Raw genomic sequence first — 57,671 nt, 5'->3', positions numbered from 1 at the left:
TCTACTAGGCGCATATCTACTGAAACCGGAATTTCGTTAATGTAAGTAGATACTGTGCCGCCATCTGATGATGGACCAGACGAGTTTGTATTTAAACCACGAACAATAATAGGCGAGCCTGAGCGGCCACCTTGATCGGTAATTGTTAAACCAGGTACCCAGCGTGCTACATCCGCAAGCTCACTGATATTTTGATCTTTCATTATATCAGCATCAAGGGCTGTAATATTTAGCGGTGCATTTTGCACCGAGCCGCTGCGCCTTGTTGCTGTAACTTCGATTACTTCGAATGATTTGTTTTTAGCTGCAACTTCTTCTTGAGCAAGTGCGGCATTAGGCAATAAAAATACGCTAGAAATAGCGCTCGAAATAGCCAAGGTTAACAAGCTTGGTTTAAACATAAAAAGTGATCCCCAGTTCAAATATTTTACATTAGTAAATTAAGTTAAGCAGTTTATCAGGGAGTGAAGTCGCTTGGAATATTTAAATTGAATTTTAATTCACTTTTATAGAATAAATATGGTTGATATGTAGGGTTTTTATTTGGTTAATCGGTAATACAGGCAATGGCTTAGTGTAATTAGGTACAGTTAGATTAAAAATTAAACCCTTGTTTAAAGGTAAATAGTCATTCATATTTTAAAGATGGTGTTATGACGTGCTCGTTAAACAAATTATTACATTAAAATTAATATTTCATAATGTCATTACTTATACTTTTATTAGCACTATTAAAGTGTATTTTGATCCCCATTAAGAGTGTTAAGTCGCCATTATTAGTGACAGTTTAAGTTATTGAGTGAGCGTGTTTGATTGCCGCTTCGTATTCTATTTTTTTGTTTTGTCCGCACTTTTTTGTGCGTGTTTTTAAGGATTAACAATGAGCCAACTATTTTCGCCTTTATCACTTGGGCAAGTAACGTTAGATAACCGTATTATTATTGCTCCTATGTGCCAGTATTCAGCCAATAATGGCGCTGCTAGCGATTGGCATACTATTCATTTAGGCCAATTGAGTTTAAGTGGTGCAGGGTTACTTATTTTAGAAGCAACAGCAGTAAACCCAGAAGGGCGTATTAGCTACGGTGATTTGGGGCTTTGGAATAACGAAACCCAGCAAGCACTAGGCAAAAGCCTAAAAGCAGTAAGGCAATACAGCCCTATGCCTATTGGTATTCAGTTAGCGCATGCTGGGCGCAAAGCATCAACTGAAAAACCATGGGACGGTGGCGATGCCATTGCACCTGATGATGTAAATGGCTGGCAAACGCTCGCACCTTCGGCAATTGCGTACGACGCTAACAGCCCAGTGCCAAAAGCAATGAGCCAATCTGACATAGATTCACTAATTAAAGATTTTGTAAGTGCAGCTAAACGCGCTGATGAACTCGGCCTTGATTTAATCGAGCTTCATGGTGCGCACGGTTACCTGTTACATCAATTTTTGTCGCCACTTTCAAACAAGCGCGATGACAACTACGGTGGCAGCCTAGAAAACAGAATGCGCTTATTACTTGATGTGTTTAAAGCGGTAAGAGCGGTATTCCCCAGTAATAAAGCAGTGGGTGTGCGTATTTCGGCAACCGATTGGGTTGAAGGTGGCTGGGATTTAGAGCAATCGATAGTGCTTAGTAAAGCGCTTGATGAACTAGGTTGTGATTTTATTCATGTAAGTACGGCGGGTTTAAGCCCTGAGCAACAAATACCAGTAAAACCTAATTTTCAGGTACCGTTTGCAACAGCCATCAAAGAAGCGGTTAAAATGCCTGTTATAGCGGTGGGTTTAATTACACAGGCGCAACAAGCCGAAGATATTATTAGTGAGCAGCAAGCCGATGGCGTAGCACTAGCGCGTGGTATTTTATATAACCCGCACTGGCCGTGGCATGCAGCTGCAGAGCTTGGCGCTACAGTAACTGCACCTAAACAGTATTTACGCTCAAGCCCACATGGGCAGCCATCACCAATAAAATAAGTAAATTACGAAGTTATAACCCAACCCGCGTTTGCTGGTTGGGTTTTATTATTTTTATAAAGTAGAGACACACATGACCCAACCAGGCGTTTCAGCGCAACCACTTAGCAATACACTCGTTACTATTATTGCTTTGTGTTGCGGTCTTATTGTTGCCAATATTTACTACGCTCAACCTATTATTGAGTTGCTTGCCCCAGAAGTTGGATTAAGTTCACACAGTGCTAGCCTTATCGTATCGCTTACACAAATAGGCTACGCTTTGGGGTTGTTTTTTTTAGTGCCATTAGCTGACTTAATTGAAAATAAAAAGCTTATGTTGGTCACTCTTGGTGTGTCGTTTTTGAGTTTAGTGGGTACGGCACTTGCTGATTCACCTAATGTAATGCTTATTTTGTGTTTGATGATAGGTATAAGTTCGGTTTCTGTTCAGGTGCTTATTCCGCTTGCTGCGCATTTATCGTCTGACGAAAAACGCGGGCAGGTTCTTGGCAATATTATGGCGGGTTTGTTGCTAGGTATTTTGCTGGCAAGACCTATATCGAGCTTAATAGCCGATCACTTTGGTTGGCGCGCTGTATTTTACTTTGCAGCAGGGTGTATGGTGTTTATTGCAGGCGTAATTTATTTTGCTATTCCAATTAGGCAACCAACCCATAAAACAACGTATTTTAAGTTATTAAAATCGCTTAAACAGTTAATGATAAGCCAGCCAGTGCTGCGCCAACGTTCACTTTTTCAAGCATTAATGTTTGCATCGTTCAGTTTATTTTGGACGAGCGTACCGGTTGTGCTTGCCCGTGAGTATGGTTTATCCCAATCAGAAATAGCATTGTTTGCACTAGTGGGCGCCGCTGGTGCTGTAGCTGCCCCCATTGTTGGGCGTTTGGCTGATAAAGGTTATACGCATCAGTTATCGTTACTGGCCAAACTCATTGCAGCATTGTGCTTTTTACCAAGCTTATTTGAGTTACCTTACGGCATTATAGTATTGGCATTAACCGGTGTGTTTATTGATTTTGCTGTGCAGGCCAATATGGTATTGGGTCAACGTGCAGTGTACGCACTAGAGCCACAAAGCCGTGCGCGTTTAAACGCTATTTATATGACGAGTATATTTGTAGGTGGCGCAGTAGGCTCGCTTATTGCCAGCCCATTATATGAAGCAGGCGGTTGGACTGGTATTGCACTGGTGGCTACGGGTATGCCGCTTATTTCATTGATTGGCTATTTGCTTACAACTAAAAAGCAAAGTAAGGCTGTGAGTTAAAAAATTACCAGATACAACACAATAAAGTCACCATGTTACGTGGTGACTTTATTTAACTTGTTTAGGTTAGTTTGGTAGTTAATTAAGTAGCCTGTTTTTTTGCGTTTGAAAACGAGCTACCAACAGATGCAATAATTACAAGCAAAATAGCGAGCCACTGCCATAAAGTAAGTAACTCACCCAGTATAATAAACCCTGCGAGCGAGGCTATTGCAGGCTCTAAACTCATCATTACGCTAAACCCTTGTGAAGGCATGTTACGCAGTGCAACCATTTCAAGTGTGTAAGGCAGTGCGCTTGATAAAATAGCAATACCAATACCCAGAGGGATAATTTCCCATGTAAACGCGGTGCTTTGCATAATGCCGCCGTAAGGCACTAGCACTATAGCGGCAACAGTCATGCCCAATGCGACAGTGGCTCCACCAGAGCTTTGTGTGCCCGTTTTTTTACCAAATAATATATAACCTGCCCAACATGCACCGGCACCAAGAGCAAGCGCTACACCCAATGGATCAAGGCTGTCTTGGCCGCTCATATCTGGAAGCAAAAGCAAAATACCAGCAATAGCACAGGCAACCCAAAATAAATCACGTTTGCGGCGTGATGAAAACAAGGCAACAGCAAGCGGGCCTGTAAATTCAAGTGCTACACCAATGCCTAGTGGAATGCGTTCAATGGCGTAATAAAACAAAATGTTCATGCCGCCTAAGCTTAAACCATACACAATTATAGGAATACGATTACCCGTAGTAGGTAAGTGTTTCCAAGGTTTAAACACTAAGCAAAGTATAAAGGCAGAAAAACCAAGCCTAAGGGCTGTCGTGCCTTCAGGGCCAACAATAGGAAAAAGCTGTTTTGCAAACGACGCGCCCGTTTGAATGGTCATCATGGCAAGCAATACACACACGATAGCCAGTAAATAACTTTTTGAAGATGCTTGCATTTTAATCCTTGAGTTGAGTAACTCTATCAATTAGTTATGTAATGCAGGGAGTATAAAAGCTAAACCCGCCCGATATTAATGGCGGCATAGTATCTTTTTTTAAATTTATAGGTAAGTGTTTGCGACCAAAAATAACGCAATTAAAAGTATATTAAATAGGGCAGGTAAATAAAGTAAGAGGTAAAGTTAGCAAACAGGCGTTTGCTAACTTTAATAAGTTGGTTAAAAGACCTTAGTGGGCACTTTTATTAACTAAGCCATCAAGCGAGTAGAGGCCTCGTTTTTCATCATTTTTGCGTTTAATTTCTTCAAGTGCGCGCGATTCTACAGCGTCAAATAAAGCATTAATTAAGCGGTTAAAATGTTTGTGCATTGCACTGCGCGCTGCATTTGCATCATGCGACTTTAGAGCTGTATAAATAGCGGTGTGTTCGTCCATAACGCATTCGTTATTGTTTTTACACACACTGCCATAGTCAGCAACAATTTGTGGATTTGTTAAACGTAAATCCCACAAGTTAGACACTGCAAATTCAAGTGCTTTATTACGCGTTGCTCTAGCTATAATCTCATGAAACTCACGGTCGGCTTGCTCAACATACAGGCCTTTTTCCATAGCAATTAATGTTTTGTTTAGTTGCTCTAGTTCTTCTTTTGTAATGCTTTGAGCAGCTAAAGCGGCAATTTCGCCTTCAATTAATGCGCGAGCTTGAGTGAGTTCAAATGCACTGATCTCTTTTGATTTTATAGATGCATTTTTTTGTTCTACTACGTAAACACCAGAGCCAGTTTTAACTTCAACTCGGCCACGTACTTCTAATGCGATAATAGCTTCTCTAATGGTAGGGCGACTTACATCAAACATTTCTGCAAGTTCACGTTCAGGTGGTAAACGACTCCCAGCAGAAAATTCGCCTTGATTTATTAAAGACTCAATTTTATCAACTATGCGCCAAAATAAGCGACGATTACCCATACTTTACCTTCATTACCTTAAGGAATAATGGCCTCTGGGGCCTATAAGTCAAAACCAACTGTTAATATCAGAGGTTACCTTAAAATTCACTATTATGTCAAAATTCTAACGCGATGTTAGGGTTAAAAACCACTATACACCAATGGTTGCATTCTTGTATTACCAATTTAGTTTAAAATAATGTAATTGGCCAGCTTGATTGGTAATGTTTTTATGTGTTAGGTTAGATTTAAGTTTGTTGTAGAAGTATTTGATTGCCCATGGATGGGGATCGCTATTTTTAAAGTGTTTTGTAAAATGTGTCGTTGTACGAGAGCTATTTAAGCTTTCTTCTGGGCGTTAACTGTCGTTGGTTAACGCCCATATTTTATTTAATTAGTCGTTAGGGTACACAACCCCAAGCTGTTTGCGCGCTTCATCAAGAACGCCCATTACGTTACTGGCTAAAATGTGCGTATTAACTGGTGACTCAAGGATATTTTGCTTCACTAATGCCATAAAATGTTCAACTTCGTATTTCATAAAGTGCTCATCAAACGGCTGGGATATAACCTCTACATCACCATTATTAGCAATAAACTCCACCTTTTTAAGTTGCGATACAGCTTCTATACGTATGCGCCCAAGCTCGCCTTGTATTTCGGTTATGTTGTCGCCTTGCGATATTTTGGAGTAACTAATAACGGCTTGTTTATCTGCATAGTTTAGTAATACATCGCCCGCACCATCTACACCAGTATCAAGCAATACGCCACTGGCACTCACGCTTTTTGGTGCCCCCCAAAGTGCAATTAATAAATACAGTGGGTAAATCCCTAAATCAACTAAAGCGCCGTTAGCAAACTCGGGTAAAAATGTGTTTGGGCGTTCGCCATTTTTATACTTATCGTAACGCGATGAGTATTGACTGTACTGGCCAATATATTTACGTGGTGTGCCAATTTTTACCATTGCCTGTTGCAGCTGTTCAAAGTTAGGCAAGTGAGTGGTCATCATGGCTTCCATGTAAAGGCGCTGATGCTTTTTTGCTGCAGCTATAATGCTTGCAAGCTCTTTAGAGTTGGCTGCTGATGGTTTTTCGCCAAGGACATGTTTACCCGCTTCTAGACACATAATGGCATATTGTTTGTGTAAGCTGTTAGGGGCGGCTATGTAGACAGCATCGACATGTTTATCTTGGCAAACTTGCTCGATTGAGGTGAAAATTTTTGCTTGTGCATTTTGTGGGTGTTTGGCTAAAAACGCTTCGCCGCTAGATACTGCGCGCGAGCACACCCCATATAAATTAAAATCGTTTAACGTATTTGCAGCGGCTAACAATGTGTCGCTAATAAAATTGGTGCCAACAATAACAAAGTTCATGCTCACTCCTTAGCTTAAATAAAAATAATAATAAGAGTGTTTAGTTTAACATTTTTTTAGTTCTATATGCGCTAGGGGAGCACCCAAACCAGCGTTTAACATTAACACTTAGCGTTGCTTGTTCCTGATACCCTAAAAGCTCAGATATGGTTGAGATTGTAAATTGGTTTTGCGCTAAATAGTGTGCAGCTAAAGCGCGACGAGTGGCATCTTTAAGTTTTACAAAACTCGTATTATGTTTGATAAGTTCTCGATGCAGAGTACGCGGGTGCATACCCAGCGCAGCTGAAATAGTTTGGTTACTACATTGATAAATAGGAAGCATAGGCCTAATTAGCGCACTAACTTGGTTGGGCAACGGTTGTGTGTGTTCTTTGTTTTTTGCCAAGAAGTTTAGCGCTGCTTGTACTTTATTTAGTTTAGGGTGATCAAGCTCAAGAGTTAAATCACTTTTTGAGATTACAATGCCAGCGCTGTTGCGATGCTCTATAACGTTACAACCAAAGTAAGTGTTATAGGCACGAGTATTAGTACTTAACTTTTTTGGCAAAAATATATTAATTGGTTTGCAGCGGTTATTACTCAGCTTTTTAATAACAGCTAATGCTAAACCAATGGTTAGCTCAATGACTTGGTTTATGTGCGGTAATGGTTTTAAATTAATTTCGAATGATAAAAACAAGCTTTTATCATTCTCTAAAGGGTGCGAATTTAAGCTAAGTGCAGGGCTGTGTAAGTGAAGGTATTTAATAACCCAATTAAGTGCATCACCTAAAGTAGTACTACTTTTGGCAGCTATTGCAATATGTCCTAAAATATCAAAATTTTGTCTACTTGCGAGCTTAAGGCCAAAACTAGAGCAATTGAACTTACAAGCACAGTATTCTAAAAGCTCAGCGTAGTCTCGATAAGGTAAATATTGGTTGTCGAGATTTTTAAAGTCAACGTTACTAATATTACAGCTTTGCATTATTTCATGCGGATCGCCGCCAAATTCGCTAATTAGCGTGTCTATACCTTGTAATGACGTGGCTCTGATTAGGCTGCTCATGGTTAACCCCAAATAAGTGATGTCTAAAAATATCAAGTTTTATTGGGTTTTTCTATGCACTATTACTGTTAAGGCCGTTTAAAACTTTTATTAAGGTACACCATGAACAATACAACATTTGATTACATTGTGATTGGCGCAGGCAGTGGCGGCTGCGTTATGGCATCGCGCTTGTCTGAGGATAAAAATGTCAGTGTGTGTTTAATTGAAGCTGGCGGCAGCGATAAAAGTGCATTTGTGCAAATGCCAGCTGGCATAGCAGCGAGTGTGCCTTATGGCATAAATAGCTGGCATTACAATACGGTGCCACAAAAAGCGCTTAATAACCGCTGTGGTTTTGTGCCGCGCGGCAAAGTATTGGGTGGCTCAAGCTCTACCAATGCAATGGTTTATATTCGCGGTAACAAATACGATTACGATAATTGGGCACAGCTTGGTAATGAAGGCTGGGATTTTAAGAGTTTACTCCCGTACTTTATTAAATCTGAGAACAATAAAGCGTTTATAAATAATGAGCTGCACGGAACAAAAGGCCCGCTACATGTACAAGAGCTAAGTAACCCAAGCGATGTAAACCAGTATTTTTTAAATGCCTGTGCTGAGCAGGGCGTTAATTTAAGCGACGATATAAATGGTAAAGAGCAAAGCGGCGCGCGTTTATCGCAGGTAACTCAGCACAATGGCGAGCGTTGTAGTGCAGCAAAAGCATATTTAACACCGTATTTAAACCGCCCGAATTTAACGGTATTAACCCATAGCCACGTTAATAAAATAAATATAACCAATAAGATAGCGCAAGGCGTGCAAATAGAGCGTAATAAAGAGGTTATTAATTTACGTGCTAAAAAAGAGGTAATACTTAGTGCTGGCGCTATTAATTCGCCGCAGGTATTAATGCTTTCAGGTATTGGCCCTAAAGAGCAGTTAAGTGCACATAACATTAAGGTTCAGCACGTACTTGAAGGTGTTGGCGCTAACTTACAAGATCACTTAACGGTAGTGCCACTTTATAAATCAAAAACAAGTAAAGGCACATTTGGTATAAGCCCGCTTGGCATTGCCAGCATTTTAAAAGGATGCGTTAACTGGTTTAGTAAACGAGAAGGGCGATTAACCAGTAATTTTGCAGAGTCGCACGCGTTTATTAAATTATTTGAAGGCTCGCCAGCGCCCGATGTGCAGCTAGAATTTGTAATTGGACTGGTGGACGATCATAGTCGTAAATTACACACTGGGCATGGTTACAGTATACACAGCAGTATTATGCGCCCCAAAAGCCGAGGTACTATTACATTAGCCGATAACAACCCGCGTAGTGCACCGCTTATTGACCCTAATTATTTAAGCCATCCAGATGATTTAACTGTAATGCTTGCAGGCCTTAAAAAAACACTCGCTGTTATGCAAAGCAAAGCTTTTGATAACATACGCGGTAAAATGCTCTACCCGCTTGATATAAATAATGATGATCAGCTAATTGAGTTTATACGCCAAACTGCAGATACCGAATATCACCCAGTAGGGACATGTAAAATGGGGCAAGACTCAATGGCAGTGGTAGATACTAATTTACGAGTACACGGGGTGAGTAACTTACGCGTAGTTGATGCGTCGATTATGCCTACTATTATTACCGGCAACACAAATGCGCCGGTAATTGCGATTGCTGAAAAAGCGGCTGATTTAATTAAACACGAAAACGTATAATTGAATTAACAAGAGCAGGGCTATTAATTAGCTATAAAACTCATTTAGCCATTGTTGCCAATCGCTTTCAATATGCAGCATTTGCTGATGCTTTTTAGCGTTTAGATGCTTGGCTTCGTCCTCGCTTGCCACATAAGGCCCAACGCGGCATAGGGGGCAATGGTTAGATGTTAAGTATGCAGGCATTGTAAGGCGTGAGCTTAATTCGCTAGTATGTTTATCGAGACTTTTTGGGCTGAAAACGTAAGTTATGCCGCTTGTGTCTTTAACGTGTTTGTCGCGGTCAACATTACGAACTTTATAACCTTCAAAATGGCTAATATCAAATGGGATTTGGCCTAAATAATCTGCGGTTAAACCGTTATTTAAACTCCCCTCTATATTCCATTCTCGATAAGGTTTTACATCCTTTGAGGTGATGTAACAAAGCATTGGCCCATTTTTATCAAGCGCGTATTCGTTAGCGTATTTAATAAATTGATGCAGTAAAGCGCGGTTTAATACGTTCATGCTGGTTTGGCGCGTGTTGTTTTCAAACGCTTCACGGCCAACAAATGCAGGTATAAGCGGAAACTGAAAAATAACCACATCAAAGCTGTGCTGGTTTTTACTTAGAGCTTGCCAACATGCAGGGTTTGTTACATCAAAACTATTAAGTACCTCAACGTTATGCGCTTTTAAGTTGCTAAGTGCATTGTGCTGGTATTTTTGCTCAATAGTAGTTTGGTCATCGTAAGTGGATGCAACCAATGCTTTTGGCGATAGATGGGTGTAAATAGCGTTCGAAAACGATAAATCGCCATCGCCTACCGTGAGTATTCGCCATTGAGGATTTAAATACATATTTTATTTAGCGTTTATGTTTGTAGCAGTATTATTTATATCGCTATTTGTTTGTGAGTCTTTTGCTAGTAAACGATGAAACGCAAGTCTGGTTTTTAACCCTTCGATTGCGATTTGTTTAATAATAAGATTAAAGGTAATTAAAATAGCAAAGGCAATATGAATAGGGCCGTGAGTAAATCCTGCATCTGTATCGTACAGTGTTAAACCGAATAGCAAAAATAAGACGACTAAAAATATTTCGAGTAATTGACTTGAATAAAAGCTTAAACGACCTTCGCTCTTATGATCTTTTTTAATGCGAATAGCGCAAAAAAATGGGATCACTTTGATTTTAAATGCAGCGTTTTTTTCTACGTAGTTTTCGCCAAGTTCGTCGAGTTGTTGGCGTAGTTGGTCAATCATGGTGTGTCCTCAAATAGCAGTGCGCGGATATTACCTTATTACCACGCAATATTTAAGTTTACAGCTGCTAATTAGGATAAATACTCATACCAATAGTCAAAATGTGACAAACAAACACAACAGAGGTAAGTACAAAGCGCATTTTTTGATAATCTTTATGATAGGTTTGCCATTGCGGCGTGGCTTTTTCAAATATAAGTACTAACCAAAAACTAGCACCTAACCAAGCGAGTACCCACTCAACAGGTAAAAATGATAAAAATGGTATAGGTATTACAGGCGCAACAGCTTTTATAGCATTGCTATAAGTTTGCTCTCCGGCGCGCCATAAGTTACCCGCCATAAATGCTAAAATGGCGATACTGTAAAAAGTAAAAAACTCCAAGTTAAGGCTATTACTGCCAAACATGAGTGGCCAACCTACACACCCTAAAAACGGGATTAAGCCTAGGTAACCTAGCTGTATATGGTTAACAAATTTTTCCATTACGGTGTGCCTTATATTTGATGACTTATTTGAAGCGGGGCTATTGTAGCAGTATTGCGATTAGCGGTCTTAATAATTCGCCAGCGTTTACAATTCAAATAATGCTTACGATAACAATGATTATATAGTTCAACCCAAAAAATCGATTGTTTTAATCTAAACAATCAATTTTATTTAATTTCCCACTGGCCTTATTGTATTAATCAAGCCAACGCAGAAGGTCGTTTAAAACGAAAGCGTTGATTACTTTTAAAATACATAAACACAGATGAGGAAATACCATGAGCACTTCATTAATCAATACAAAATTACAACCATTCAATGCAACCGCTTACCACAACGGTGACTTTGTAGAATTGTCTGAAAAAGATGTTCTAGGTAAATGGTCTATCTTCTTCTTTTACCCAGCAGACTTTACATTTGTATGTCCTACCGAATTAGGTGACCTTGCAGATTACTATGCACAACTTCAAGAAATGGGCGTAGAAGTTTACTCAGTATCTACTGACACTCATTTTACTCATAAAGCATGGCACGACACGTCAGACACTATCGGTAAAATTACTTACCCAATGATTGGCGACCCAACAGGGCGTATTACACGTAGCTTTGGTGTAATGATTGAAGAAGAAGGTTTAGCACTTCGCGGTACATTTGTAATGAACCCAGAAGGCGAAATTAAAGTAATCGAAACTCACGATTTAGGAATTGGCCGAAGCGCTAAAGAACTAGTTCGTAAAGTACAAGCTGCACAATACATTGCAACTCACGATGGTGAAGTTTGCCCTGCATCTTGGCAGCCAGGTGAAGACACACTTGCACCTTCACTAGATTTAGTTGGTAAAATCTAAATATAGGTTTACCCACTTTTATGAGGGCAGGTAACTGCCCTTAAATCAACGAACATTCGTTTGTTGATGCCTCCTATATCAATATACTTGTTTAAGCACATGCATTATTTGGCATGGGAGGCTTGCTGTTTAAATTTTCCTAAAAGGGTTAAGCCATGTTAGATAACAACATAAAAAATCAATTAAAAAGCCATTTCGAATCGCTTACTCAACCTGTTGAGCTGCTTATTGCCTTGGATGACAGCAAAAAATCAGCAGAAGTAGAAAGCTTAGCAAACGATTTAGCCTCACTAAGCGATAAATTTACTGTAATAAGCAATCCTGATACAAGCGCACGTCGCCCATCAATGGTTGTACATTCGCCTATTAAAAACACTCATGTTACGTTTGCAGGCGTACCTATGGGTCATGAATTCACAAGTTTAGTGTTAGCACTTTTGCATACTGGCGGACACGCAAGTAAAGCTAAAAGCGAAGACATTGAGCAAATACAATCGCTTACTCAAGAGCTGAACTTTGAAGTATACATAAGTTTAAGTTGCCAAACGTGCCCGCAAGTAGTGCAAGCACTTAACACTATGGCAGCGACAAACAGTAATATTAAAGCCACCATGATTGACGGTGCATTATTTCAAGATGAAGTAGAAGAGCGAAATATTTTAGCTGTACCGGCTGTATATTTAAATGGCGAACCATTTAGTCAAGGTGCACTAAGCCTTACTGACATACTCAATAAAGTAGATAGCAAAGGGGCTGCTAAACAAGCAGCAGCACTAAGCGAAAAAGACGAGTTTGATGTACTGGTAGTTGGTGGCGGCCCAGCGGGCGCGTCGGCTGCAATTTACTCAGCACGAAAAGGGTTAAATACAGGTATTGTTGCCGACAGATTTGGTGGACAAGTTGCCGATACATTAGCAATAGAAAACTTTATTTCGATTAAAGCGACTGAAGGGCCTAAATTGGTTGCTCAGCTTGAAGAGCACGTTAAAGAATACGATGTAGATGTAATGCATAATCAGCGTGCAGCGGCACTTGGTTATAACAATGGTTACGAAATTACACTAGAAAATGGCGCAGTACTTAAAGCTAAGTCGCTCGTACTTGCCACTGGTGCACGCTGGCGCGAAATGAACGTACCAGGCGAGCAAGAATATCGTGGCCACGGTGTGGCATATTGCCCACATTGCGACGGCCCTTTATTTAAAGGCAAACCTGTTGCTGTAATTGGTGGTGGTAATTCAGGTATAGAAGCGGCAATCGATTTAGCTAATATTGTGCAAAGCGTTACGGTACTTGAATTTGCAGACACACTACGAGCCGATGAAGTGCTTATTCGTAAAGCTAAAAGCATGGCTAATATTACTATTATCAAAAGTGCACAAACCACCGAAGTACTTGGTGATGGTAAAAAAGTAACTGGCTTAATGTACACAGATAGAGTGTCGGGAGAGAGTAAAGAGCTTGAACTTGCCGGTATATTTGTACAAATAGGCTTAATACCAAATACCGAGTGGTTAAAAGACAGCGACCTTGAATTAAGCAAATTTGGTGAAATACTAATTGATGCTAAAGGCGCAACTTCATTACCAGGAATTTACGGCGCGGGGGATGCAACCAATACTCCGTTTAAACAAATTATTATTGCAATGGGCAGTGGTGCAACAGCAAGCTTAGGCGCATTTGATTATTTAATCCGCCACTCTGAAGAAGCTGATCAAAGCGCTGCTTAATGTAATTAGTAAAAACTCTCTTGATATAACAGCAAGGCTACACCCATAGCTGTTTGTTAACCCAAGCCGCCCTTCTCCAAAGGCGGCTTTTTTAATGCTTAAGAATTAGCACACGATTTAATCGCACCCACCACCAGAATCGCCGCCGCAATCTGTATAAGAATGTGATGAGTTACTGCTAGAGGAAGCTGTTGAGTCATTGCCAGTATAAGCTGATGATCCACGTGATGACTTAGCACTGATAAATGTAACTAACAGCAATACGCCTGATACGATAACTATTGTTATTGATGAGCTCCATTGCCCAGTGGAAACGCCTTTAAATACTGCAACAATAAGGACAGTTAGTAATATAGTTCTAATTATGTTTTTCATTGTTAATTCCTTATCTAACTATATTTAGCACGCAGTTAAGTGTGCAAAGCTAATATTTTTAAAGCTTTAGTAATTGTGCCGCTGACGCAATAGCGACTTCTAAAGAATGCATTTTAAACGGTTTTGAAATAAACATATCCATACCGGCTTGTTTGCATGCTAATTTATCTTGCGATGAAGTATTGGCTGTAAGGGCAACAATATAGGTTGAATCGTGCGGACAGATACTTTTTGAACGCAGTTGTTTTGTAGCCTCAAAACCATCGAGTATAGGCATAATACAATCCATAAAAATAAGGTCGTAATGCTTTTGCTCGCATTTAAATATGGCATCTTGCCCATCTACTGCAAAGTCTGGCTTTATATTGAGTTTATTAAGTGACGCATCAAGAACGAGTCTGTTTATGTCGTTGTCATCCACCACTAAAACAGAAAGCTTAGAAGCGTTAATGTTTATTTTTGATAGTGGATTTAGCTCTACTTTTTGCTCTTTACCTAGCTCTATAGGGATACTTAGCGAAAAAGTAGTTCCTTGATTTACTTTACTACTTACCTTGATTGTTCCGCCCATATACTCAACAAGTTCTTTAACTATTGCGAGGCCAAGTCCTGTGCCTCCTTTACTGTTTTTAGCATCTACTTCTTGAGTAAAAGGGGAGAATAAAGATTCAAGAAATTGGCTAGTCATGCCTCTTCCTGTATCGGCGACTTTAATGTTTAGCGTTAATTTATTATTGTTATTAATCACAGACGTGTGCAGTTTTACACAACCACGCTCAGTAAATTTTAACGCATTACTTAATAAGTTGGAGGTAATTTGACTTAGGCGTGTGTTATCGCAATATGCCCAGCAGCTATCAGAAATTTCATTTTTTACTTCTAGTTCTACATTGCTGTTTTTAAATAACGGGGTGTACAAAGAAATGAGATCAGTAAATGTTGTATTTAATAAAACATCCGTCGGTTCTAGCTTTAACTCACCGTGGTTAATTTTAGAAAAATCGAGTACTTCGTTTATTATGCTCAAGAGTATATCTGCGCTACGCAGCGCGACTTTTATTTTTTCGGTTCTCTTTTGTTCGTTATGTTCATCTATTAACGTAGTAAGCATGCCCGTAATGCCATTTAGCGGTGTTCTAAGTTCGTGGCTTATTTTTGCAAAAAGCATGCTTCTATCTTCGAGTAATCGCTCGGCTTGTGCTTGTTTATTTTTAAGCTCTTCTCTTAGAGTCACTGCTTCGGTAATATTTTGAAAGGTACCAAACAAACGTACACAGGAATCACCGTCAAATTCGGCTTCGCCAAATGTAGATACCCAAATGGTTTGATTTTTGGCTGTAATAATTTCAAGTTCTAGATGCCACTTTTCGCCGTGTTGTATAGCAAGCTCAACTGCTTTATTTATTTTATCTCTGCTTGTACCTTCTTTATAAAAGTTAACTGCAGATTCAATTTCAGGCTGATAGTTTTCATCAACTTGATGGATTTGTTTAGTTTGCTGACTCCAATAAATTTTATTATTAGTAAGGTCAACTTCCCACGTGCCTATATTTGCTATGCTTTCTAGTTTTAATAAGCTATTACTGTTTTTTATTAATTTTTCTTTAGTGATACTGCGAGCTAGTTCTGCCCCTAACCACTGCGCAAATAACTCAATATAGTCGTAGGCGGCATCTGTAAATACTGGAGATTGATTGGCAGAAGAAAAATTTACAGTTCCAAATATATCGGTACCTATTTTAATAGGTGCCCCAATATATGACTCAAGTTTAAAATTTGCATAGCAAGGATGGTCAGCAATTGCGCTTTGCGAGACGTTATGAAATGCAAGTGCAGAACCCGCACTAAGAGTGTGTACACAATAGGTACCGTCTAAATCAAATTGAGTACCTATTTCTAATGCATTATCTGGCGTAATGGCATGTAACACGGTATAGCAGTTTTTCTCGACCTTACTAATAATAGCTAAATCAAGGTTAAACACTTCAAGTCCAAATGCTAATAGTTGATGGGTTTTTCCATCAAAGTCTAAGCTTTGGTTAGATACTATGTCGTGAAATTGCCTAAGAAAATTCAATAGTAAACATCCTGTTGGTTTTAGAACTAAGTCTATAGCTTGATAAAGCACTAGTTTAACAAAAAAGTGAAATATATTTAGTTAATTATTACTTTATATAAACTTTCTTTAATTAAGCACAACTAATTTGAACACAAACTGCGAGTAAGTTACTCGCAGGTTATTGTGTATATTAGTACGTTGAGTTTGGTGTGTACTCAGGGTTGATATCGCCGTCTACTTCCTCTGGGTCAACATCGTTAATAAGCAGTGTTTCACGTACCGCTTCAATGTGATCAAGTACGCTTTGGTAGCGCTCGCCATATTCATATTTTGTCACCTCAATCGCTTTAGGCATGTAAGTAAAAGCTATTTTTAGGGCGTGGAGTGCTTCTTCGTTTATTTTTTCGCTCATAATGTTCTCTTATGTGTAGGCTATAGCTAACCTGAGTTCTGAATAATAAATCTATCTCAAGCAGCTATTTTTAGCGCTAACTGCGTTGAATTTCCTTGCAATAGACCAGCTATTGACGCGTAAATTCGCCTTGTTTTCACCAAAAATTTCTAGCTAGAGAGAGACAGACTTAAATATCGTTATTATTTACAGTGTTTTTAAATCTCTTAACCAGAATTTAGGTTAGTTAGTAAAATAACACCAAATACGATTCGGTAAAGACCAAAACTAACAAAAGTGAAATTTTCTAGAAAGCGTATGAATAGTTTAATAGTAAAATAAGCAACTATAAAAGACGTTAAAAAACCTACAGCAAGGGCAGTTAGGTCATCTAAGTTAAACAGTTGGTAATGTTTAAGTAAGTCGTACCCTGAGGCTGCTGTAAGTACAGGTAAACCAAGTAAAAATGAAAATTCAGCGCTGGCTTTTCGGTTTAAACCACACAACATGGCACCAACAATAGAACTTCCAGCACGACTAGTCCCTGGAATTAACGCAAATACTTGTGCTACGCCAATCCAAAGAGCTTGTTTATAAGTAATTTGGGTCACATCGGTAGTTGTTCAGTGAGCCTCTTTATAACTGCGCTCTAATAGTAAAAAAATCATACCACCTACAATAAACATAACGCCTACCACAGGTACGCTAAACAGTGTTTTTATTACATCACTAAATATAAAACCAATAATACCCAAAGGAATAAATGCAATGGCAACTTTAATCCATAAATTAAAATGTTTAGGGCTGAACTTATCTTTATAGTTAGCTAGTACCGCTAAAATGGCGGCAAGTTGAATAATGACTTCGAAGGCGAGGTTAGTGTCTGTTGATTCAATGCCTAACCACTTTGACGCTACAATTAAGTGCCCAGTTGATGATATGGGTAAAAATTCTGTTATACCTTCAATAATACCTAAAATAATCGCGTTAATTATATCCACGGTTTACTGCTTCCTGAAAAATTAAAAGGCCCGAACTCGGCTTAACTGAAATGACGCATTACTGCGTACCTAAATTGCGAGGCGTAGCATAAAAGCTCTTAAAGCAAACCAACAGTATTTTTAGACTTAATGTGTTTAATAAATTGCATTAAGTGTTAAATGCACAATATAATAACAATTGTTATCATTTGCATGTGCTGTTTTGTATATGTTTGGGCAAATTTAATGAGCGAATAATGAATAATAAAAAAACGTTTACAGCTACACGGCGAAGGCACCTAATTGCATGTGTGTTAGCGCTAATTACTGCGGTAATAATGATTCCGGGTATGACAACTTATTTACCGTTTCAAATGAATGAACAAATATTACTGCCTATTTTACTCTTTCCTGTTATTTGGACTGCGTTGTTTATTTATGCGTATTTGGCGCAAAAGGTATGGCAACCGTTTGTAGTCATGATTGCACTGTGTGTATTACATGGTTTATTGAGTTTTTGGGCGTTAACGCAGGGGCAGGGATGAAGTCGATTACTTTAAAAAAGCTATTTTTATTACATAGCTGGGTAGGAATTATTACTGCGGTACTGCTATTTGTTGTTGCATTTAGTGGAGCGTTAGCAGTGCTGTCTCGACCTGAGTTAAAAATATGGGCAAATCCAGAGCTACAATCTAGCCAACACGTTGCTAGCGCGCAAATTAATCGATTAGTAAACGAATACCATAAACAGGTGCCTAGTGAATTTGGCGAAAACATTCATGTGTTTTTACCAAGTGGACATAACTTTCATTTATTAACGTTGGTATTTGAATCCCACCATGGCGATGAAAACTATGACCAAGAGGTGGCCAGAGTATTCCAGTTTCATCCGGATACTTTGGCGCTGGAAAATACTTACTATGGGCCTAGTAAAGAGTTTTACGCTAATAAAAAAACAGATGCGCCAACCTACATAGGTGAGTTTCATGCAGATTTGCATTTAGGGCGACCAATTGGGTTAATACTCACTGGTTTTTTAGGTTTAACACTTTTAGTAAGTGCAGTTACAGGCTTGTTTATTCATCGTAAATTGATAAAAGAGCTCTTTACGTTTAGGCGAGATAAAGGATTAGATATTGCAGTCAGCGATGCTCATAAGGTCATAGGTATTTGGGGCAGTGTATTTAATATTGTAATTGGTTTTACAGGATCATTTTTAGGGCTTGCGACCGTTATTTTATTACCAGCAGCTGCGTTTGTGAGCTTTGTTGGCGATCAAGATAAGTTAATAGAAACGTTTACCGCAATTCCTGAGCCGGTAGTTAGCCACATTAAGCAACCTACAAAAATAGACACTATTTTAGACAATGTGCATAGTCGTTACCCTGAAGCTGTAATTAGGGATGTCACAATAATGGCGCATAACGATGCGAATGCGCAGGTGTATTTGCGTTTGTTAGGTGGCGAGGCTGTTGCTTCTCAATTACTGCATTATAAAGGCAATGGTGAGTTTGTGCAGTCGATGAGTAGTTTTGGTGATATTTCAGGTGTTTCGATAAAAGTAATTGAGTTGATGTTTCCGCTGCACTTTGGGAACTTTGCAGGGGTGTTTGTAAAATTACTTTGGGTATTGCTTGGCTTAAGTACTGCGCTTTTACCTATTTCGGGCATGATGATGTGGCTAGCAAAGCGTACACGTGGCAGTAGCCCGTCGCTGAGTGTGCAGGCATATGCACGCTGGAATCGTTTTATTATTGGCAGTTGTGGAGGCTTGGTATTAGCAAGCTTTGTGTTATTTCCTTTGCAAGTTGTACTTAATTATACCGTTATTGGTGTGGCGCAAAATAGCTTTTTTGGACCCGTGTTTTTTTATACGTGGTTGGCATGGTTACTCTCAAGTGTATTGCCTGTAGGTTATAAAAACTATTTTAAGCTGACTCTTTTGCTATGCGGCGCTTCGCTTGCTTTGGTGCTGCCGCTCAATATTATATTTGGCGTGAGCAATGTTATTAACCTTAATAGCTCGCTTGTCGCGATAGTAGATATAAGCTTTATGGTGGTGGGTATCGCGTGTATTTTTGGTGCCTTAAAAATAAAAAACACACAAAAATTACAAGCAGAGGTACAACCCGCATGAACGAACTACTAATTATAATTGCCATGGTAAGTCTATTATTAATGATGCTCAATATACGCAAAAACACACTCACAATACCCATTAAAGCTTTTTTAAGTACACTGCTATTTAGTTTAGCGCTGATATGCTTTATGAGTGTTTATGGTATTTTAGGCGGTGCAATATGCACCGTTGTAGGAGCTATGTTAGCTGGTTTACTAACTGCAGTTATTGCGGGTAAAGCGCCGCAATTATTAGGGTAAATAATGCATTTATTTAGCTAAAAAGGCTTTAGCAGTATCAACTCCCATATTGTAACCACTATTAAGTATTTCAAACTTTTTAGTGGTTCGGCCAACTTTAAAATTAGCTGGTGGAGCAATAATATTGATTTTGCATTCATTTGGTGGATTCATAATAAAATCGATAGACTTATTATAAAAATCAGCCCTATCTAAGGTCGCTTGAACTAATGCAGGATAGTTTTTATACATTTTTTTAGTAAGCCAAGGTGCCTTACTTGGCTTTTTACGATAGCCTAAACATTGAGACAAAATAACAGTTATTTCGCGAGCGCCCATTTCGTAAGCTTTTATTACCGGAATTGAATCCGCAACACCGCCATCGGTCATCGCTATGTCATTAATAATAGGGTAGTCACGATATGCAATGGGTATAGCGCATGATGCTTTTAATTGATGCACCATATCGGCGCTGGTGGCTTTTAAATAGTGTGCTTTGCCCGACTCGATTGCCGTAGATACAATATAAAACTCTTGTGGAGTTTGTTCGAATACCTCTGTATGAAGGCGTATTTCGCGAATTGTTTCTTGCCATAACCAATCTAAATCAAATAAATGACCACCTTTAATAAAGCGCGCTAAATTAATAAATTCAGGACGGCATGAGTAGTCGGTAATCACTTTATAATTTCGCATTGGTTGTTTGCATAAAAATGCGGCTATATTAGTTGCTCCGGCTGAAACACCAAAATAGCGTTCAAACGGCTGGTATTGCTGTTTTAAAAACTCATCAAGCACACCTGCGGCAAATATACCGCGCATTGCACCGCCTTCAACGACGAGTGTGTTTTTATTATTGTTGTTCATGGTCAATCCTTTTTATTAAATTTGATGTTATCAACTCAGTCTAAAAAATGCGATAGAGATTACTAAATGTGTTGATAAATTAAAGCCAGGTACACATCGCGAAATCAACTGTTTTCTGGTAAGGTTTGGGTTACAAGGCTTTGTTAATAATAAAGAATAAGTATTTATGTTTGACCCTAGCGTAACCATTTTTGAAAGCACACAGAATCAGCTTGCAGAAAGTCCTCTTTGGCACCCTATGCTGAACACTTTTTTTTGGGTCGATATAAATAAAAAATTACTTTTAAGCAAAAATATACACAGCGAAAGCCAACTAAAAACCGTGAATATGCCCGATACGCTCAGTGCAATAGCGTGGATTGATGAGCAGCACTTATTGCTAGGGACAAGTACTGGTATATACAAATACCATATTAATTCAAGCACTCGCCATCTTATCCTTAGTATTGAAAATACACAGCTAAATCGACGTTCAAACGACGGCCGTGCTGATCCATGGGGTGGCTTTTGGTTAAGTACAATGGATGTAAATGCTAAAAAAGGGGATGGTAAAATATACCGTTATTATAAAAACCAGCTTAAAGCCGTAGTAAGTGGTTTGAGTATCCCAAATGGATTGTGTTTTGATAAGTCCCGTTTACGCGGTTATTACTGCGACTCTTTAACGAGTTGTATTTATGTATTAGATTTGGATGAGAAAACTGGCGAACCTTGCGCTGAGCCACGTGTTTTTTATCAATTTAATAATACTGATGTTGACCCCGATGGCTGCGTAACCGATAAATTAGGTAATTTGTGGCTAGCTGTTTGGGGAATGGGATGTGTTATGTGTTTATCCCCAAGCGGTGAGTTAATTAAAACAATAAAGCTTTGTGCATTAAAACCGACATGCACCGCCTTCGGTGGTGAAAATGCTGAGTTGCTACTTGTTACATCGGCATTTGATGAAGCGATTAATAATACTGTTGGTGAACAAGGCGCTGTATTTCAGATCTCCGGTATAAAAAACGGGCAGTTTGAGCCGCCCGTTTTACTGTAACTTGTAATTTTCAGTGATGATTAGCTTTTAGGCGTAACCCACATAACACCCACTTCTTTTTTAGTTACTAAAACCTCAGTACCGGCGATAATTGGTTGCTCACTTTTGAGTTTCCAGCTGATACCAGAGTATTGATGTGTAGTTAAACCTTGCTCTGTTACATCGCTAGTAAGTACAAAAGTAAGTTCAGCAAAATCACTATTCACTTGCTTCTTATCTACGCGATTTTGCATTTGTTTTAATGGTTTCCAAAGTGCAACGGCCAAGCTTGCTGTTACCACTGTGTTACTCCAAAGTGCAGTGGTTAATGAGTCAGGTAAAATACCAAAACTCATTAATAATCCTGTGAGGAATAACGATAATCCAAAAAACAATAAAATAAATGTAGAAAGGCCAAGTACTGCTACTTCTATTATTAAAGCAACAATACCAATTACCATAAGTGTTTGCGGTAAATTTTGCGTAATAAAATCCATACAAACCTCTTTATTTAGTTATTAACCCAGATGCTTTTTATTTAAGCTATTAATAATTGCCATACCTTGGGCAACCATTGAGCTTGCATCTGTCGCGTTATCTGGCAGTAATACAATTGATGACTCACGAGCAATCGCTTCTTTAGCTGCAATTGCTTTAGTTGCCAGATCTAGCTGTATTGCTTTTTGACCTTGTTCTGTATCTGCGGCTTCACCTACTTTGATAAGCGCATTTGCCTGTGCTTCTGCAACCGTCGTAATAGCTGTTGCTTCACCTTCAGCACGTAAAATTTGCTCGGCTTTGTCGGCTTCAGCAGCAAGTACTTGTGCTTGTTTTTTACCTTCAGCAACGTTGATATTTGCTTGGCGATCACCTTCTGACTCTAAAATTTGAGCTCGTTTAACACGCTCAGCTTTCATTTGTGCTTCCATAGCTTCCATAATAGAGTTAGGCGGCACAATATCTTTAATCTCATAGCGAAGTACTTGGATACCCCAAGGCTCAGATGCTTGGTTTATAGCTGCAACAATGTTGGTGTTAAGTAGATCACGCTCTTCAAATGTTTTATCAAGCTCCATTTTACCTAATTCTGAACGCATAGTTGTTTGCGAAAGTTGTACAACTGCAAAGGTATAGTCGTCAACGCCATACGTAGCTTTGTACGGGTCTAATACTCTAAAGTACAGTACGCCATCAACTATGAGTGAGATGTTATCTTTAGTAATAGCTGATTGCGATGGTACGTCTTGAGCTTGTTCTTTTAAGCTACGATCAGCCGAGATTCTATCAATAAATGGAATAATAAAGTTAAGGCCAGCTTCTTTAGTTGATTGGTATTTACCAAAACGTTCGATTAACCAGGCGCGGTTTTGTGGTACAAATTTAACGCTACTTTTTAAAAGCACGATAACAAAAACAAGTAAAAAAGCCTCAACAGTAAAAACTATATTGAGAATTTGTGTGACTGGATCCATTTAAACATTCCTTATAATAATTAAACGCTGAGTAGTTGTATTGTTTATAATTTCAGCGTGTATAGATTATCACTACAGAGAACTTTAAACCACTAAAACTCACTGCAGTGCGCCACCTTAGTCGGTTTTTAAAAACTAGCTATTTTATTTCTACCTGTTTCTTTTGCGTTATAAAGGGCTATGTCGGCGTTAGTTATAACCTCTTTGGGTTTTGTTTTGTGATTGGGTATGAAACTATAAAACCCAATGCTTAAAGTGAGGTATTTACTGACAGTTGAAAAGTTATGTTCAATTGCGAGTTCTGCGATTTTTTCCTGAATAAGAACAGCAAACCTTTGACAGTGATCTGTGTCGACTGCAGGTAAAACTATCGCAAATTCTTCACCCCCGAAACGAGCTGCTAGATCACCTTCCCGTTTACAAATATTGTGTAGCGCTTTGGCCACTCGCTTTAGCACTTCATCGCCAAGCTGATGCCCATAGTTATCGTTATAACGCTTAAAAAAATCAATATCACACATAATTAAACTAATGGGTTCCTTATTACGTGCACAGCGCTTAATTTCGCATTTTAAAGTCTGATCAAAACAACGCCTATTAGCAATGTTTGTAAGGCCATCAGTATTGACTTGTTTATTGAGTTTTTTGTTGGCGTTAATGAGTTGCTGCTGAGTTTGTTGAAGCTCTTGCTTATAATTTAAATTTTTGAAAGCATTAGCAAGCATTTCACCTACTAACCTTAGGCGAATAAGGTCTAAATCTGTCCAGTCTCGCTTTTGAATAACACAATCACAGCCAATAAAGCCAACCAGTTCTTTGTCATAGCGTAAACCAATGCAAAGTACCGATTTTATTTCTTGTCGCTGGAAAATCGTTTTTTCGCTCATTGCTTGAATGGGGAGCAACGATACATCATTCACTCTGAATAAGTGGGTACGGGCCATCGAACTAAAAAAATAAGGGAGGTCGCTTTTTAAAAGGTTTTGTAAGTCGTCTTTAAAAGCTTTGATACCATCATTGACCCATTCGTGAGTGTTATTAATAGTTTTACCATCTTCGGAAAACTTAAAAAGATAACTTCTATCGGCATTGCAAACCGTACCGACTGCTTTTAATGCATAGTTGATATGCTTATCAACATCGTCATTTTGAATATCAATTAAGTCAGTTGAGATGTTCGATATAATATTATCAAAATCATATTGTTCATCCACGTTGTTATTTAATATATCGATAATAATAATGGAGTTTGAATTAGGTAAATTTGCAAATTTTACGTTGAGTAGCAATTTGGATGATTGTTTCGATAAAATAAACTGGCATTGGTTATTTGCCGTAAAATAATCAAAGAATAGCTCCTCGATCAACAGATCTTTTTTATTGTGATGATTGGTTAAAGTGATGTGTGAAAAATCAGTTTTATAAAAATGTGATTGGTCTTTTAAGTCAAACAAGTCCTGTGCCTGGCTGTTAACTTTAAATATATCTTCATTGGCATTATAAAGTAATACACAAAACGGCAATAACTCCAAGTTTTGCCATGCTTCTTCTGATAGGTTATTACTCACTCAACTCTCCATGTGTTCAAGCCATAATTAAATTCTTTTTCTTTACTAACTATTAGCACATTTTTTTTGATTTACTAAGTTTTTAGTGCGTTTGCGGGCAGTACGTATTATAATTGATACTGTATATCATTACCCATTTCTACTCTAAGCCATCTTTGGCTTATTTGCATTTTAAGTATAGGTTATTCAAGCATTTCATGACAGAAATCACTACACACCAAGCTTCTCGTCGTCGGTTACTCATTGCGCTAGCAATTACGTGTTCGTTTATGGTAATTCAGGTTATAGGTGCTTATTATTCTAATTCGCTTGCGGTTCTTGCTGATGCGGGGCATTTGTTTGTCCACAATAGTTCGTTATTCATCGCACTGATAGCATCAAGTCTCGCTATTCATTTTGCCAAAACCTATAACGATGGTCATCAAAGAGCCGAGCTTTTGGGCGGTCTGGTGAACGGGTTGTTATACCTAGCAATCAGTTTAATTATTTTGTATGAAGGTGGTGAGCGCTATATACACCAACATGAAGGAAATGAGCTGGCTATCAATAGTTATTTAATGTCGGTTATTGCTGCTATTGGTTTTTTATTTCATGGGGCTGCAGCATGGGTTTTATATAAAGGCCGCAAAGCGAGTATTAATGTGTACGCGGTATTTTTACATTCATTCTTTGATCTGATTTCTACCGTATCGACATTTGTTGCCGGTATTCTTATATATTTCACAGGCTGGGTTGTAATCGATATTTTATCGAGTATGTTAATCGCCTCTTTCGTATTATTCACCGGTATTAAGGTGATAATTAGTTGTATAAAAGGTTTACGCCTAAATAAAGCGAAACTTCCTAAAATTACTGATATTGAAAGTAAAATTACAGATATGGAACATGTTCATAATGTCCATAACGTCACTGTAACGCGTAAATATAATGGTATTGTAGTAGGCGCACACGTTGTCCTTAAACAACATTGTACGATTGAAAAACATGATGAAGCGTGTCGTATGAAGGTAGAGCAATTATTAGCCGAAAAATTTAATGTACGTAATAGTGTATTACAAATTGAAAGCCATGAATGCCATCATATCCATTAATAGCATCTAATTAATATAAAAGCGTGTAATAATGATTAGCACGCTTTTAATGTTTCAAATCAAATCAAATCAAATCAAATCAAATCAAATCAAATCAATGATATTGCTAAAACAATCGCTTTTACGTAAGTCTTTAGCATTCATTGGTTTTGCAAAGTAATAACCCTGTAATACATGGCAGCCAACCTCGGCTAAAAAGAGCATCTGTTCGCGCGTTTCTACTCCTTCTGCAATGCAGTATAGATCTAAGTTTTCTGCCAATGAAAAAATAGTTTTAATAATTGATTCATCTCCCTTATCTATACCAATACTATTTACAAAGCTCTGATCTATCTTAATAACATTAATAGGGAATTGGCTTAAGTAAGTGAGTGATGAGTATCCTGTACCAAAATCGTCAAGTAGTAATTTAAACCCAGCAGCTTTTAGGTTTTGCAGCTGTTTGGCTGCTTTAAGCTTATCTTCTAATAAAATACTCTCTGTTATTTCGAGCCTTAATTGTCTTGGATGAACTTGAGAGTCCGCTAATATAGCCATTAACCGCTGTGTTATGTTTGTTTTTAAAATGTGTTTAGGCGATAAGTTTAAAGATATATAAAACAACGGGTTTTCGCTGAGTATAGGCGCAAGTTCAATTAGTGAACGGTGCAAGGCTTGCTCAGTAAGAAGTTCTATTAAACCGGTTTCCTCAGCTACAGGAATAAAAAGAGCTGGAGATATTAACTGGCCTTCATTTTTCCAGCGCATGAGTAACTCCACGCCATTTATTGTTTTCTCTTCTATGTCGATAATAGGCTGGTAGTGATTAAAAAATCGGTTGTCTTTTACTGCATCTTTTAAATCATTTTCAAGCAGTAACTTTTGTTTTATTAGCTCATTCATTTCATCGCTAAAAAACTTAAAGTCGTTTCTCCCGCCTTGCTTAGCGTGCATCATTGCAACATCGGCATTACGAATGAGTATATCTGTGGTTACAGCATCGAATGGGTATAGAGCTACGCCAATACTTGCTGAAATATTAATAGAGAAGTCTTCAATAATTACTTTATTAGCTAATTCATTACTAATTTTTCTTACGGTATCGCGAAGAGATTGGAGTGATTTTATATTTTGAATCAGCACTAAAAATTCATCACCACTTTGGCGGCCAAGTATAGCGTTTTCGCTAAGCATACCGCTTACTCTTTGGGTAATATTACATAACAACTTGTCACCCACTGCATGACCAAAAGAGTCATTAACAGGTTTGAACTTATCTAAATCAATAAATAATAATGCGCATTGGGTATTGTTTTTATCGGCATATTTAATCGCCTTTTCAATGTTTTGATACATTAAACTACGATTAGGTAGGTGCGTTAGAGGGTCAAAATTAGCCAAATAGCGCAGTTCGTTTTCAGCACGTTTTTGTTCAGTTAAATCTGTAATAACAATCACATAGTAACTTGCAGTGTCTTTTGTTACAGCTGTGGCACTTATATGTATTGGGTGTTCGTTATTTCTTGCTGTTCTTATATAAACATCACTTTGCCAGTTTTCAGTTGGTTTTAATTTTTTTAAAATACTAGCAAACTCTCTGCACTTATCTTTACCAATTGCTTTAATAAACAATTTAGGGCTAATTTTGGTGGCCGTTTGCTCGTTTGAAAATGTTTCAATAAAACTATTGTTCGCAGAAAATGGCATTAAACGCTTATCGAGTATAAGTAACCAATCGTTTATTTGGCTAAACGCTTCACCTAAAATTTTTGCTTGTTGCTCATTAGCTCGTTGCTCGGTGATATTGGTATATATGCCAGAAACATATAGAGGCTCATTTGTTTGAGGGTCGTATATAACTTGCCCTGTATCTTGATACCAAAGCCAATGGCCATTTTTATGCTGTAAACGGTAAGTTGCTTGCCAGTTTTGTTGTTTTTTGTATTTGAAGTAGTTTTCCCATTGGTTTTCAAAACGACGTCGATCGTCTGGGTGTATAAGCGCTAAAAATTGATCTATATGCACGCGTTCAGGTAAGTCTGTATAGCCTAATTCACTTCCCCTGAGCGTATTTACGGAAGCGTCTTTAAAATTATAATCCCATACGCCGCTTTTATTATTTTTAAGCGCGAGTTCTGTTTGCTTTTGCGAATGAATAGTCGCTCTATGGGCTTGTTCAATTGCTACTCGGCGGCTGCGATACTGCCAAAAAATAAAAAATAACACCCCAAGTATTAAAATAATGTAGGTGGCTATAGCAATGGGCGATTTCCAAGGAGCATACGCCACGTTGATATTAAGTGTTGTAGGCTCGCTTGTAATAATACCATCACGATTATGTGCTGATATTTTTAGTGAGTAATTACCAGGTTGAAGCTTTGTGAAAAACACTTGATTAGATTGTAAATCTTCATATGTAAGAGACGTAGGCCCTGAAAGGATTACTTTATAATATGCTTTATCAATATTAGGGTAAGAGAAGTTAGAAAAGCTAACCGTCAATCCCATGTCTTCATAATTTAATTCAAGTGGTTTGCTAAGGTATTTATGAGGATTGTAATTGAGTTCCCTAGTAAGGAGGCTAATATCAGTAATGGCTAGATTACTTTTTTGTAGTTGTTCTTTTTCATTAAAGTCTATCGGGTCAAGAAGTAAGGCTCCAGCATTGCTACCGAATATAAGCCTGCCATCGCTTAGTGTTGCTGCCGCTATTGGTGTAAATTGGTTTATATTCAAACCGTCTTTTACTGAAAAACTCACTACATTGAGAGTATCTAGGTCTATTTGATACAGACCATTGTCGGTACTTGCCCATAAAAAGCCGTTTTCATCAGGAAGTAGTGAATAGATAGAATCAGTATTAAACGAATTTTTTAATCCTATATAGTGCTTTCTTTCATAAGTAACGGGGTCAACGCCGAGAAAACCTTCGTGAGTGGTTGCTAACCATAAAATGTTTCGTTTTGAGTCTAAGTAAAAGTTTTCTACAGTGTAAAAAATATCTTCTTTAGGATTAAAAGACTGAAATATAGTCGTTAAAGTTTTCGTTTTTTCGTTGTACCTAAGGAAGCTTTTTGATGTGCCAAGTACAAACTCTTCAGGATGTGTGTCGAGATGTTTATAAAAAGCGTAAGAAAATAAAGGATCGACTTGCTCTTTGAGTCCCTTAATAATTCTTGTTTTTCCTGTTGTTTCATTAAAAACATAAAAATTATCATCAGACATAAATGCATATGTGTCTGCAGATAACTGGGCAAAGCCAAATAAGTTGGATTGGTTAATTACATCTTTTTCTGTGTCTTTATTTTCAATAATTTTACCCGTTTGTTTATCAAACAGTTTAAAACCATCGAAAGTAACAAGCCAAAGGAATTGATTATCACCAATTGAAGACGCAAAAATATCATAAACGGCAGATGCCCCGTATATTGCTTTTGAGTCGGTTGAGCTTAGATATACATCACTTTTATTTGTTGCTTTGTCGTACCGTGCAATTCCATCTTCTGTTCCTAACCAAATAATATTATTTTTGTCTTGGTAGGTAGCATGAACAGTATTGTTACCGGGTAAAGTAATGTGTTTAAACCGTCGGGTTTTAATTGGCCATGTAAACACGCCCTGGGTTCTAGATGCGAGCCAAAGTACGCCGGACTTATCAACCATTAGATCGTTTATTGAGTTTTCATTAATATTAAACTTACTTTTTTCATAATTTAATACGAATTCTAGTTCTTTGGTTTCGCGGTGATAACTGAACAATCCACTTTCGGTTGCTACAAACTCCCCGTAAACAGTATTGGCATAATCCCATATATTATAATCAGGAATTAAAGTTGTAATATTTGCTGCAGATATATTTTTGGTATTATCGAATGCTAATTGATACATGCCTTCAACAGTACCAACAAGTAGTCCTAATTCATTATCAACACTTAAGAATTTGACGTTTACATTATCTATCGTATTTTTTTCAGGGGGATGAAGAGGTATTTTTACAAGTTCTGAATTATCTATATTTGCAGTGTATAAACCATCATTTGTACCAATATATAAAGTGTTTTTATATATTGTTAATGACCGAATGTAGTCACCTTTATTTGGCAGGGTTAGCTTAAATGTAAAGTGTTTACTCGTCTCATCAAATGTATATATTTGGGCATCTATGGCGAAGTAAAAAGTACCTTGTTGCTGAGTCATTGCAGAGATTGGAGAGAACATTTTTTGTTCTTTATCTATTTGACCAGAATAGATTTTTTCGGTTTTTAAAGTGAGGGGATCTATTATATAGGCACCAGAAAGATCTGTTGAGACAATGATTTTTCCGTCTTCGGCTTTAAATAATGCATAAATATAGTGTTTATCCAGGCCAAAGCCGCCACTAAAAGTTTTTACATTATAACCATCAAAACGGTTTAAACCCTGTTGGGTTGCTATCCAAATATAACCAATATCATCCTCTTGAGTCTGCAAAACGTAACTTTGCGATAGGCCTTCGTCAGTAGAAATTCGTTGTAATTGCTGAGCATAGTTTTGTGATGCAAAAGTGCTTTGGATGCATAGTAAAAAAGTAATGGTGATATGAAAAAAAAATTTGCTCAAACGCACTTATAAACACTCTCAGTGGAAGATAGGATGATGCATAGCTAGATAGTAAATATAGCATAAGTTTTTATTTTTTAATTACAAATAATATACATAACGCTAAAAGTTCTATTTTAAATAGTGAGCTACTCTATACAGATAATAGTAAATGCTTAGAAGGAGAGTATAGTGGTTTTCTCTAATGTTGATGCAAAAAACAGCGTGTTATTAGTTATAGACTTACAAGAGTTGCTTGCTCCTGCAATTAAAGATTTTCCGAATATTTTAAAAAGCACATTGCAGTTAGCTCAAGCGGGTATTATTCATGGCGTTCCATGTTTAGTAACGGAGCAATATGTGAAAGGTTTGGGCGAGACTAATCAGCAAATTAAAAATACGTTATCTAATGCCACGTATTTTCATAAAACGTACTTTAGTGCGTGTGCAGAGCCTGGTTTTGTTGATACGTTAAAAAGCCATGGTAAAAAGCAAGTTGTTGTTGTGGGAACTGAAGCACATGTGTGTGTTTTACAAACATGCTTAGATTTAATAGAAAATGACTTTGAAGTTATTATTGTTTACGACGGAGTTGGTTCGAGAAACCCGCAACATAAAAATTTGGCGATTGAGCAGCTACGTCAAGCTGGAGCTGTAATTTCATGCGCTGAAATAGTAATTTTTCAATGGACAAAAAAAGCTGCTACGCCTACTTTTAAGAAAATACTGCCTATAATTAAGTAAGGCTTTGAACATTTTTATATAACGTGGATGATATTTATTAGGAGAGTTGCTCCAATTTAGGTGTTGTGACGTACATATATTAATGTGTTTAATACACTACAAATTTTATTAAAGGGTTTTATGTCTAGTGTCACTCGGTTATTTATCATAATTTTTAGTCTTCTATTTGTTGAATCCATAGGGATTGGTTTGTATTTTGGGACGTTAACCCAAGCATTTATTGTTGGACTACCACTTTGTTTACTCCCTATCTGGTTACTTAAAACACAGCCAGATAACCCTATCACTGCACATGTAGTTGCAGCTGCAATAATGATGTTTTCTTTTTTACATATTCAGCAGGCTTTTGGGTTAATCGAAGTACATTTTGAAATATTTATCTTAATGGCTGTACTTATAATGTTTGTACAGTGGCGAGTGTTTATTACCGCTATTATTTTTGTAGCGGTACATCATTTATCTTTTTATTATTTACAAACTCAAAATACGGGTTTTTACGTATTTGACCCTGATAGACTCGCTTTTACTACGGTGCTAATTCATGCTGGATACGCAATAGTTGAAGTATTAGTTGCAGGCTATATTGCAAAAACGCTGCAACGGGAACGTCGTGCGGGCTTATCTTTAAGTTATGCGACAGAACAAATAATGAAAGATCCTGAAAACATTAAACTCTCTCTTCGCGCGGATGACACTAAAAGCGAAGCTGTAGCAGGATTTAACACATTACTAGATTACTTATCTGATGTTATTAAACAGGTACAAACTCAATCAGAATCATTGCAAAAAAACTCACAAGAGCTTATTGATGTTCACGATCAGTTAGCGAGTGGAGCGGTTCAACGTACGCAACAAACCGATGATATTGCTAATTCTGGCGCTCAAGTTGCCAATGGCTTTAAACTTGTAGAAGAAGAAAGTGAGGTGCTTAAGCGCCAAGTTGACCATATTACACAATCTGCAGGTGATGCATTAAAAGAAGTGCTTCAAACAGACGCTAAAAGTAGAGAGTTGTTAACACTGCTTAATCATACCGAAGAAAAAATAAATCACTTAGTGGCAGCTGGCGATGTTATTTCAGGGCTTCTTAATGAAATATCAGGCATTGCTGAGCAAACAAACCTACTTGCTTTAAATGCAGCTATTGAAGCTGCCCGCGCAGGCGAACACGGTCGAGGTTTTGCTGTTGTTGCTGATGAGGTAAGATCTTTGGCTAACCACAGTAAAGCAACAACAGATAAAATTAGTCTTACATTAAAAGATCTTGTTAATAATAGTAAAACGTCAACGCAATCAATGAGTCAGTGTGTGAGTTTTGTAGTTGATTTAACAAGTATTAGTGCTGCAATGAAAGAGAATATTTCAGCAATGAGCGAGCAAATAGCCGCAGTATCTTCAAGCTCTGACTCAGTTGCACAAGTTGTAGCGGAGCAGGCAGGTAATACCGAGTTAATAGCAAGCAGTACTGATACTATGCGCCAAAATCAGTACCAAGATACGCAAATAGTGCAGCAGTTAACCGCTAAGGTGCAGTTAATCGATGTAAGTATTGATGTATTAGAGCAAAGCATTGCCAAGTTTAAATAAATCTAACTCTTTTGTATTTTCGCTTATAGCTATATGGCTTGTTTGTGTTGTTGCAGGGTTAGTTTATTTTCAGTTAGAGCAACTTAAGCCGTTTGATAACTCAAAAGTTTTATTGCAAAAGCACTGGTTTAATAACTTTAAAAAGCAATTGGACTGGGTTGACACTAATAAAGCGTCGTTAGTGCTTATAACTGAAAAAAATTGCGGGTGCACCATACAGGCTAAGCCGCATATTTCATCGTTAAGCTCCTTTGCTGCCAATAAAGCTATGAAGGTTGTACAAGTTGAATTAACACCAAAGCTTAAACACGTTATTCCGGCAACGCCTGCCGCCGTTATTATTAATAAAAACGGTGAGTTTGTTTATGCCGGTCCGCTCTCTGAAGGATTAGCGTGTGCCCAAGGAAGTGGCTTTGTTGAAACTGCGGTCACTAATTTAGCTGCAGGTTTTAATTCCAACCTTTTAATTACGCAAACCAAGGGGTGTTATTGTGTAAATAATGCATAAATAACGTGCAGAAAAAACTAAAGCTCGCACTTGAATTAACAGTTGCGAGCTTTAACATTGATTAAATTGTAACTAAGCCATAAATACCCAATGACACAAACACACAAGCAGCAATAGCACGTACGGTGTTTAGAGATATTCTTTTTAGTAATGCATTACCAGCATATATAACAGGCACGTTAGCAATTAGCATACCTAACGTGGTTCCTACCGTTACCCAAAACACAGACTGATATTGTGCCCCTAGCAACACTGTCGCTATTTGTGTTTTATCACCAATTTCTGCAATAAAAAATAATACAAAAGCAACTAAAAAAGCCCCGTAGCTATCGTATTTACTACTTACATCTTCGTCTTTATCTGGAACTAATAGCCAAAGGCCAACAATAATAAAGCTGATGTTTACAAGCCAAGGTAAATATTCAGAAGAAAAACTATTACTTAACCACTGCCCAAACCACGCTGATAGGCCATGATTGAGTAAAGTTGCGGCTAAAATACCAAGAATAAGTGCGCCTTTATTACGAAAACGGGCAGCTAACAGGAGCGATAAAAGCTGGGTTTTATCGCCAATTTCGGCAAGAGTGACAGTGACGGTTGAGGTTAAAAAAACTTCCATTATTGATTCTTACAGGCGGGAATACTAAACCAAGGCAAACAACTATCTCCCGCCATGAGGATAGTGTCTACCTAGGTCTCGCCGATAACGCTTGCTACAACATTACAAACTTACCATGCACATGAGGTGCAATTATGTTGATAAGTTTACTCATTACTGAGCGGGCTACTCCCCTAAGAGGCGGCCATTATTCCATAACTTTATTTTTAGGTAAATATAGTTAAGAGAACAAATACCATATTCTAATAAATAATTTATATTTATTAGTGAGGAAGCTATTGATAACAATTGTCGTTTAGATTAGTATGCATCTATTGAATGTAATTAACACGGTTTGTATTGATGTATATTTGTCTTTGTCACGGTGTGACTGATAAAAAAATTGAGCAAACAATTGACGATGGTGCAACGACCATGCGTGAATTAACCAAAGAGCTTAAAGTAGGCAGCCAATGCGGTAAGTGTTGTGGTTGTACTAAAAAGATCCTTAATCGCAGACTTATTCAAATTGCGGATGTAACGGATCAAGTTGCTTAATTACATATAAAATTTAGATATAAAAAAAGCAGCTTTTTAGCTGCTTTTTTTATATCTACTACTATTTACAATTGAGACTGTAAGTAGTTTTTAATGCCCGTATTTTTAATAAGTAATTGTTGGGTTTCTAACCAGTCAATTTGCTCTTCTTGTTCATTTAAAATGTGATCAAGGGCTTCACGGGTAATGTAGTCTTTTTTGTTTTCAGCCAGTTTAACGGCGCTTCGTAACTCGTCAATAGTATCGAGTTCAAAACTCATGTTAGCAGCAATCATTTCTTCGCTGTTTTCACCAATACGTAATCGGCCTAGGTCTTGAAGATTTGGTAAGCCTTCTAAAAATAAAATACGTTCAATTAAACGATCAGCGTTTTTCATTTTTTGAATTGATACTTTGTAATCTGCTTTGTCTAGTTGCGTAAAGCCAAAATCTTTAAACATACGTGCATGTAAAAAGTATTGGTTAATACCAACAAGCTCATTAGCGAGTACTTTATTAAGCGCTGCAATAACGTCTTTATCGCCTTTCATAATATGCTCCTACTAAGCCATTTGTGCTTGATGATAATTTTCAGAACCAATTTTATCAATTAGACCAAGTTGTTGCTCTAACCAGTAAACATGGTCTTCTTCGGTATCAAATAACAGCTTTTCTAAAATGCTACGAGATTGATAATCTTGTTGTTCTTCACATATTGCGATGACGTCTTTAACACACGCAACTACTTCAAGCTCTAGTGTTAAATCGTTTTGCATCATGCTTTTTACATCGTTACCGATAAGTAAATCACGGCGCTTAGTCATATTTGGTACACCTTCTAAAAACAAGATGCGCTTAATAAGCCAGTCTGCGTGATCTTTTTCTTCTTCCATTTCGTGGTTAAGGCGCTCGTATAGTTTGTTTAAACCCCAGTCGTCATACATGCGCGAGTGTATAAAATACTGATCGATTGCTGCTAATTCGTTAGCTAACAATGTATTAAACGCATCGATTACTTTTTGATTACCTTTCATGATAAATCGCCTCAACTATTTCAATTGTATGCAGTGTAGTACATATAGCCTATATTGCAAGTTTTCTCTATAAAAATCATTGTGTTACTATTGGTTTTGATTCTTATTTAAGTTTGCGTTACTGCTTGGTTTATGGACAGTTTTTTATTTGTATTAGTATCTGAGAAAGATTACTAGAGGTATTTATAAACAATAAGTAGAGATACTGCTTTTCATATTATCTTTTTAAATAAATAGGCATGCTGATGCCTATTTATTGAGTCTATCACTAATTAAAACTGGTATTTAGCACCCAGCGTTGCGGTTGTGCCTAATCCTTTAATGTTATATCCACCGTAGGTGTAAGCCTGTGCGCGGGCAGGGTAGTAATCACTATTGAATAGGTTTTCGATACCAAAATAGCCACTCCACCTGGCGTTAACGTTGTACTGACCACTTAAATTAAATGTGTTGTAGCTACTAACAGGGCCCTGATCGCCAGAGTATTGGCCCTGTGCATTTTTATCAAAGCGCTTTCTGTCACCTACATATAAAAAACTCATTGCAAGTGATAACTTTTCGTTAGTTTGCCATGTTAAATTAGCAGTGGCTTTCGGTGGGCTGATTTGTTTTGCCCCTAAATATTCATCCGCTTCGGTGTTTTTACCTTCTACGTAGCTGTATGTAGCGCTTAATTTAAGATCTTGATTAATAGTATAATTAACTAAACTTTCGTAACCCCATATTTCTTGCGGTGCGCGTACGGGTTCGTAAACACCCGTTACTTCGTTAAATTCATTACTGGTGCCAAGCTCTGAAGTACTTCTGTACAGTGCAAATTCAAAACGAACGTTTTCAAACTGTGAAGTAAAACCAACTTCGTAGTTGTCGATTATAGATGCTTGTGTCTGAATAAGTGCAATATCGTCAACGGTTGCAGCGCGAAGCAAGCGCCCAATATCAGAAATATCAGAGCCCTGTGAATAACTAAAAAATGGGCTGAATGCATCTGTTAAATTGTATTTTATGCCTGCATTATACGTTGTAGCGTCATAGTTTATGGTATCACCACGCACATTTAGTGGGACTGAGCATTGCGAAGGGGTTCTACATAGTTTTAATGTTTGGTAATCACTTACGCTCAAATCAATACTTTCGTTTCTTACACCTGCTTTTACAATAATATCGTCGTTTATTACCCATTTGGTTTGTAAAAAGCCAGCCACACTTTCCATGTCCATTTCTGGCACCCACACACGGCCATCCACTAAAGGTTGTGATGTTTTATCGTTTAAGGCATCAATACCGTAGATTAAGGTGGCTGTTACGTTTTCAAAATCAAACTGACTATTAAATGTAGCCCTTGCACCTTGCTTGTCTGATTTTATAACCGATTGACCACCGCTATAGCCTTCATCGAGGTTAGCTAGGTTAGTGGAGAAAAAGAATACGTTTTCTATATCTTGTTTATAAAGATCGAGGGTCATTTGTGTGTTTTCAAACAACGAGTAATCAACATATTTTAGGGTTATATTTTTGTTGCCTTCTGGGCCTTGCGGCTTACCTTGTTTTTGAAGCTCTAAGGGGACGTGTATAGCGTAAGTTTTTTCTCCTATATTGCCATCACCAGTAACATCGCCTAAATCAGTTTTTTGCTGTGAGCTGAAATAGTTATAGCTAAACTGCAGTTGCTTTTCGTCGTCAAAATCATAAGTTAGTTTGGTAAAATAGTTTTGAGTTTCAGAGTCTGATAAACCGTATTGTAAGCCTAAAATATCGCCCTGCGCATCGCGTTGCACGCCGTTTTCTTCATAGCTTGCCGTTAACAGGTAGCTTAGTTGGTCGAACTTGCCGTTTACTGCAGCTGATATTCTACCGCCGCCACTTTCTGCTAATTTAACAGCGCTAAAGCGGCTTGAAATACTTATTTCACCTTCAGGTTTACCATCACTGCGAGCCTGTTTTGTTATGTAGTTAATAATGCCACCTGAGGCACCATTACCATAAATAGACGTTGCGCCTTTTATGACTTCAATGCGCGCTATTGCGCTGGCGTCTAACGTTTTTACGCCTAAAGAACCATTACGAAGAGGGGTTGATTGCGGTACGCCATCAATCATTATTAGAGGCGCACGGCCGCGTAGTGTTTGTCCTGAATTACTTGAACTACCAGTATCTGGGGCAAGCCCTGGAACCATTTGCGCGAGTAAACTTCCCAATTCTGAGCTTACTTTTAAATGCTGTTGTATTTGTTGCTGATTAATAACGGTGATCGAGGCTGGTACTTCGTCAATGCTTTCTGATATACGGCTGCCTGAAACAATGACATGCTCAAATTGATCAGAATTGTATTCATTTTTATTATTTTCATTTGCTAGCGTGTTAGTACTTATTGCAACAGCAATAAGGCAAAGCGAAGTTTTTAACATGGGGGATCTTAGTTGATAATAATTGCGTAATGGTAATTATTATCAACTAGTGACGCAAGTGTTAATGAGATTTATTTCCACTTATGGCGTTTTAACCAAAAATATACACCGCTTACAATAAAAAATGCGAGTGAAAGGGCTATTAATAACCATAAAAACTGCACGATAGGACCTGCAAAATCACCAATGTGAAACTTATATTTGAAGTTCCATGCTTGTGTTGTGAAGTTTGTTTTACTGGCGTCAAATGAGTTTAATACTTTACCCGTAAATGGGTTAGTCCAAACCCAGCTGTAAGCGTGGCTTTCGCCAGGGTTTTGCATTCTCAGTGCAATTGCTTCGTCATCCTTTTTAGGTAAGTAAATTCTATATAATTTACCGTCTGGAAATACGTTCTCTGCATTTTTAATTGCTTCATTGTAGTTTAAAGCAGCTTGAGAAGGGGTTATTACTTTTGGTGCTTTAGGTCTTTGTTCTACCTTGTTTAAGGTCACAAATTCTAATACCGATTGAGTTTGTGTTTTCCAGTTAAATGCCATACCAGTAAAGGCAATCAGCATAAGCGGTATAAAAAAGTAAACACCAAGCACTGTATGTAATTGATACATGAGCACTCTAAATTTGGCTTTTGGTTTTATAGCTAAACGTTTAACTCTGTTTTTGGGCTTTACCCATAAATAAAAGCCCAGTAATACATTTATTAAAAGTAGCAATGCACACACCGACATCCAATTTCGAAAGGTTTTTTCACCTTTACTGTTTTCAAACAACAGCCAACGATGTAATCCCATAGCAAACCCATAAATCGTATCGGTTGATTCATAGACGTTTAGTACACTCCCAGAGTAGGGGTTAACACTGGCGTAATGTTTATTGGCTAACCGAAATTGCCATGCTGCGTTTGGCGCTTGTTCGGGCATAAAAAAGGTGATTTTTTGCTTAGTTTGAGCTTGTACATTTTGTATAAGTTCATCGTAATGCATTAAGTTTTTTTGGGGTGTTACTTGCCATTTTGCAGGCTCTATTAGGTGCTGTATGTCTTTTGCATAAATCATAACAGCACCGGTTAGGCTCACTATTAATAAAAATAGTCCGCTAATAAGGGCAAGGCCTAAATGAATTCTACGTAACCAAAGTTTCAAAAACGGTATCTCATTATGAGTTAATGACAATATTGTAAATGATAATACGAGCTGTTTTCAATTAAATAAGTTGTGTATTTGGTTTAGCTTGTTATTAAGAACATTAAATTAGGCTTTTATTTGTAATAGATTGGATTTCTATTATGCAATTTTCGATTTTAAAATTGTCGTGCAAAAAACTTTTAACTGCGGCTAAATCAATTACGTGCTGGGTGCTAATAATAAGCTCGCAATAATTTTCTTTATCATCTAGTTGCCAAAGCTTAATGCTCATTACCGATTCGATATTAAATTCATTACTAATAGCATGTGATATTGCATCTGTATCAACGTTGCTAGGCGCTGCTTGCATTAAAATTTTGCAGCTTTGCTTTAATAGTAAAATGCCGTGATAAATTACATAAAGAGAAATAAGCACAGTGGCAATTAAATCAACGATATACCACTGGTATAAAATAATTAAGGTGCCTGCAATAATAACAACAATAGATGCCATTGCATCTGATACGTTATGAATAAAGGCCGCTTTTATATTTATACTGTGATTTGCGCCAGCTCGGTAGGTTAAAAATGCGGTTGCTAAATCAATTACCAACGCTATTGCTGCCACCCACACAACTATCCAACCATTAATTGGTTGAGGGTTTAAATAGCTCGAAATGGCTTCAAAAATTAAATACACACCAATTAATATCAATGTACTGCTATTAAAAAGTGTGGCAAGTATTTCAGCGCGTTTATAGCCAAAATGATGAGTGGTGTCAGCAGGTTTATTACCAATTTTACGTGCAACGAGCGCGATAAATATAGCGGCAGCATCACTTAAATTATGAAGTGCATCGGCTATAAGTGACAAACTGCCCGAAAATACCCCGCCAATAACTTGGGCTACGGTTAGCAATACATTAATAACCACAGCGACTGTTAGCTGTTTATCGCTCTGGTTTTCGTCTACATGACTATGTGAGTGATCGTGCGCCATAATGACCTCAAATGTATTAATTGAATATTGCTTATATCATGGCTGGTTTAAAACCGCTACAGATGTGGTAGCGTCAATAAATCTAATTATAAGTTAGTAATAAAGGCGTATATTTTAAAAAGTGTGAATTTAATATTGTAACGCTAAACACCCATTTTTTAAGGAGTTTACCGCTCAAAACTTGCGTCTTTATATATTTAGTGCATTAATGTAAGTAATATTAAATGATTATAAGTTGCTGGATATTAAGCATGCACAAAGGTTTAAACTTTGGTGAATTAACAGGTAAAGGACAGTCTGTTCGAAGTAAGTTAATTATAACCTTTATAATTATAGCCTTAGGGCCACTTTGTATACTTACGTGGTTTAGTCTTGAACATGTAAATAGCACGCTTAAACAAAATGCAGACACTGAACTTAACGAGCTTAATAATATAGGTAAGCAATTTGCTGATATTTGGTTTGCAGAGCATGTTAATGATCTATATTTGCTTAGGGCGCAGTTTGATATTAGCCCGACTAAAAAACAACAATTAATAGCGCAATTTGTTGAGCAGTACGACTTTGTTAATAATGTAGAACTTATTGATGTAAACCTCGTTAAATCACTACCTTCATCACCCTTTTTTAATATTATTAAAGATCAACGTTTTAATAACATACGTTCTGGTATTAAAAATACAGGTAAAATCCAATTTCAGTCAATGACAGTCTCAGGGCGTGAGTATCATATTATTGGCTTACCGTTAGTAAATACCGAAAATAAGCTACAAGCCATATTGCTTGCAGATATAAATTTAAATGGCTTATTAAATAATCTAAGTAAAATACACGCTGCAAATAAAGACATAACATTTTATGTTATGCATAATAATAAAATTCAAAAAAATAATAATTCAGAAGATTTTCAACCATTATTTTTCTCTCAAAACGGCTCCCCAACGCAACGTGTTTTTTCTTACAGTAATAAAAATGAAGAGACTTTATACGGGTATATTGATTCTCTAGAGTTTTTAAATGAATCTGGATGGCAGTTACTTGTAACAAAACCAAAAGAAGTTGCACTACAAGGTGCTAATTTTTATAAACAGCTTGCTTTATTAACAAATGCGGGGGCATTGCTGCTTATATTAACGTCATCGTGGTGGTTTGGGCGTCGACTTTCTAGACCTTTAATTAACTTAGCTAAAATTGTTGAAAGTATTACAAAAGGAGACAAGGTAAAAGTCCCTGTAATAAACGACAGTATTGAGTTTAACCAGCTTTCATTGGGTTTACGTAATTTAGTAGCCGTAAAAGAAGAGCAACAAAGTATATTACAAAAGCAACGCTCTGCACTTCAAATTGCATTAAAACAATTAGCCGAGCAAAAAAGTGCATTAGATGAACACGCTATTGTTGCTGTAACTGATTTGCATGGCACCATCACTTTTGTAAATAAGAAATTTTGTGAGATTAGTGGCTACGATGAACACGAATTAATAGGTCAAAACCATCGCCTTTTAAATTCAGGGAAACACGAAAAAGAATTTTTTAAAAATATGTATAAAACGCTTGAACGTGGTGATATCTGGAACGGGCAAATATGCAATAAAGCTAAGCATGGTGGAATATATTGGGTAGATACGACAATTGCACCATTTCTAGATGAAAACGGTATACCACAAAACTATATTGCTATTCGTAATGACATTACAGCCCTTAAAGTACAAGAGCTAGAGCTTGAGCAACACAAAACACAGTTACAGCTAGTGATAGACTCAACAGCCGTGGGTATTTGGGATTGGTATATTGATACTAATAAAGTGACGTTTAATAACCGCTGGGCCGAGATAATAGGTTACAAACTCAGTGAGATTGAACCTTGTACTATAAATACTTGGTATACCTATGCTCACCCAGACGACTTAGTGATATCAAATAAAAAACTTCAAGAGCACTTTGCCGGTGAGACTGACTATTTTGTTAGTGAAGCCCGCATGAAGCATAAAAATGGACATTGGATTTGGGTACTCGATACTGCAAAAGTAGTTGAGTGGAATACCGATGGCTCTCCAAAACGTATGATAGGTACGCATTTAGATATATCAGAACGAAAATCTACAGAGCTTGAGCTGCAAGGAAGCCGCGATAGGTTTGCATCTTTGGTATCAAATATCCCTGGCATTATTTATCGATGTAAGTTTGATAATAAATTAAGCATGCTTTATATGAGCGAGCAAGCGAGTGAAATAACAGGTTATTCACCTGATGAGTTGATAAATGATGAATCCCCCAGCTTTTTTGATTTGATATGCGAAGACGATTCTAAAAAAATAAAAGATGAAATTCTACGTTGTGTTAGTGCAAAACAGTCATGGTCTGTTGAGTATAGGATTACAGCCCGCGATGGCTCCTTACATTGGGTAAATGAAAAAGGCCAAGCCATTTACGCAGATGATGGCAGCATATTGTATTTAGATGGGTTTATTTTAGATATTACAGAGCGTTACAATACACAGTTAAAAATAAATCGTCAGCAAAGCCTACTTGAATCAATGAGTAAGCAAGGACAGATTGGCGCATGGGAGATGGACTTAGATGCGCATACACTTTATTGGTCTGATGAAGTTAAAGTTATTCACGAAGTACCAGAGGGCTTTGAACCGAGCATAGATACCGCAATTAACTTTTATAAACCAGGCATACACCGAGACACTATAAGTACCTTATTTGAATGCGCTGTGACTTTAGGTGAAAGCTGGAGTGTAGAGCTTATTATTTTGACCTATTCGGGGCAAGAGCGTTGGGTTAAATCAATGGGCCAAGCTGAGCTTAAAGACGGTAAATGTGTACGTGTGTTTGGTTCATTTCAAAGTATTGATGCACATAAACGACTTGAACTTGAGAGCGAAAAAGCAAATCGTTATAACAAAAATTTAGCCGCGCTTACAGTCGCACCTGAAGTGCAAAATAGTGATGTAGAACAGGTTAAAAAGCTAGCCGTTAAATCTATGTGTGAGGTGCTAAATGTTACACGAGCTTCGATATGGATCTTTAACGAAAAACGAGATGTGATGACGTGTCATAGCTTATATATAAATGGTCAAGGGTTTGTAGATACCGACGCTATTTTAACTGCTAAAGACTACCCAGCTTATTTTAATGCTATTTATAAACATAATTTAGTGGCTATTGATGATGTTTATACTCACTCAGCAACTGTTGATTTTATTGAAGCATATGTAACACCACTAAATATTAAATCGATGCTTGATGCTGTAATTGCAACAGGCGATGGTAATTTAGGTATTTTGTGCGCTGAAACAGTAGGTGAGCATCATTACTGGACGCAAAGTGAAGAAACGTATCTTCGCTCATTAGCTACTTTAGTGGGAAGCACTTTAGTTTCTCAAAAACGAAAAGTAATTAGTGAGGAGCTAAAAGTAGCACTTGTAAAAGCTGAAGATGCAGCCATTGCTAAGAGCCAATTCTTAGCAACCATGAGCCATGAAATTAGAACGCCAATGAATGGCGTACTCGGCATGCTAGAGCTTGTTCAATTAGAGTCGTTATCTAAACCAATAGAAACAAAAGTAGATATAGCCAAAAAAAGTGCACATTCTTTATTGGGTGTAATTAATGATATTTTAGATTTCTCTAAAGCTGAAGCAGGTAAAATCGAGCTTGAAGAGATTAACTTTAATGGACGTGATTTAATTGGTGAAGTTGCTGCCGCACAAGCATTTACAGCTCAAGATAAGGGTATTGAAATTATTTTGGATCTGGTAGCGCTAGAGCCTTCGCAGTTATGCGGCGATCCTGGGCGCATTCGCCAAGTTATTACTAATTTATTGAGCAACGCCGTTAAGTTTACGAGTCAAGGCGAGGTTGTTGTAAGCGCGAAAATTAATAAAGTAGCTCAAGGTTTAGAGTTTGTTGTAAGTATAAAGGACTCAGGCATAGGAATAAGTTTAGAAAAACAAGAGCAATTATTTACTCCGTTTTCTCAAGTCGATGCATCAACAACGCGTGAATATGGAGGCAGTGGCTTAGGGCTGGCTATTTGTAAGCAGCTTTGTGAGCTAATGGGGGGAGCAATCTCTCTCACTAGCGAAGCCGGTAAAGGGAGTACTTTTACTGCCACTATAATGCTGACTCCGGGAGATCAAAAAGAACGTTATATTCCTAATATTAATATGGAAGAGCTAACCGTTTTGGTTGTTGATGATAACGAGACAAATCGAATTGTAATTTCACAGCAGCTTGAGCACTGGGGCGCTAAGGTTGCGCTTGCATGTGACGCAAGCGAAGCTCTTGATATGTGCGCGCAGCAGTATAAAAGTAACAATTGCATGTATGATATTGCAGTGCTTGATATGCAAATGCCAGGAATGGATGGCATAGAGCTGTGTAAAGCACTAAAAGCACATGAACATTATAAATCAATGCCACTTGTAATGATGACCAGTATTGCTGGTATGGAAGGTGCGCAGCGCTATTCTAATGCAGGCTTTCAGGCATATTTCCCCAAACCTGTAACCACTGCCGATTTAATTTCTGCACTGTCAGTCATAACAAGTAATGATGCAGATGAGACACTCCCACTTGTTACTTCAGGCTATATTTCCTCTCTTAAAAAAGAAAAGGTGCAGGAACCTACCCAAATATTACTTGTAGAAGATAATCCAATTAATCGGCAAGTGGCTACATTAATGCTCAAAAAGCTTAATTGTGACGTTACAATTGCCGAAAATGGTCAATTAGCGATAGATATATTAGAGTCTCACGATTCTGGTTTCTTTAAGCTCGTTCTTATGGATTGCCAGATGCCTGTTATGGATGGCTTTGCTACAACTGCAGCTATACGTAAAGGTATGGCGGGTATACAACACAAAAACATTAGGATCATTGCTATTACCGCTAACGCAATGGACTCTGATAAAGAGCGTTGTATAACCGCTGGAATGGATGACTACTTGAGCAAACCGATTCAATTAGATATTTTAAAAGATAAATTAGAGCAGTATATTTAAGGTAAAAATACAATGAGCCAACCCGTTATAATACGTGATGCAAAACCAAGTGATGCGAAAACAATTTTGCACTTTATTACCGAACTTGCCATATATGAAAAAGAACCGGATGCAGTTAAAACAGACGAACAGGCTATTTTAGATACGCTGTTTAGCGACGGTGCTACTGCGCACAGCATAATTTGTTTAGAAGGTGATGAGCCAATTGGTTTTGCGGTCTATTTTTATAATTACTCTACATGGTTAGGTAAAAATGGCCTATACCTTGAAGATTTATACGTAAGCCCAGATAGCCGTGGCAATGGTGCAGGTAAAGCCATTATGAAGCACTTAGCTAATAAGGCGATTAGTAATGACTGTGGTCGTTTTGAATGGGTAGTGCTTGATTGGAATAAACCCGCTATCGATTTTTACAATAGCATTGGTGCAAAGCCGCAAAACGAATGGATAATATATCGCTTAACAGGGCAGGAATTACTAGACTTTGTCAGGTAGTTAATGAAAATCATTTGCATTTAGGTTTGTGGGTGTGTAAGTTAACTACACGCCCATAAATAAACGTGCAGATGATTATATGATCTCAAATCAAAAACAATCCCACTCAGATTTACTTTGTCTTGATCAAGCATTAAGCCCTTGGCAGTCGAATATAATGCAAGGTAATTATGCATTTGAACAAGGTGCACTTCTCGAAGCCCGCGATAAATACTTATTAGCTAAAACACTTGCAGATCATCTTCTTCAGCAGTTTTTATATGCTCAGATTAATAACAATGTCATCCATGCTATTGAGCATTGTATACCCGCACTTGTTGTTGCGTCGCATAATTTAGCTGATACCTATATAGCTATGCAACAGCCTGAAAATGCATGCAAATGGCTATGCGAAGTACACTTAACACTCTGTTCGCTAATTAAGCATACTCATTACGATATACAAAAAGTGAGCAAGCATCATTACACTAAAACGTCCTCTGAACTTGTATTATTTGCAAGACGCTATCATTTTTTACCTGAGCTAATAGAGCAAGTGAATTTTTGCTTATGCTCAGAGAGCACTACAAACAATCAACTGCACTAATTTAAAAGAAAAAGGAGTATTTATGGCTTTTACTTTGCCTGCACTTAACTATGAGTACGATGCGCTTGAGCCTCATATTGATGGTAAAACAATGCATATTCACCACACATTGCATCATCAAACGTATATTAATAAAGCCAATGCTGCTTTAGCAGATACTGTTTATGCAACCGCAAATGCTGAAAAATTACTTAAGGGAATAAACAGCCTGCCTAGTAATTTACAAAAAGCAGTACAAGAGCATGTAGGAGGGCATTTTAATCACAGCTTATTTTGGCAAGTAATGAGCCCGCAAGGAGGAGGTGAACCTGAAGGTAGTGTAGCTCAGGCAATAAATGAACAGTTTGGCAGTTTTGATAAGTTTAAAGACCAATTTACTGCTGCTGCAATTAGTCAATTTGGCAGTGGTTGGGCGTGGCTATGTGTGACCCCAGATAAAAAGTTGATTGTAGAAAATAGTGCTAATCAAGATTGCCCTTTAATGCAGGGAAATACCCCTATTTTGGGACTTGATGTATGGGAGCATGCCTATTATTTGAAGTATCAAAATAAGCGTCCTGACTATATTGCTGCTTTTTATAATGTAATTAATTGGACTGAAGTTGAAAAACGCTACCTAGCCGCAGTAAGTTGAGTGCCGAATATGGCTAGTAATACAGTTTATTTTCTATAAGCTAGGCTCTATTAGATTAATTTATAGAGCCGTTTATGGACACTTCACATTGGCAAAAAGCACGTCAGAGTCGCGATCCTCGTTTTGACGGGCTTTTTTACGTAGCGGTAAAAAGTACCGGTATTTATTGCAGACCAATTTGCCCTGCACCAACGGCTCACGAAAAAAACGTTGCTTATTATCAGTTTGCCCATAACGCGGCGCAAGATGGTTTTAGGCCCTGTATTCGTTGCAGGCCCGATAGTGCCCCTGGCAGCGCAGCATGGCAGGGTACAAAAACGACTGCACTTAGAGCAAAACAGTTAATAGATCAAAATGATGAACACGACTGCGAAAAATTAGCAGCTCGTTTAGGTATAAGTAGTCGTTATTTAAGGCAGTTGTTTAAGCAGTATTTTGGCATGTCGATTACGCAATATCGATTATTTAACCAATGCCACTTTGCTAAAAAACTGATTCAAGAAACACATTTACCCCTTACCGAAATAGCGTTTGCCGCAGGCTTTAAAAGCATTAGGCGTTTTAATGATGCATTTTTACAGCAGTTAAATATAGCTCCCTCGAAGCTGCGCAGTGGCGATAAAAAGCCAACGTCAACACTCATTTTAACCCTGCCATTTAGGCCGCCTTATAATTGGCCTGCTTTGCAGGGCTTTTTACAAAGGCGCTTGATAAAACCAATGGAGTGGATAACACAAACGAGCTACGGGCGTACTTTTGCAAGTGATAAATATAAAGGAAGTTTTACCGCAGAATTTATAGCGAGTAAAAACCACTTTAGTGTATCTATCAATATAGACAATACGGCGTACTTACAAACTGTTATAAATAATATACGCCGTGTGCTTGATTTAGATGCCGATATTAATTTAATTGAAACGCATTTAAGCGCCAATATAAACAATGCCTTTACAGTGTGTGAAGGGCTCAGACTTCCAGGGATTTGGTCAAGTTTTGAAGCCGGTATAAGAGCGGTACTTGGGCAACAAGTGAGTGTTACTGCGGCGCATAATTTAGTAACAAAGTTAGTTGATGAATTAGGCGAAAAAGAGGGCGATGCCGTTTATTTTCCTACGGCTAAAATTGTTACTAATAGTGATTTTGCATTTTTTAAAATGCCACAAGCACGCAAAAATGCGCTACACAACTTAGCCCAGTTTTGTGCACTAAATCCTGAAAATGACGATTTAGACGAATGGCTTAGTTTAAAGGGAATTGGTCCTTGGACAGTAAATTATGCAAAGCTGCGAGGACAAAGCCAACCCGATATATTACTTGATGGCGACTTAGGTGTTAAAAAAGCTCAAGCGGCGGCAAACCCGTTTGAGCCTGCTAATTGCGCTCCTTTTCGCTCTTACTTAACGTTTCAACTTTGGCAGCAATTATAATGATCATTCAAACATCAATTTCGAGCCCTATAGACGACATAATTATTCAAGCGACTGATAAAGGTGTGAGTTACGTTGGTTTTTATCCACCAGTTGAATACTCTTATACGCCATTTGAGCAAGTTACTAACAAGGCGGTGCTTATTTGCGCTGCGCAGTTAAATGAGTACTTTGCAAAAAAACGCACTATGTTTGATGTACCACTTGATACAACCGGTACGGTATTTCAGCAAAGTGTATGGCAAGCACTATTAACAGTACCTTTTGGACAATCGCAAACATACGGCTATATTGCTAACCAACTCAATAACCCAAAAGCAGTGAGGGCAGTAGGCGCTGCTAATGGTAAAAATCCGATTAGTATTATTGTACCGTGCCACCGAATTATTGGCGCAAATGCAAAGTTAACGGGCTATGCTGGTGGGCTTGATAGGAAACTGTGGTTGCTGAAGCACGAAGGATTAATGTAAATTAATTGATAAAATATAGCCAGTCTGCTTAACTCAACCTATAATTTAAATAATCAACTAATAAAAATTATTATGCGTATTAATAGCTTAGTTTACTTTTTTATTGCCAGTTTAATGTTTACCGCTACTGCGTTTAGCAAGCCGCAAAGTCTCGTGTTTTGTTACGAAGACAAAAATATAGCACCCATGTTTTTAGGTGATGGCCAAAATATACCAACAGATAAACCTGGTGCATCAATCGAAATACTTCAACAACTTGATTTAGCATTGCCCAATGTAGCAATATCATTTGTTAGAAAGCCATGGCGTAGATGCTTAAACGATTTAGAATTTAATCGAGTTAATGCTGTTATTGCAAGTTACCGCAAAGGGCGAGAAAACGTTGCTGTTTACCCTGTTGATGAGCAAGGTAAGTTACAAGATGACTACGCAGTAAGTGAATTTGGCAGCTGCCTTATAGGGCGTTATAAATTTCATAAGGAATGGGAGACTCGTGAAGTATTTCAAAATAAAGCATTTACGATAGCTATTCCTAATGGTTATGGGCTAAATAGCGCGTTAAAAGAAGAACCATTTTTTATTCATAATACGTTTTCTAAAAGCAAAGCTTTTGAGTTGCTAGATAAGGGAGTAGTGCAGGCGAGCGTTGATCTATGCCAAGTAGATGGCTTAAAAGTGTCGAGTTATCCGTATGAGGGTAATAATGTTAAACCTATTTATCCCCCTTACGAAACCAGCCATGGTTATCTTGTTTTTTCAAAAAAATTCTACGAAGAAAATAACACCCTAAGTTGGGAAATGTGGGAGTGGTTATCAAAATTTGAAAGTGCACCTGTGTATATTAAATACTTACAAACAATTAAATAAACAGGCCCTGACAAAATAAAATTCGCGTTTGTAAATTGGTATTAATTTAATATTAAGGTAGCATAAGCGCACTTTTTATAAAATGGCACCGCAATGGCTCAATTATACTTTTACTACTCTGCAATGAATGCAGGTAAATCAACCACGTTATTACAATCTGCATTTAATTATAAAGAACGTGGCATGGAACCTGTGATCCTGACTGCTGCTATTGATGATAGACAAGGCGTGGGTAAAGTATCGTCTCGTATTGGTTTGCAAGCTGATGCGCATGTATTTGATGCCAGTAAAGATGTTTTTGATCTTATTCAATCTCTCAATAATGATAAAAAGCGCCATTGTGTGTTAGTTGACGAGTGCCAATTTTTATCAAAAGAACAAGTAATGCAATTAACCGATGTGGTTGATGAACTCGGTATACCGGTATTGTGTTATGGCTTGCGTAACGACTTTAGAGGCGAGCTATTTATAGGGTCGCAATATTTGCTTGCGTGGGCTGATAAGTTAGTTGAGCTTAAAACTGTATGCCACTGTGGACGTAAAGCAAACCATGTACTGCGTACTGATGAAAATGGCGAAGCAATAGCCGATGGTAACCAAGTAGAAATTGGCGGCAATGACCGATATGTTTCGGTATGCCGCAAACATTATAAAGCCGCGTTAAATATGGGCCGACAAAGCATTTAAAAATGTATCAATATCTTCGCGCGTAATATCTAAATGCGTTACTAGCCTAAGCTGCTTGCTTGGGCTAAATAGTATACCTTGTTGTTTAAGCGCTTCAGCAATATCTTCAATATTTATACTGCTACTGTATGTTGCGTAAACCATATTAGTGGTGTTAGTCATATCTACAGTAAAGCCACTGATTTCACTTAATTGTTGAGCCAAATAACGTGCATTTTGATGATCGTCTTTTAAGCGCTCTACATTGTGCTCAAGTGCAAACTGCCCAGCGGCTGCAAGCATTCCGGCTTGGCGCATACCGCCACCAAGTACTTTTCTCCATCGCCTTGCTTTATTAATAAGTGCTGGTGAGCCTAATAATAAAGAGCCTACGGGCGCACCTAAACCTTTAGATAAACATATAGAAACTGAATCAAAGTGTTTTGTAATTTCAGTGATATCAACTTTTAGCTCAACAGCGGCATTAAAAGCACGTGCGCCGTCTAAGTGCAGCGCTAAACTATGCGTATTAACAAAGTCACGTGCTTGGGCTAAGTACTCAAGCGGGAGTACTTTTCCGCCAATGGTATTTTCTAAGCTGAGCAATCGCGTTTTTGCAAAATGGCAATCGTCTGGTTTTATAGCCGCCGCTATTTTACTAAAAGGGATGCTGCCATCAGCTTCGTTTTCAATAGGCTGTGGCTGAACAGATCCTAATACAGCTGCGCCGCCACCCTCAAACTTATAATTGTGAGCATTTTGGCCACAAATGTATTCGTCACCTCGCTCACAGTGCGCCATTAACGCTAGTAAGTTGGCTTGTGTGCCTGAGCTACAATAAAGTGCGGCTTCAAAATTAAAACGCTTACACGCATAGGCTTCTAGTTGGTTAACGCTTTCATCATCACCATATACATCGTCACCAACCGGTGCGTTGTACATAATATCGCGCATTTCTTTTGTTGGTTTTGTAACTGTATCAGAGCGAAAATCTATCATGATTGCCTTATCCTTTTTATTATTTTTAATAAAATTGGTATTAATCAAGCTCGCTACAAATTTGCTCACGAGTGTCTTTATCAAAGTAGGTCCATGCAATAAAGCGGCTAATTTTTTGACCCTGTGCCATATCAACTATTTTATACTCGGCTATTGGGTGAGCTTTTAACACTTCTTCAAGCGCTGCAATATTATCTTTTTTAGAGACTAACGACGTAAACCACAGTACTTGTTCTGCAAAGTCTTCGCTTTCTTTAATCATATTAGAGATAAACTGTACTTCACCGCCTTCGCACCATAATTCATTATTATGACCACCAAAGTTAAGCGTGCTACTGGGTGTTTTTCCTAAGTTTTTCCATTTACGTTCACTGCCTTTACTTGCCTCTTCTTCACTTGCATGAAACGGAGGGTTACAGAGCGTTAAATGGTATAGATCTTTTTGATTTATAACGCCTTTAAAAATATGTGATGCGTTTTTTTGTTGTTTTAGGGTTATTTTTAAACCATTAAACTGAGCAATTTGCTTTGCTATTTTTACTGAGGCTGTATCAATATCAGTCCCGGTAAAATGCCACTTATATTCACTTGTACCAGTAAGCGGATAAACTAAATTAGCACCAGTGCCAATATCAAGTACTTTAATTTGCTTACCTAAAGGTATTTGTTGTTGGTTATCATCACTTAATAGGTCGGCCAAGTAGTGAATGTAGTCAACACGCCCAGGTATAGGCGGGCATAAGTTGTGCTCGGGAATATCCCAAAAATCAATATTATAATGTGCTTTTAAAAGAGCTTGGTTAAGTTTTTTAACGGCTTTGTTATCACTAAAATCAATACTTTTAGTCCCTGCAGGTGTGGTTATAACAAAGGGCAGTAGAGCAGGGTGCTCTGTTGTTAATAAATCGAAGTCGTACCCATTTTTATGTAGGTTACGAGGGTGTAATTTTGAACGTGCTTTATTTTCTTTCATGGCTTCATTTTAACAACAGATATGATGTGGTGATTGTAACAAATGCTGATGAGTAAAGTGCAGACATTTCCTTTGGTATATTTAATATTACTGGTAGGATGAGTTGCAAATAATAAAAAGGAATAACTGTGGCAATTTCTCAGCAATCAATAATTATTAATTTAGCTGACCAACAAACTCTTCATTTACGCCGTATTAGCGATGAAGATCAGCAAGGGCCCATCGTATTTTTTATGCATGGAGCAATAGAAAACGGTAAGATTTTTTACACGCACTCCAATAAAGGACTTGCCCCTTTTTTAGCTGAGCATGGGTATAGATGTTATGTGGCTGATTTACGTGGCCGAGGTGATAGCAAGCCAATCATTTCGAGCGAGTCCGAATATGGACAAACTGAGTCTATCCTAGAAGACATCCCTGCCTTTATTAAGCAAATAGAGTTGATTGAAGGCAAAAAGCCAGACTACTGGGTTGCTCACTCTTGGGGCGGGGTATTGATGAACAGCGCGTTTGCACGTTTTCCAGAATATATTAACGATGTTAAAGCATGTGTGTATTTTGGCTCTAAGCGTTCTTTATTTAATAGTCACCCTCAAAAATTATTACAAGCCAATTTAATTTGGTATTTTATGGCGCCTTTACTTGCTAAAAAACATGGCTATTTAAATGCTAAAGGTTATAAGTGGGGCAGCGATAACGAAACTCAAAAGTCGCATTATCAAAGTATGCAATGGGCTAAAAAGAAGCCATGGATAGATTCTGATGATAATTTTGATTATGCAAAAACGCTAAACAACCTGCATTTACCGCCAACGCTTCATATTGCTGCGGTAAAAGATAAAGCATTAGCGCAACCAATCGATATTCAAAAATTTATGGACGAATCGGGGCAAGGCATTCAGCAAATGCGAATTTACGGTCGTAAACACGGGCATAATTTTGATTACGATCATATTAATATGCTTACCCACCCAAGTGCGCGTGATGATCAATTTAAAGATTTACTTAATTGGTTTAAAGCACATCCGATTAATTAATTCTCATCAAGTAACTTTAGAAGAGGTGTTTTGTAACGCTCCCACTTAGCGATTGCGGCATTATTAATAGGTTGGCGAATAGCATGTTTACTCAAGGTCGTTACCGGTGTTTTTTGTTTATAAAACGCTAAGCAGCGCTCTTCAAAACTACAGTTTAAAAAGCCAAGTAACTGCGTTAGCTGCTCTTTTGGGTTACTCACTAAATCTTCGTAACTGACATCATAAATTGGCATCTCTTTAAAAGAGTGCCAATGGCTCATCAGTTTTTCATACAACTTATGATAAAGCTTAAACTCAGGTAGTGAGCAAAAGTAAGGCTCGTTTTCAGCAAAGTAATTAGTGAAGATAGAAAATGCGGTGGCATTAAAATCACGACTTAAATTTATAAATTTAGCATTTGGAAATAGAATATATATAAGTCCGAGCGACTGATAATTACTCGGCAGTTTATTTATTATAAAAGGTCTGATGGGCGATGCTGTTTTTAATGTTGTGATATACAGCTCGCGGGCTTTTTTGATTAAATCCGGCGTTAAATGTGCTAAACATTGCGGGTAAGTCACTCCCGTTTTTTGTTCGATAAAAGCAACTGCGTTATTACTAATACTCGTACTTTCTCCTAGGCTTGAAAACTGACTATGGCTTGCCAACATTTGCTCCACAAGGGTAGAGCCACTACGAGGCATGCCAATAATAAATACAGGCGTGATATTACCCGTAAACTTTTTATCGGCAGAGGCTATAAACTCCTCGGTGTTGTATTTTATTATTTCATCGTAAAAAGGGGTTAAATCTTTAGTGTTAAATTCACTTAATTTTTTTTGTAATTTATTCGCCAATATAAAATAATTAAATGCTTGCTCGGTATCCTCAAGTGCATCGTAACTATTTGCTAATGCGTAGTAACACACCATTTTTAAACGTAAATTACTCGTTTGAGTTAATAAGTGGTGCAAATTACTTACATAATTATGCTCTTTATCAAAGCGACCTAATTGTACAAGTTCAAATAAAATATAGGCTGTTACAGGATATACACCAATGCTGAGTGCATGAGCAAAAGTTGTATGAGCTTTATCTAACTCGCCATGTGTTAAATAGTGCTGTGCTAAGTAATAATGAGGTTCTGGATTATGACTTGCTAATTTTTTTGCGTATTCCAGCACCGTTAGTGCATCGTTTGGTGAATGAACACCGTTAAATGCATCAGCAAGGGCATGTAATGGTTCAAGCATATGAGGCAAGCGCTCACAGGCTTTTTGGAGTAGGTATACAGCAGCGTCGTAACGTTCTAGTCGTAAGGCAATTCTGCCTAAGCCAAATAAAGCCTCACCATTTTCAGGGTTACTATTTAATAGCGTTTTAAAATGAAACTCAGCTTCTTTGAGTTTATTTTGCTGCAGTAGTTGGTTGGCTTTTTCAAGTAGCATAGTTATACCAATTTTATTAAAAAAATAATCATTCTATCGCATTAAATAGCGTACTCACTGCGTTAAAAATTATTCATATAGAGCAACTATATATCATAGTTTTCGCCTTGTTATTACGCTATTTTCTGAGCGCTATAATAGAACACTTATTCAATGCAATTGGTATTGTTCATTATTATTTTTATTAACTATAAAATTAAAAAGGCGAAATGTCTTTAACATTTCGCCTTTGGTTCTTCATGAAAATAGTTTAAAAAGTATATGTTGCTTTAGCGTAGTAAAAGCCACCGTTAATACCAAACGGAGATGTTTCGTAGAACTGACCACCCCAGTTGTTATTAGGGATGCCCGTTGCATCTGCAAAATCAAGTTTTTCAGCATCTTGGTCGAATAAGTTTTGAGCACCTACAGAGAAGCTAACTGATTCATTTAAGAAGTAAGTTACTTCAGCATCAATAGTGACTGCAGCATCCGCTGTTTTAGCTGTTGCATCATAATCAACGTGAACACCTTGGTATTCGCCGTAGTAGTTTGCACGAGCAAATGCTGAAACTGATTCCCATTGTTGAGACAATGTGAACGTTGCACGATGATTAGGTAAATCCTCTTCTAAGCGTTTAACTTTAAACGCACCTGTAATCTCACTAAATTTAGTTACTTCAGTATCATTCCAGTTATATGCAAGGCTAAAGGTAGAGCTACCGCCCATTAGTTCAGCAGTGTAGTTTGCAACTAAATCGATACCTTGTGTTGTTGTGTCAAAGTCGTTTGTGAAAAAGCTTACTTGAGCAAGGCCTTGTACATTAGGTACTCCAGCTGCTGCAAGGGTATCTTTGTCTGCTTGGCTTAAGTTGATTTTATCTGATTGACTAATACGGTCATCAACTTGAATGTTGTAGTAATCAAGCGTTAAAAATAACTCGCCGATAGTGTATACAGCACCAAGCGTATAACTTTGCGATTCTTCCGGCTCAAGCTCTGTACCACCTAATTGCACTGCAATTGGGTTTGTTGGTGGAAGAAGCGCTGAATCTTGTAATACACCGCCATCTAAACTTGTTTGTACATTACTTACGTTAGCTTGACCAACCGTTGGTGCACGGAAACCACTGCTTACAGAACCACGAATATTTAAATCTTCAGTTAAATGGTATTGAGCCATTACTTTGTAGTTAGTGGTAGTGCCAAAGCTGTCGTAGTCTTCAAATCGAAGTGCTACGCCCATTAAGAAGTCTTCAGTAAACGGTGCTTCAACATCAACATATGCTGCATAGTTACGGCGAGAAAATTCACCTGCTTGTGATGGTTTAAAACCAGGAAAGCCGTTAGAGCCAATACCAAAGCCTTGTTCTGTTAAAGGACCTGCTGTGTAAGATTCTTCATCACCAGAGACGATAGTAAATGTTTCTTCATGCCACTCAAAACCACCGGCAATGTTTACATCATAAGCTAAACCAAAGTCGATACCTTTTGATAAATCAAAGTTAAAGTTCTTCTCTAGCTGTTCATATTTACCTGGGCTAAAGTCACGTGGCGTATCTGCACCCAAAGAGGCATTAACCGTGTCGTAAATAAAGTAACGTGATTCATTTAAGCCAACAGTACCGCTTAAGTCATAGTAAGTATCTTTTAAGAAGCCACCAGTGAATCGACCTTTAGTACCAATAGTTAAAGAAGTATCAGTAATATTGCCGCCAAAGTTAGGTGTAAAGCCACCTGGAAGCATCTCATTAAAGGCAAAACAATCTGGGTTGTTTGCTACACCATTTATGTAAGCAGGATCATCTAGTACATTGCCGTCTGTTATTGTGATAGTTGGACAGTTAGCACTCATATCAGGTGTTGTGTCGGCAACAAGTAATGTTTCGCCACCATCATTTGAGTAAACACCAGAACGAGTTTGCGGATTACGGTAATAAAAACCGCCACGTACATCACGTTCAGAGTAGTTACCAAACATGTAAAATTCAGAGTCGTTTGTTAGCTCTAAACCCACATTACCAAAAATAGTAATATCGTCATCTACTTCTGGTGCACCCCATACTTGTGCAAGAGAAGATACATCAGGCACACCGGCAGCTGAAAGTGCTGCAGCATCGGCACGTTGAACTGAACGGCTTGTTGCATCAGCTGTTTTATATTGAAAGCTTAAATTAGCAAAACCATTGTCGGTAAACGGTAAACCTACGTTACCCGACACTTGTGTTGTATCGCCATCACCTTCATAAAATTGACCGTGGCGGATTTCTAATTTACCACCTTCTGAAGCGTCTTTTAGTTGGAAATTCATTACACCGGCGATTGCATCAGAACCATACTGCGCAGCCGCGCCATCGCGAAGTACTTCTACTTGTTTAATCGCAATGCTTGGAATAACTGAAATATCTGCGCCTTGCGCGCCATCGTTAATACCACCGCCTAAAAATGCAATTACAGAAGCACGGTGACGACGTTTGCCGTTTAAAAGAACCAATGTGCTGTCTGACGGTAAACCACGTAAGTTAGCTGGACGAACAAGAGAAGCCGCATCACTGATAGGGTTTTGGTGCACGTTAAACGATGGTACTGCACCTTTTAAAAGCTCAAGCATGTCAGTGTTACCTGACTTTTCAAGCTCTTCGCCGCCAATAATGTCGATTGGAACCGGTGAGTCACCTATTGAACGAGGAGCTGAACGCGTACCTACTACGGCAATTTTCTCAACGTTTTTATTTACTTTAGTTTGTTCCTGCTCGTCCGCCGCAATAGCAGATCCAGAAATAAATAACCCTGCAGTGGTTGTAGCTAAAGCAAATTTGATTGCTTGGTTTAGCGCATTACTTTTTAATTTCATTCTAATTTTCCCCAGTTAGAATAATTCTTATTTTTGATGTAAATTTCACATCATTTGTTTTAACTTAATTTTTTGTTTCACATAAGTTTGAGGTTTTAGCTCAAAAGCCTAATCAATTAAGCTTACTTTTTGTGAAGTCCTATCTACAGACTATAGATAAAAAACAGGAAGGGCAATTACTAATTAACCGTTTGATAACAAAAAGATTCAATTTAAGAGAAAATGCAACAGTGGTGCAAAGTAAAACTAAAATGAACTAAATAAGTGCAAATAAGGCTGTTGAGGGGAATATTAATGCGCTAACTGCATTTAAATGTTATTTATTTGTTTCTTTTTTGTGGGTTTTCAATGTTTTGTGCG

At 37.8% G+C, this 57,671-nt stretch carries 50 protein-coding genes and 1 pseudogene (2 of these 51 running past the window's edge); 23 read left to right on the top strand and 28 right to left on the bottom strand.

The window, feature by feature from the left end:
* Positions 1-401, bottom strand: the 5' end (the start) of a protein-coding gene (locus JG479_RS18475; RefSeq protein ID WP_200220374.1) for a TonB-dependent receptor. The gene continues 2,017 nt to the left of window position 1, outside the view; 401 of the gene's 2,418 nt are visible here — the first part of the coding sequence; the start codon lies at positions 399-401; its stop codon lies off the left edge, out of view.
* Between the two features lie 479 nt (positions 402-880).
* Between JG479_RS18475 and JG479_RS18470 the strand changes: the two genes are divergently transcribed.
* Together JG479_RS18470 and JG479_RS18465 are read left to right on the top strand one after the other, a co-directional pair.
* A complete protein-coding gene (locus JG479_RS18470) occupies positions 881-1,975 on the top strand; it encodes an NADH:flavin oxidoreductase/NADH oxidase (protein WP_138490336.1) in 1,095 nt (364 codons plus the stop codon).
* 73 nt (positions 1,976-2,048) lie between these two features.
* Positions 2,049-3,245, top strand: coding sequence for an MFS transporter (locus JG479_RS18465; protein ID WP_200220373.1), 1,197 nt, complete (start codon positions 2,049-2,051; stop codon positions 3,243-3,245).
* Positions 3,246-3,327: 82 nt separating this feature from the next.
* Here the strand turns inward: JG479_RS18465 and JG479_RS18460 are convergent, their stop codons facing one another.
* The 4 genes from JG479_RS18460 to JG479_RS18445 all read right to left on the bottom strand — a co-directional run bounded on the left by JG479_RS18460 (position 3,328) and on the right by JG479_RS18445 (position 7,580).
* A complete protein-coding gene (locus JG479_RS18460; RefSeq protein WP_149603566.1) occupies positions 3,328-4,191 on the bottom strand; it encodes an EamA family transporter in 864 nt (287 codons plus the stop codon).
* Positions 4,192-4,423: 232 nt separating this feature from the next.
* Positions 4,424-5,167: a FadR/GntR family transcriptional regulator gene (locus tag JG479_RS18455; RefSeq protein ID WP_200220372.1), complete on the bottom strand. Its 744-nt coding sequence runs from the start codon at positions 5,165-5,167 to the stop codon at positions 4,424-4,426.
* Positions 5,168-5,542: 375 nt separating this feature from the next.
* The gene (locus JG479_RS18450) at positions 5,543-6,529 is read right to left on the bottom strand and encodes a Gfo/Idh/MocA family protein (protein WP_200220371.1); all 987 of its coding nucleotides are present in this window, start codon (positions 6,527-6,529) and stop codon (positions 5,543-5,545) included.
* 40 nt (positions 6,530-6,569) lie between these two features.
* On the bottom strand, positions 6,570-7,580 hold the full coding sequence (locus JG479_RS18445) for an AraC family transcriptional regulator (RefSeq protein ID WP_200220370.1): 1,011 nt from the start codon (positions 7,578-7,580) through the stop codon (positions 6,570-6,572).
* A gap of 102 nt (positions 7,581-7,682) precedes the next feature.
* Between JG479_RS18445 and JG479_RS18440 the strand changes: the two genes are divergently transcribed.
* On the top strand, positions 7,683-9,287 hold the full coding sequence (locus JG479_RS18440) for a GMC family oxidoreductase (protein ID WP_200220369.1): 1,605 nt from the start codon (positions 7,683-7,685) through the stop codon (positions 9,285-9,287).
* A 27-nt stretch (positions 9,288-9,314) separates the two neighbouring features.
* Here JG479_RS18440 and JG479_RS18435 read toward each other — a convergent pair whose 3' ends face one another.
* From JG479_RS18435 to JG479_RS18425, 3 genes are all read right to left on the bottom strand, one after another.
* Complete coding sequence (locus tag JG479_RS18435; RefSeq protein WP_200220368.1) at positions 9,315-10,130, bottom strand: class I SAM-dependent methyltransferase; 816 nt, start codon at positions 10,128-10,130, stop codon at positions 9,315-9,317.
* A gap of 3 nt (positions 10,131-10,133) precedes the next feature.
* Positions 10,134-10,535, bottom strand: coding sequence for a hypothetical protein (locus JG479_RS18430; protein ID WP_002960599.1), 402 nt, complete (start codon positions 10,533-10,535; stop codon positions 10,134-10,136).
* Positions 10,536-10,602: 67 nt separating this feature from the next.
* On the bottom strand, positions 10,603-11,022 hold the full coding sequence (locus JG479_RS18425; RefSeq protein ID WP_200220367.1) for a DUF3429 domain-containing protein: 420 nt from the start codon (positions 11,020-11,022) through the stop codon (positions 10,603-10,605).
* A 281-nt stretch (positions 11,023-11,303) separates the two neighbouring features.
* Here JG479_RS18425 and ahpC point away from each other — a divergent pair, with 281 nt between their 5' ends.
* Positions 11,304-11,873, top strand: a complete 570-nt coding sequence (ahpC, locus tag JG479_RS18420) for an alkyl hydroperoxide reductase subunit C (RefSeq protein ID WP_002960601.1) — start codon at positions 11,304-11,306, stop codon at positions 11,871-11,873.
* Positions 11,874-12,028: 155 nt separating this feature from the next.
* A complete protein-coding gene (ahpF, locus tag JG479_RS18415; RefSeq protein ID WP_200220366.1) occupies positions 12,029-13,603 on the top strand; it encodes an alkyl hydroperoxide reductase subunit F in 1,575 nt (524 codons plus the stop codon).
* Between the two features lie 117 nt (positions 13,604-13,720).
* Here the strand turns inward: ahpF and JG479_RS18410 are convergent, their stop codons facing one another.
* The 4 genes and pseudogenes from JG479_RS18410 to JG479_RS18395 form a co-directional block, all read right to left on the bottom strand.
* A complete protein-coding gene (locus JG479_RS18410; protein WP_033021301.1) occupies positions 13,721-13,978 on the bottom strand; it encodes a hypothetical protein in 258 nt (85 codons plus the stop codon).
* A gap of 58 nt (positions 13,979-14,036) precedes the next feature.
* A complete protein-coding gene (locus tag JG479_RS18405) occupies positions 14,037-16,055 on the bottom strand; it encodes a hybrid sensor histidine kinase/response regulator (protein WP_200220365.1) in 2,019 nt (672 codons plus the stop codon).
* 172 nt (positions 16,056-16,227) lie between these two features.
* Positions 16,228-16,449: a hypothetical protein gene (locus JG479_RS18400; protein WP_002960604.1), complete on the bottom strand. Its 222-nt coding sequence runs from the start codon at positions 16,447-16,449 to the stop codon at positions 16,228-16,230.
* A gap of 206 nt (positions 16,450-16,655) precedes the next feature.
* Positions 16,656-17,429: pseudogene (locus tag JG479_RS18395) on the bottom strand (undecaprenyl-diphosphate phosphatase).
* A gap of 236 nt (positions 17,430-17,665) precedes the next feature.
* Here JG479_RS18395 and JG479_RS18390 point away from each other — a divergent pair.
* Genes JG479_RS18390 through JG479_RS18380 form a run of 3 tightly spaced genes read left to right on the top strand, consistent with a single transcriptional unit; the run spans position 17,666 to position 19,787 of the window.
* Positions 17,666-17,953: a hypothetical protein gene (locus JG479_RS18390; protein ID WP_024597366.1), complete on the top strand. Its 288-nt coding sequence runs from the start codon at positions 17,666-17,668 to the stop codon at positions 17,951-17,953.
* The gene (locus tag JG479_RS18385) at positions 17,950-19,545 is read left to right on the top strand and encodes a PepSY-associated TM helix domain-containing protein (protein ID WP_200220364.1); all 1,596 of its coding nucleotides are present in this window, start codon (positions 17,950-17,952) and stop codon (positions 19,543-19,545) included. The genes JG479_RS18390 and JG479_RS18385 overlap by 4 nt, the downstream gene beginning before the upstream one ends.
* Positions 19,542-19,787 (top strand): hypothetical protein, encoded by a 246-nt coding sequence (locus JG479_RS18380; RefSeq protein ID WP_200220363.1) that lies wholly within the window; start codon positions 19,542-19,544, stop codon positions 19,785-19,787. Before JG479_RS18385 ends, JG479_RS18380 begins: the two co-directional genes overlap by 4 nt.
* Before the next feature lie 9 nt (positions 19,788-19,796).
* On the opposite strand, the gene JG479_RS18375 is transcribed toward JG479_RS18380, so the two are convergent.
* Positions 19,797-20,633 (bottom strand): patatin-like phospholipase family protein, encoded by an 837-nt coding sequence (locus JG479_RS18375; protein WP_200220362.1) that lies wholly within the window; start codon positions 20,631-20,633, stop codon positions 19,797-19,799.
* A 166-nt stretch (positions 20,634-20,799) separates the two neighbouring features.
* On the opposite strand from JG479_RS18375, the gene JG479_RS18370 reads away from it, so the two are divergent.
* Positions 20,800-21,672: an SMP-30/gluconolactonase/LRE family protein gene (locus JG479_RS18370; protein WP_200220361.1), complete on the top strand. Its 873-nt coding sequence runs from the start codon at positions 20,800-20,802 to the stop codon at positions 21,670-21,672.
* Between the two features lie 20 nt (positions 21,673-21,692).
* Here the strand turns inward: JG479_RS18370 and JG479_RS18365 are convergent, their stop codons facing one another.
* The 3 genes from JG479_RS18365 to JG479_RS18355 form a co-directional block, all read right to left on the bottom strand.
* Positions 21,693-22,148, bottom strand: coding sequence for an NfeD family protein (locus JG479_RS18365; RefSeq protein WP_200220360.1), 456 nt, complete (start codon positions 22,146-22,148; stop codon positions 21,693-21,695).
* 21 nt (positions 22,149-22,169) lie between these two features.
* Complete coding sequence (locus JG479_RS18360) at positions 22,170-23,123, bottom strand: slipin family protein (protein ID WP_024597361.1); 954 nt, start codon at positions 23,121-23,123, stop codon at positions 22,170-22,172.
* 128 nt (positions 23,124-23,251) lie between these two features.
* A complete protein-coding gene (locus JG479_RS18355) occupies positions 23,252-24,691 on the bottom strand; it encodes a diguanylate cyclase domain-containing protein (RefSeq protein ID WP_138490348.1) in 1,440 nt (479 codons plus the stop codon).
* 197 nt (positions 24,692-24,888) lie between these two features.
* Between JG479_RS18355 and JG479_RS18350 the strand changes: the two genes are divergently transcribed.
* Entirely contained in the window at positions 24,889-25,782 is an 894-nt protein-coding gene (locus JG479_RS18350) for a cation diffusion facilitator family transporter (RefSeq protein ID WP_200220359.1), read from the top strand.
* Positions 25,783-25,866: 84 nt separating this feature from the next.
* Here the strand turns inward: JG479_RS18350 and JG479_RS18345 are convergent, their stop codons facing one another.
* Entirely contained in the window at positions 25,867-30,366 is a 4,500-nt protein-coding gene (locus JG479_RS18345; RefSeq protein WP_200220358.1) for an EAL domain-containing protein, read from the bottom strand.
* A gap of 165 nt (positions 30,367-30,531) precedes the next feature.
* Between JG479_RS18345 and JG479_RS18340 the strand changes: the two genes are divergently transcribed.
* The 3 genes from JG479_RS18340 to JG479_RS18330 all read left to right on the top strand — a co-directional run bounded on the left by JG479_RS18340 (position 30,532) and on the right by JG479_RS18330 (position 33,178).
* A complete protein-coding gene (locus tag JG479_RS18340) occupies positions 30,532-31,083 on the top strand; it encodes an isochorismatase family protein (protein WP_039488445.1) in 552 nt (183 codons plus the stop codon).
* A gap of 120 nt (positions 31,084-31,203) precedes the next feature.
* Entirely contained in the window at positions 31,204-32,670 is a 1,467-nt protein-coding gene (locus JG479_RS18335) for a methyl-accepting chemotaxis protein (RefSeq protein WP_024597358.1), read from the top strand.
* Entirely contained in the window at positions 32,654-33,178 is a 525-nt protein-coding gene (locus tag JG479_RS18330; RefSeq protein ID WP_200220357.1) for a DUF6436 domain-containing protein, read from the top strand. The genes JG479_RS18335 and JG479_RS18330 overlap by 17 nt, the downstream gene beginning before the upstream one ends.
* A gap of 61 nt (positions 33,179-33,239) precedes the next feature.
* On the opposite strand, the gene JG479_RS18325 is transcribed toward JG479_RS18330, so the two are convergent.
* Positions 33,240-33,797: a TMEM165/GDT1 family protein gene (locus JG479_RS18325; protein WP_200220356.1), complete on the bottom strand. Its 558-nt coding sequence runs from the start codon at positions 33,795-33,797 to the stop codon at positions 33,240-33,242.
* Between the two features lie 342 nt (positions 33,798-34,139).
* Here JG479_RS18325 and JG479_RS18320 point away from each other — a divergent pair, with 342 nt between their 5' ends.
* Positions 34,140-34,334 (top strand): (2Fe-2S)-binding protein, encoded by a 195-nt coding sequence (locus tag JG479_RS18320; RefSeq protein WP_002960627.1) that lies wholly within the window; start codon positions 34,140-34,142, stop codon positions 34,332-34,334.
* Between the two features lie 65 nt (positions 34,335-34,399).
* Here JG479_RS18320 and bfr (JG479_RS18315) read toward each other — a convergent pair whose 3' ends face one another.
* From bfr (JG479_RS18315) to JG479_RS18295, 5 genes are all read right to left on the bottom strand, one after another.
* Positions 34,400-34,864, bottom strand: coding sequence for a bacterioferritin (gene bfr / locus JG479_RS18315; RefSeq protein ID WP_165724973.1), 465 nt, complete (start codon positions 34,862-34,864; stop codon positions 34,400-34,402).
* Between the two features lie 12 nt (positions 34,865-34,876).
* On the bottom strand, positions 34,877-35,347 hold the full coding sequence (gene bfr / locus JG479_RS18310; RefSeq protein ID WP_002958985.1) for a bacterioferritin: 471 nt from the start codon (positions 35,345-35,347) through the stop codon (positions 34,877-34,879).
* Between the two features lie 272 nt (positions 35,348-35,619).
* A complete protein-coding gene (locus JG479_RS18305) occupies positions 35,620-37,755 on the bottom strand; it encodes a TonB-dependent receptor (RefSeq protein WP_200220355.1) in 2,136 nt (711 codons plus the stop codon).
* Between the two features lie 71 nt (positions 37,756-37,826).
* The gene (locus JG479_RS18300; protein ID WP_200220354.1) at positions 37,827-38,897 is read right to left on the bottom strand and encodes a PepSY-associated TM helix domain-containing protein; all 1,071 of its coding nucleotides are present in this window, start codon (positions 38,895-38,897) and stop codon (positions 37,827-37,829) included.
* Positions 38,898-39,000: 103 nt separating this feature from the next.
* Complete coding sequence (locus tag JG479_RS18295) at positions 39,001-39,879, bottom strand: cation diffusion facilitator family transporter (protein ID WP_039488448.1); 879 nt, start codon at positions 39,877-39,879, stop codon at positions 39,001-39,003.
* A 251-nt stretch (positions 39,880-40,130) separates the two neighbouring features.
* Between JG479_RS18295 and JG479_RS18290 the strand changes: the two genes are divergently transcribed.
* From JG479_RS18290 to JG479_RS18255, 8 genes are all read left to right on the top strand, one after another.
* A complete protein-coding gene (locus JG479_RS18290; protein ID WP_200220353.1) occupies positions 40,131-44,894 on the top strand; it encodes a PAS domain-containing protein in 4,764 nt (1,587 codons plus the stop codon).
* Between the two features lie 12 nt (positions 44,895-44,906).
* A complete protein-coding gene (locus tag JG479_RS18285) occupies positions 44,907-45,389 on the top strand; it encodes a GNAT family N-acetyltransferase (RefSeq protein ID WP_200220352.1) in 483 nt (160 codons plus the stop codon).
* A 79-nt stretch (positions 45,390-45,468) separates the two neighbouring features.
* On the top strand, positions 45,469-45,975 hold the full coding sequence (locus JG479_RS18280) for a hypothetical protein (RefSeq protein WP_182724041.1): 507 nt from the start codon (positions 45,469-45,471) through the stop codon (positions 45,973-45,975).
* A 22-nt stretch (positions 45,976-45,997) separates the two neighbouring features.
* Positions 45,998-46,609: a superoxide dismutase gene (locus tag JG479_RS18275; RefSeq protein ID WP_182720144.1), complete on the top strand. Its 612-nt coding sequence runs from the start codon at positions 45,998-46,000 to the stop codon at positions 46,607-46,609.
* Between the two features lie 74 nt (positions 46,610-46,683).
* Positions 46,684-48,036: a DNA-3-methyladenine glycosylase 2 family protein gene (locus JG479_RS18270; RefSeq protein WP_200220351.1), complete on the top strand. Its 1,353-nt coding sequence runs from the start codon at positions 46,684-46,686 to the stop codon at positions 48,034-48,036.
* Positions 48,036-48,506 carry a methylated-DNA--[protein]-cysteine S-methyltransferase gene (locus JG479_RS18265; RefSeq protein WP_182681574.1) on the top strand — a complete coding sequence of 157 codons (471 nt, stop codon included), beginning with the start codon at positions 48,036-48,038 and terminating at the stop codon, positions 48,504-48,506. Before JG479_RS18270 ends, JG479_RS18265 begins: the two co-directional genes overlap by 1 nt.
* Before the next feature lie 72 nt (positions 48,507-48,578).
* Entirely contained in the window at positions 48,579-49,373 is a 795-nt protein-coding gene (locus JG479_RS18260; RefSeq protein WP_200220350.1) for an amino acid ABC transporter substrate-binding protein, read from the top strand.
* A gap of 93 nt (positions 49,374-49,466) precedes the next feature.
* Positions 49,467-50,060: a thymidine kinase gene (locus JG479_RS18255; protein ID WP_007582344.1), complete on the top strand. Its 594-nt coding sequence runs from the start codon at positions 49,467-49,469 to the stop codon at positions 50,058-50,060.
* Here the strand turns inward: JG479_RS18255 and ltaE are convergent.
* Positions 50,034-51,038: a low-specificity L-threonine aldolase gene (ltaE, locus tag JG479_RS18250; protein WP_200220349.1), complete on the bottom strand. Its 1,005-nt coding sequence runs from the start codon at positions 51,036-51,038 to the stop codon at positions 50,034-50,036. The genes JG479_RS18255 and ltaE overlap by 27 nt on opposite strands.
* A 40-nt stretch (positions 51,039-51,078) precedes the next feature.
* Positions 51,079-52,011 carry a 23S rRNA (adenine(1618)-N(6))-methyltransferase RlmF gene (rlmF, locus tag JG479_RS18245; protein ID WP_200220348.1) on the bottom strand — a complete coding sequence of 311 codons (933 nt, stop codon included), beginning with the start codon at positions 52,009-52,011 and terminating at the stop codon, positions 51,079-51,081.
* A 128-nt stretch (positions 52,012-52,139) separates the two neighbouring features.
* Here rlmF and JG479_RS18240 point away from each other — a divergent pair, with 128 nt between their 5' ends.
* Positions 52,140-53,048, top strand: coding sequence for an alpha/beta fold hydrolase (locus tag JG479_RS18240; protein WP_002958999.1), 909 nt, complete (start codon positions 52,140-52,142; stop codon positions 53,046-53,048).
* Here JG479_RS18240 and JG479_RS18235 read toward each other — a convergent pair.
* The 3 genes from JG479_RS18235 to JG479_RS18225 all read right to left on the bottom strand — a co-directional run.
* Positions 53,045-54,478 (bottom strand): tetratricopeptide repeat-containing sulfotransferase family protein, encoded by a 1,434-nt coding sequence (locus tag JG479_RS18235; RefSeq protein WP_200220729.1) that lies wholly within the window; start codon positions 54,476-54,478, stop codon positions 53,045-53,047. The genes JG479_RS18240 and JG479_RS18235 overlap by 4 nt on opposite strands.
* A 250-nt stretch (positions 54,479-54,728) precedes the next feature.
* Positions 54,729-57,311, bottom strand: a complete 2,583-nt coding sequence (locus JG479_RS18230; protein WP_002959002.1) for a TonB-dependent receptor plug domain-containing protein — start codon at positions 57,309-57,311, stop codon at positions 54,729-54,731.
* Between the two features lie 320 nt (positions 57,312-57,631).
* Positions 57,632-57,671 carry the end of an oxidoreductase-like domain-containing protein gene (locus JG479_RS18225; RefSeq protein ID WP_200220723.1) on the bottom strand. Its footprint extends 128 nt past the window's final position, so the window shows 40 of its 168 coding nt (coding positions 129-168); the start codon falls outside the window, past its right edge; it ends in the stop codon at positions 57,632-57,634.

It is taken from the genome of Pseudoalteromonas sp. LC2018020214, assembly GCF_016598755.1.
GTDB lineage: Bacteria > Pseudomonadota > Gammaproteobacteria > Enterobacterales > Alteromonadaceae > Pseudoalteromonas > Pseudoalteromonas distincta.
This window is presented reverse-complemented; position numbering and strand designations above follow the sequence as displayed.

Excerpts from the sequence above, each read along its gene's own strand:
- JG479_RS18470 (WP_138490336.1), top strand. The coding sequence starts at position 881 with ATGAGCCAACTATTTTCGCCTTTATCACTTGGGCAAGTAACGTTAGAT.
- JG479_RS18465 (WP_200220373.1), top strand. The coding sequence starts at position 2,049 with ATGACCCAACCAGGCGTTTCAGCGCAACCACTTAGCAATACACTCGTT.
- JG479_RS18460 (WP_149603566.1), bottom strand. The coding sequence starts at position 4,191 with ATGCAAGCATCTTCAAAAAGTTATTTACTGGCTATCGTGTGTGTATTG.
- JG479_RS18455 (WP_200220372.1), bottom strand. The coding sequence starts at position 5,167 with ATGGGTAATCGTCGCTTATTTTGGCGCATAGTTGATAAAATTGAGTCT.
- JG479_RS18450 (WP_200220371.1), bottom strand. The coding sequence starts at position 6,529 with ATGAACTTTGTTATTGTTGGCACCAATTTTATTAGCGACACATTGTTA.
- JG479_RS18445 (WP_200220370.1), bottom strand. The coding sequence starts at position 7,580 with ATGAGCAGCCTAATCAGAGCCACGTCATTACAAGGTATAGACACGCTA.
- JG479_RS18440 (WP_200220369.1), top strand. The coding sequence starts at position 7,683 with ATGAACAATACAACATTTGATTACATTGTGATTGGCGCAGGCAGTGGC.
- JG479_RS18435 (WP_200220368.1), bottom strand. The coding sequence starts at position 10,130 with ATGTATTTAAATCCTCAATGGCGAATACTCACGGTAGGCGATGGCGAT.
- JG479_RS18430 (WP_002960599.1), bottom strand. The coding sequence starts at position 10,535 with ATGATTGACCAACTACGCCAACAACTCGACGAACTTGGCGAAAACTAC.
- JG479_RS18425 (WP_200220367.1), bottom strand. The coding sequence starts at position 11,022 with ATGGAAAAATTTGTTAACCATATACAGCTAGGTTACCTAGGCTTAATC.
- ahpC (WP_002960601.1), top strand. The coding sequence starts at position 11,304 with ATGAGCACTTCATTAATCAATACAAAATTACAACCATTCAATGCAACC.
- ahpF (WP_200220366.1), top strand. The coding sequence starts at position 12,029 with ATGTTAGATAACAACATAAAAAATCAATTAAAAAGCCATTTCGAATCG.
- JG479_RS18410 (WP_033021301.1), bottom strand. The coding sequence starts at position 13,978 with ATGAAAAACATAATTAGAACTATATTACTAACTGTCCTTATTGTTGCA.
- JG479_RS18400 (WP_002960604.1), bottom strand. The coding sequence starts at position 16,449 with ATGAGCGAAAAAATAAACGAAGAAGCACTCCACGCCCTAAAAATAGCT.
- JG479_RS18390 (WP_024597366.1), top strand. The coding sequence starts at position 17,666 with ATGAATAATAAAAAAACGTTTACAGCTACACGGCGAAGGCACCTAATT.
- JG479_RS18385 (WP_200220364.1), top strand. The coding sequence starts at position 17,950 with ATGAAGTCGATTACTTTAAAAAAGCTATTTTTATTACATAGCTGGGTA.
- JG479_RS18380 (WP_200220363.1), top strand. The coding sequence starts at position 19,542 with ATGAACGAACTACTAATTATAATTGCCATGGTAAGTCTATTATTAATG.
- JG479_RS18375 (WP_200220362.1), bottom strand. The coding sequence starts at position 20,633 with ATGAACAACAATAATAAAAACACACTCGTCGTTGAAGGCGGTGCAATG.
- JG479_RS18370 (WP_200220361.1), top strand. The coding sequence starts at position 20,800 with ATGTTTGACCCTAGCGTAACCATTTTTGAAAGCACACAGAATCAGCTT.
- JG479_RS18365 (WP_200220360.1), bottom strand. The coding sequence starts at position 22,148 with ATGGATTTTATTACGCAAAATTTACCGCAAACACTTATGGTAATTGGT.
- JG479_RS18360 (WP_024597361.1), bottom strand. The coding sequence starts at position 23,123 with ATGGATCCAGTCACACAAATTCTCAATATAGTTTTTACTGTTGAGGCT.
- JG479_RS18350 (WP_200220359.1), top strand. The coding sequence starts at position 24,889 with ATGACAGAAATCACTACACACCAAGCTTCTCGTCGTCGGTTACTCATT.
- JG479_RS18335 (WP_024597358.1), top strand. The coding sequence starts at position 31,204 with ATGTCTAGTGTCACTCGGTTATTTATCATAATTTTTAGTCTTCTATTT.
- JG479_RS18325 (WP_200220356.1), bottom strand. The coding sequence starts at position 33,797 with ATGGAAGTTTTTTTAACCTCAACCGTCACTGTCACTCTTGCCGAAATT.
- JG479_RS18320 (WP_002960627.1), top strand. The coding sequence starts at position 34,140 with ATGTATATTTGTCTTTGTCACGGTGTGACTGATAAAAAAATTGAGCAA.
- bfr (WP_165724973.1), bottom strand. The coding sequence starts at position 34,864 with ATGAAAGGCGATAAAGACGTTATTGCAGCGCTTAATAAAGTACTCGCT.
- bfr (WP_002958985.1), bottom strand. The coding sequence starts at position 35,347 with ATGAAAGGTAATCAAAAAGTAATCGATGCGTTTAATACATTGTTAGCT.
- JG479_RS18305 (WP_200220355.1), bottom strand. The coding sequence starts at position 37,755 with ATGTTAAAAACTTCGCTTTGCCTTATTGCTGTTGCAATAAGTACTAAC.
- JG479_RS18295 (WP_039488448.1), bottom strand. The coding sequence starts at position 39,879 with ATGGCGCACGATCACTCACATAGTCATGTAGACGAAAACCAGAGCGAT.
- JG479_RS18290 (WP_200220353.1), top strand. The coding sequence starts at position 40,131 with ATGCACAAAGGTTTAAACTTTGGTGAATTAACAGGTAAAGGACAGTCT.
- JG479_RS18285 (WP_200220352.1), top strand. The coding sequence starts at position 44,907 with ATGAGCCAACCCGTTATAATACGTGATGCAAAACCAAGTGATGCGAAA.
- JG479_RS18280 (WP_182724041.1), top strand. The coding sequence starts at position 45,469 with ATGATCTCAAATCAAAAACAATCCCACTCAGATTTACTTTGTCTTGAT.
- JG479_RS18275 (WP_182720144.1), top strand. The coding sequence starts at position 45,998 with ATGGCTTTTACTTTGCCTGCACTTAACTATGAGTACGATGCGCTTGAG.
- JG479_RS18270 (WP_200220351.1), top strand. The coding sequence starts at position 46,684 with ATGGACACTTCACATTGGCAAAAAGCACGTCAGAGTCGCGATCCTCGT.
- JG479_RS18265 (WP_182681574.1), top strand. The coding sequence starts at position 48,036 with ATGATCATTCAAACATCAATTTCGAGCCCTATAGACGACATAATTATT.
- JG479_RS18260 (WP_200220350.1), top strand. The coding sequence starts at position 48,579 with ATGCGTATTAATAGCTTAGTTTACTTTTTTATTGCCAGTTTAATGTTT.
- JG479_RS18255 (WP_007582344.1), top strand. The coding sequence starts at position 49,467 with ATGGCTCAATTATACTTTTACTACTCTGCAATGAATGCAGGTAAATCA.
- ltaE (WP_200220349.1), bottom strand. The coding sequence starts at position 51,038 with ATGATAGATTTTCGCTCTGATACAGTTACAAAACCAACAAAAGAAATG.
- rlmF (WP_200220348.1), bottom strand. The coding sequence starts at position 52,011 with ATGAAAGAAAATAAAGCACGTTCAAAATTACACCCTCGTAACCTACAT.
- JG479_RS18235 (WP_200220729.1), bottom strand. The coding sequence starts at position 54,478 with ATGCTACTTGAAAAAGCCAACCAACTACTGCAGCAAAATAAACTCAAA.
- JG479_RS18230 (WP_002959002.1), bottom strand. The coding sequence starts at position 57,311 with ATGAAATTAAAAAGTAATGCGCTAAACCAAGCAATCAAATTTGCTTTA.